Annotated in this window: 54 protein-coding genes and 2 tRNA genes (2 of these 56 cut by a window edge); 31 read left to right on the plus strand and 25 right to left on the minus strand. The window is 67.9% G+C overall.

Annotated elements, in window-relative coordinates:
* Positions 1-2115, minus strand: partial view of a TonB-dependent receptor gene (locus tag ROV95_RS20015; protein ID WP_312546054.1) — the 5' portion only. Its footprint begins 861 nt before the window's first position; only the first 2115 of its 2976 coding nucleotides appear in the window; its start codon is at positions 2113-2115; the stop codon falls past the left edge of the window.
* 133 nt (positions 2116-2248) lie between these two features.
* Complete coding sequence (locus ROV95_RS20020; RefSeq protein ID WP_312546055.1) at positions 2249-5608, minus strand: TIM-barrel domain-containing protein; 3360 nt, start codon at positions 5606-5608, stop codon at positions 2249-2251.
* Positions 5609-5930: 322 nt separating this feature from the next.
* On the opposite strand from ROV95_RS20020, the gene ROV95_RS20025 reads away from it, so the two are divergent.
* From ROV95_RS20025 to ROV95_RS20050, 6 genes are all read left to right on the plus strand, one after another.
* Positions 5931-7085 carry an SIS domain-containing protein gene (locus ROV95_RS20025; protein WP_155030281.1) on the plus strand — a complete coding sequence of 385 codons (1155 nt, stop codon included), beginning with the start codon at positions 5931-5933 and terminating at the stop codon, positions 7083-7085.
* Positions 7078-8016 (plus strand): ROK family protein, encoded by a 939-nt coding sequence (locus tag ROV95_RS20030; protein ID WP_312546056.1) that lies wholly within the window; start codon positions 7078-7080, stop codon positions 8014-8016. Before ROV95_RS20025 ends, ROV95_RS20030 begins: the two co-directional genes overlap by 8 nt.
* A gap of 16 nt (positions 8017-8032) precedes the next feature.
* Positions 8033-9367, plus strand: coding sequence for a D-tagatose-bisphosphate aldolase, class II, non-catalytic subunit (locus ROV95_RS20035; protein ID WP_312546058.1), 1335 nt, complete (start codon positions 8033-8035; stop codon positions 9365-9367).
* 33 nt (positions 9368-9400) lie between these two features.
* Positions 9401-10177, plus strand: a complete 777-nt coding sequence (locus tag ROV95_RS20040; RefSeq protein ID WP_010482152.1) for a DeoR family transcriptional regulator — start codon at positions 9401-9403, stop codon at positions 10175-10177.
* Positions 10174-11289 (plus strand): N-acetylglucosamine-6-phosphate deacetylase, encoded by a 1116-nt coding sequence (nagA, locus tag ROV95_RS20045; RefSeq protein ID WP_312546059.1) that lies wholly within the window; start codon positions 10174-10176, stop codon positions 11287-11289. The genes ROV95_RS20040 and nagA overlap by 4 nt, the downstream gene beginning before the upstream one ends.
* 192 nt (positions 11290-11481) lie before the next feature.
* A complete protein-coding gene (locus ROV95_RS20050; RefSeq protein WP_312546060.1) occupies positions 11482-13260 on the plus strand; it encodes an MFS transporter in 1779 nt (592 codons plus the stop codon).
* Between the two features lie 51 nt (positions 13261-13311).
* Here ROV95_RS20050 and ROV95_RS20055 read toward each other — a convergent pair whose 3' ends face one another.
* The 5 genes from ROV95_RS20055 to ROV95_RS20075 all read right to left on the minus strand — a co-directional run bounded on the left by ROV95_RS20055 (position 13312) and on the right by ROV95_RS20075 (position 16982).
* Entirely contained in the window at positions 13312-13782 is a 471-nt protein-coding gene (locus ROV95_RS20055; protein ID WP_312546061.1) for a hypothetical protein, read from the minus strand.
* Complete coding sequence (locus tag ROV95_RS20060; RefSeq protein WP_021203354.1) at positions 13779-14330, minus strand: HdeD family acid-resistance protein; 552 nt, start codon at positions 14328-14330, stop codon at positions 13779-13781. The genes ROV95_RS20055 and ROV95_RS20060 overlap by 4 nt, the downstream gene beginning before the upstream one ends.
* 58 nt (positions 14331-14388) lie before the next feature.
* Positions 14389-15084 (minus strand): ComF family protein, encoded by a 696-nt coding sequence (locus ROV95_RS20065; RefSeq protein ID WP_058979042.1) that lies wholly within the window; start codon positions 15082-15084, stop codon positions 14389-14391.
* Between the two features lie 97 nt (positions 15085-15181).
* Positions 15182-16522, minus strand: coding sequence for a chloride channel protein (locus ROV95_RS20070; RefSeq protein WP_058979044.1), 1341 nt, complete (start codon positions 16520-16522; stop codon positions 15182-15184).
* A gap of 142 nt (positions 16523-16664) precedes the next feature.
* Positions 16665-16982 carry a hypothetical protein gene (locus tag ROV95_RS20075; protein ID WP_111098629.1) on the minus strand — a complete coding sequence of 106 codons (318 nt, stop codon included), beginning with the start codon at positions 16980-16982 and terminating at the stop codon, positions 16665-16667.
* Positions 16983-17280: 298 nt separating this feature from the next.
* On the opposite strand from ROV95_RS20075, the gene bioB reads away from it, so the two are divergent.
* The 5 genes from bioB to bioC all read left to right on the plus strand — a co-directional run bounded on the left by bioB (position 17281) and on the right by bioC (position 22117).
* On the plus strand, positions 17281-18324 hold the full coding sequence (bioB, locus tag ROV95_RS20080) for a biotin synthase BioB (RefSeq protein ID WP_312542605.1): 1044 nt from the start codon (positions 17281-17283) through the stop codon (positions 18322-18324).
* Positions 18325-18391: 67 nt separating this feature from the next.
* The gene (bioF, locus tag ROV95_RS20085; protein ID WP_312546065.1) at positions 18392-19615 is read left to right on the plus strand and encodes an 8-amino-7-oxononanoate synthase; all 1224 of its coding nucleotides are present in this window, start codon (positions 18392-18394) and stop codon (positions 19613-19615) included.
* 17 nt (positions 19616-19632) lie between these two features.
* On the plus strand, positions 19633-20412 hold the full coding sequence (gene bioH, locus ROV95_RS20090) for a pimeloyl-ACP methyl ester esterase BioH (RefSeq protein WP_019661643.1): 780 nt from the start codon (positions 19633-19635) through the stop codon (positions 20410-20412).
* A gap of 29 nt (positions 20413-20441) precedes the next feature.
* The gene (locus tag ROV95_RS20095) at positions 20442-21221 is read left to right on the plus strand and encodes an SDR family oxidoreductase (RefSeq protein WP_312542606.1); all 780 of its coding nucleotides are present in this window, start codon (positions 20442-20444) and stop codon (positions 21219-21221) included.
* An 11-nt stretch (positions 21222-21232) separates the two neighbouring features.
* Positions 21233-22117, plus strand: coding sequence for a malonyl-ACP O-methyltransferase BioC (bioC, locus tag ROV95_RS20100; RefSeq protein ID WP_171952509.1), 885 nt, complete (start codon positions 21233-21235; stop codon positions 22115-22117).
* A 114-nt stretch (positions 22118-22231) separates the two neighbouring features.
* Here bioC and ROV95_RS20105 read toward each other — a convergent pair whose 3' ends face one another.
* Entirely contained in the window at positions 22232-22876 is a 645-nt protein-coding gene (locus tag ROV95_RS20105) for a YdcF family protein (RefSeq protein ID WP_026347214.1), read from the minus strand.
* Complete coding sequence (locus tag ROV95_RS20110) at positions 22861-23823, minus strand: pyridoxal-phosphate dependent enzyme (RefSeq protein ID WP_058979056.1); 963 nt, start codon at positions 23821-23823, stop codon at positions 22861-22863. The genes ROV95_RS20105 and ROV95_RS20110 overlap by 16 nt, the downstream gene beginning before the upstream one ends.
* 159 nt (positions 23824-23982) lie before the next feature.
* On the opposite strand from ROV95_RS20110, the gene ROV95_RS20115 reads away from it, so the two are divergent.
* The 9 genes from ROV95_RS20115 to ROV95_RS20155 all read left to right on the plus strand — a co-directional run bounded on the left by ROV95_RS20115 (position 23983) and on the right by ROV95_RS20155 (position 34471).
* Positions 23983-24462, plus strand: coding sequence for a hypothetical protein (locus ROV95_RS20115; protein ID WP_019661648.1), 480 nt, complete (start codon positions 23983-23985; stop codon positions 24460-24462).
* Between the two features lie 547 nt (positions 24463-25009).
* A complete protein-coding gene (gene mnmG / locus ROV95_RS20120) occupies positions 25010-26899 on the plus strand; it encodes a tRNA uridine-5-carboxymethylaminomethyl(34) synthesis enzyme MnmG (protein WP_021203344.1) in 1890 nt (629 codons plus the stop codon).
* A 168-nt stretch (positions 26900-27067) separates the two neighbouring features.
* Positions 27068-27598 carry a gamma carbonic anhydrase family protein gene (locus tag ROV95_RS20125; RefSeq protein ID WP_312546068.1) on the plus strand — a complete coding sequence of 177 codons (531 nt, stop codon included), beginning with the start codon at positions 27068-27070 and terminating at the stop codon, positions 27596-27598.
* 123 nt (positions 27599-27721) lie between these two features.
* Positions 27722-28411 carry an RDD family protein gene (locus ROV95_RS20130; protein WP_019661651.1) on the plus strand — a complete coding sequence of 230 codons (690 nt, stop codon included), beginning with the start codon at positions 27722-27724 and terminating at the stop codon, positions 28409-28411.
* Positions 28408-29400 carry a stage II sporulation protein M gene (locus ROV95_RS20135; RefSeq protein WP_312546071.1) on the plus strand — a complete coding sequence of 331 codons (993 nt, stop codon included), beginning with the start codon at positions 28408-28410 and terminating at the stop codon, positions 29398-29400. Before ROV95_RS20130 ends, ROV95_RS20135 begins: the two co-directional genes overlap by 4 nt.
* Positions 29390-31012 (plus strand): DUF4129 domain-containing protein, encoded by a 1623-nt coding sequence (locus tag ROV95_RS20140; RefSeq protein WP_312546073.1) that lies wholly within the window; start codon positions 29390-29392, stop codon positions 31010-31012. Before ROV95_RS20135 ends, ROV95_RS20140 begins: the two co-directional genes overlap by 11 nt.
* A complete protein-coding gene (locus ROV95_RS20145) occupies positions 31009-32193 on the plus strand; it encodes a DUF4350 domain-containing protein (protein WP_312546075.1) in 1185 nt (394 codons plus the stop codon). The genes ROV95_RS20140 and ROV95_RS20145 overlap by 4 nt, the downstream gene beginning before the upstream one ends.
* On the plus strand, positions 32190-33176 hold the full coding sequence (locus ROV95_RS20150) for a MoxR family ATPase (RefSeq protein WP_014648782.1): 987 nt from the start codon (positions 32190-32192) through the stop codon (positions 33174-33176). The genes ROV95_RS20145 and ROV95_RS20150 overlap by 4 nt, the downstream gene beginning before the upstream one ends.
* Positions 33173-34471 (plus strand): DUF58 domain-containing protein, encoded by a 1299-nt coding sequence (locus ROV95_RS20155; protein WP_312546076.1) that lies wholly within the window; start codon positions 33173-33175, stop codon positions 34469-34471. Before ROV95_RS20150 ends, ROV95_RS20155 begins: the two co-directional genes overlap by 4 nt.
* 85 nt (positions 34472-34556) lie before the next feature.
* Here the strand turns inward: ROV95_RS20155 and ROV95_RS20160 are convergent, their stop codons facing one another.
* From ROV95_RS20160 to ROV95_RS20170, 3 genes are read right to left on the minus strand one after another with little or no spacing between them, the layout of a single operon-like run.
* The gene (locus ROV95_RS20160) at positions 34557-35204 is read right to left on the minus strand and encodes a hypothetical protein (RefSeq protein WP_312546078.1); all 648 of its coding nucleotides are present in this window, start codon (positions 35202-35204) and stop codon (positions 34557-34559) included.
* Entirely contained in the window at positions 35204-36382 is a 1179-nt protein-coding gene (locus ROV95_RS20165) for a glutathionylspermidine synthase family protein (protein ID WP_134730924.1), read from the minus strand. The genes ROV95_RS20160 and ROV95_RS20165 overlap by 1 nt, the downstream gene beginning before the upstream one ends.
* A 7-nt stretch (positions 36383-36389) precedes the next feature.
* A complete protein-coding gene (locus tag ROV95_RS20170; RefSeq protein ID WP_005420172.1) occupies positions 36390-36962 on the minus strand; it encodes a DUF1190 domain-containing protein in 573 nt (190 codons plus the stop codon).
* A 447-nt stretch (positions 36963-37409) separates the two neighbouring features.
* On the opposite strand from ROV95_RS20170, the gene ilvD reads away from it, so the two are divergent.
* Both ilvD and ROV95_RS20180 read left to right on the plus strand, forming a co-directional pair.
* The gene (ilvD, locus tag ROV95_RS20175) at positions 37410-39248 is read left to right on the plus strand and encodes a dihydroxy-acid dehydratase (protein WP_312546080.1); all 1839 of its coding nucleotides are present in this window, start codon (positions 37410-37412) and stop codon (positions 39246-39248) included.
* A gap of 137 nt (positions 39249-39385) precedes the next feature.
* Positions 39386-39997 carry a hypothetical protein gene (locus ROV95_RS20180; protein WP_100479126.1) on the plus strand — a complete coding sequence of 204 codons (612 nt, stop codon included), beginning with the start codon at positions 39386-39388 and terminating at the stop codon, positions 39995-39997.
* A 57-nt stretch (positions 39998-40054) separates the two neighbouring features.
* Here ROV95_RS20180 and dinG read toward each other — a convergent pair whose 3' ends face one another.
* The 3 genes from dinG to aroE all read right to left on the minus strand — a co-directional run bounded on the left by dinG (position 40055) and on the right by aroE (position 43515).
* Positions 40055-42130, minus strand: a complete 2076-nt coding sequence (gene dinG / locus ROV95_RS20185) for an ATP-dependent DNA helicase DinG (protein WP_312546111.1) — start codon at positions 42128-42130, stop codon at positions 40055-40057.
* 182 nt (positions 42131-42312) lie between these two features.
* Positions 42313-42666, minus strand: coding sequence for a hypothetical protein (locus tag ROV95_RS20190; protein WP_134730918.1), 354 nt, complete (start codon positions 42664-42666; stop codon positions 42313-42315).
* 3 nt (positions 42667-42669) lie between these two features.
* Positions 42670-43515, minus strand: a complete 846-nt coding sequence (gene aroE / locus ROV95_RS20195; RefSeq protein WP_312546085.1) for a shikimate dehydrogenase — start codon at positions 43513-43515, stop codon at positions 42670-42672.
* Positions 43516-43563: 48 nt separating this feature from the next.
* Here aroE and ROV95_RS20200 point away from each other — a divergent pair, with 48 nt between their 5' ends.
* Entirely contained in the window at positions 43564-44436 is an 873-nt protein-coding gene (locus ROV95_RS20200) for a hypothetical protein (RefSeq protein WP_312546112.1), read from the plus strand.
* Positions 44437-44584: 148 nt separating this feature from the next.
* On the opposite strand, the gene ROV95_RS20205 is transcribed toward ROV95_RS20200, so the two are convergent.
* From ROV95_RS20205 to ROV95_RS20220, 4 genes are all read right to left on the minus strand, one after another.
* Complete coding sequence (locus ROV95_RS20205; RefSeq protein WP_019661663.1) at positions 44585-44854, minus strand: hypothetical protein; 270 nt, start codon at positions 44852-44854, stop codon at positions 44585-44587.
* A 30-nt stretch (positions 44855-44884) separates the two neighbouring features.
* Positions 44885-45874 carry a porphobilinogen synthase gene (gene hemB, locus ROV95_RS20210; protein WP_006400669.1) on the minus strand — a complete coding sequence of 330 codons (990 nt, stop codon included), beginning with the start codon at positions 45872-45874 and terminating at the stop codon, positions 44885-44887.
* 19 nt (positions 45875-45893) lie between these two features.
* Entirely contained in the window at positions 45894-46811 is a 918-nt protein-coding gene (locus ROV95_RS20215) for a bestrophin family ion channel (protein ID WP_019661664.1), read from the minus strand.
* Positions 46812-46933: 122 nt separating this feature from the next.
* A complete protein-coding gene (locus tag ROV95_RS20220) occupies positions 46934-47182 on the minus strand; it encodes a hypothetical protein (protein WP_006475755.1) in 249 nt (82 codons plus the stop codon).
* A 184-nt stretch (positions 47183-47366) separates the two neighbouring features.
* On the opposite strand from ROV95_RS20220, the gene ROV95_RS20225 reads away from it, so the two are divergent.
* The gene (locus tag ROV95_RS20225) at positions 47367-47825 is read left to right on the plus strand and encodes a hypothetical protein (protein ID WP_010482223.1); all 459 of its coding nucleotides are present in this window, start codon (positions 47367-47369) and stop codon (positions 47823-47825) included.
* Positions 47826-47872: 47 nt separating this feature from the next.
* On the opposite strand, the gene ROV95_RS20230 is transcribed toward ROV95_RS20225, so the two are convergent.
* Together ROV95_RS20230 and crp are read right to left on the minus strand one after the other, a co-directional pair.
* Positions 47873-48634 (minus strand): sulfite exporter TauE/SafE family protein, encoded by a 762-nt coding sequence (locus ROV95_RS20230; protein WP_019661505.1) that lies wholly within the window; start codon positions 48632-48634, stop codon positions 47873-47875.
* 62 nt (positions 48635-48696) lie between these two features.
* Positions 48697-49386, minus strand: coding sequence for a cAMP-activated global transcriptional regulator CRP (gene crp / locus ROV95_RS20235; RefSeq protein WP_010482649.1), 690 nt, complete (start codon positions 49384-49386; stop codon positions 48697-48699).
* 149 nt (positions 49387-49535) lie between these two features.
* On the opposite strand from crp, the gene speD reads away from it, so the two are divergent.
* Both speD and sugE read left to right on the plus strand, forming a co-directional pair.
* Positions 49536-50330 carry an adenosylmethionine decarboxylase gene (gene speD, locus ROV95_RS20240; RefSeq protein ID WP_019661504.1) on the plus strand — a complete coding sequence of 265 codons (795 nt, stop codon included), beginning with the start codon at positions 49536-49538 and terminating at the stop codon, positions 50328-50330.
* 168 nt (positions 50331-50498) lie between these two features.
* A complete protein-coding gene (sugE, locus tag ROV95_RS20245) occupies positions 50499-50819 on the plus strand; it encodes a quaternary ammonium compound efflux SMR transporter SugE (protein WP_005419816.1) in 321 nt (106 codons plus the stop codon).
* Between the two features lie 84 nt (positions 50820-50903).
* On the opposite strand, the gene coq7 is transcribed toward sugE, so the two are convergent.
* Positions 50904-51548, minus strand: coding sequence for a 2-polyprenyl-3-methyl-6-methoxy-1,4-benzoquinone monooxygenase (gene coq7 / locus ROV95_RS20250; protein WP_019661503.1), 645 nt, complete (start codon positions 51546-51548; stop codon positions 50904-50906).
* Between the two features lie 197 nt (positions 51549-51745).
* On the opposite strand from coq7, the gene rplM reads away from it, so the two are divergent.
* Together rplM and rpsI are read left to right on the plus strand one after the other, a co-directional pair.
* A complete protein-coding gene (gene rplM, locus ROV95_RS20255) occupies positions 51746-52174 on the plus strand; it encodes a 50S ribosomal protein L13 (protein ID WP_005414692.1) in 429 nt (142 codons plus the stop codon).
* A gap of 2 nt (positions 52175-52176) precedes the next feature.
* The gene (gene rpsI, locus ROV95_RS20260) at positions 52177-52569 is read left to right on the plus strand and encodes a 30S ribosomal protein S9 (protein ID WP_019661502.1); all 393 of its coding nucleotides are present in this window, start codon (positions 52177-52179) and stop codon (positions 52567-52569) included.
* Between the two features lie 282 nt (positions 52570-52851).
* On the opposite strand, the gene ROV95_RS20265 is transcribed toward rpsI, so the two are convergent.
* Positions 52852-52926: transfer RNA gene (locus tag ROV95_RS20265), tRNA-Gln, on the minus strand.
* A 55-nt stretch (positions 52927-52981) separates the two neighbouring features.
* A tRNA-Met gene (locus tag ROV95_RS20270) sits at positions 52982-53058 on the minus strand.
* A gap of 121 nt (positions 53059-53179) precedes the next feature.
* On the opposite strand from ROV95_RS20270, the gene ROV95_RS20275 reads away from it, so the two are divergent.
* From ROV95_RS20275 to bfr, 3 genes are all read left to right on the plus strand, one after another.
* On the plus strand, positions 53180-53800 hold the full coding sequence (locus ROV95_RS20275; protein ID WP_019661501.1) for an RNA pyrophosphohydrolase: 621 nt from the start codon (positions 53180-53182) through the stop codon (positions 53798-53800).
* A gap of 108 nt (positions 53801-53908) precedes the next feature.
* On the plus strand, positions 53909-54118 hold the full coding sequence (locus ROV95_RS20280) for a bacterioferritin-associated ferredoxin (RefSeq protein ID WP_019661500.1): 210 nt from the start codon (positions 53909-53911) through the stop codon (positions 54116-54118).
* 141 nt (positions 54119-54259) lie between these two features.
* Positions 54260-54730, plus strand: a complete 471-nt coding sequence (gene bfr / locus ROV95_RS20285; RefSeq protein ID WP_005414691.1) for a bacterioferritin — start codon at positions 54260-54262, stop codon at positions 54728-54730.
* 1 nt (position 54731) lies between these two features.
* On the opposite strand, the gene ROV95_RS20290 is transcribed toward bfr, so the two are convergent.
* Positions 54732-55839, minus strand: the 3' end of a protein-coding gene (locus ROV95_RS20290; RefSeq protein ID WP_312546091.1) for an ATP-binding protein. The gene runs 1124 nt beyond the window's last position; the window shows 1108 of its 2232 coding nt (coding positions 1125-2232); its start codon lies beyond the right edge, outside the window; the stop codon is at positions 54732-54734.

The raw sequence follows: 55839 nt of genomic DNA on the forward strand, positions 1-55839 counted from the left end.
GGTCATGCGCGCCACGGTGTGGCTGCAGTCGACGTTCAGCAGGTTCTTGCCGAGGTCGACGTCACCCGGCCGCTGCGACTTCAGCAGCAGGTTGGCGATGGCGTTGGTCTCGTTGCAGCGCAGCTCGTCACGGAAGCCACCGAGCTGTGCGAACACGCCGCCGTTGCCGGACTCGGCCAGGCTCGGTGCGCGGAAGCCGGTGGAATAGGTGCCGCGCAGCATCAGCTGGTCGAAGGCCTGGTACTTGAAGCCGATCTTCGGCGCCACGTTGGCACTGAAGTTCGGGTACTTGTCCACGCGCACCGCCGCATCCAGTTCCAGCTTGTCGGTGATCGGCGCCACGGTCTCGGCGAACAGCGCGTAGGTGTTGCGCTTGCCGTCGAACCACGAGCCGCCCTGCTGGGTGATCAGACCGTTGGCCGCATCGGCATTGCCCGGGGTGTAGAAGGTCTCACGGCTGGCGTTGAAGCCGAACGCGGCGCGCATCTCGCCCGCCGGCAGCTGGAACAGCGGTCCTTCGATCTTGCCGTCCAGGGTATGCAGGCGGGTCCACGACTGGATGTCGAAGGTCGGGAACGCTTCACGGATCAACGCGGCGTTGGCTTCGCTGATCTCGCCGAACTTGTACGCCGGGTGGTCGGAGATGATCACCCGACCGGTACCAGGATCGATCGTGTACGGCCCGAACGCCTTCTCGAAGCCCTTGGTGTTGACGTTGATCGTCTGGTAGGTGGTGGAGTGGGTACCGGCGCTGGCGAAGGCGGTCTCCCAGTTCCAGTCACCGCGGTTGCCACGCGCACCGGCCAGCACGCGGTAGCTCTTGTCGGTATTGCGCTGGCCGAAATAGTTCGGGCCGGCATCCTGCAGCAGGTAGTTCAGGCCGACCACCCCGCCCATCATCGCCTTCAACTGCGGACTGGCATGGTTGTATTCGTTGTTGGGGCCCAGGAATGGGTACAGGAACTGGTTGACGGTGTTGCCGGTATTGCGCGAGAACCAGCTGGTCGGGTTGCCGGTGGTGGTGCCGTAGGTGCGCGGCGTGCCACCGTTGGCGCGCAGGTCGATGTCGGTGTAGGTCGCCTCGGCGAAGATCTCGGTGTTGTCACCGACCAGGAAGGTGCCGTTGAGGTAGGCGGTGTTGCGCTCGGACTTGGCGCCGGCATCGATCTCGTTGTTCATCCAGGTTTCCCAGACGCAACGCGGACCGGCCGCTTCACTGGTCAGCACGTTCCTGCAGCCCGGCGCGGCTTCCTGCACGCGGCGGCCAGTGACCGGATCGAAGGCGAAGTAGGTGCCCGGGTTGAACTCGCCCGGCTTGCTGCCCACGCCCAGGCGCAGGTTGTTGAGGTAGTTCGGATTGTTGACGTAGTACTGGTCGGGCCGCTTGTCGTAGAAATCGCTCAGCGGAATCGCGTCGCGACGGTACATGTTGACCGCGCCATAGATGTTGAAGCGGTTCTCGGCCAGGTCACCGAAGCCGGCGGTGATGCTGGCCTGCCGCTCACCGTAGGAATCGATGCGCGAGGAGGTGTCGTTGGTGAAGCTGATCTCGGCACCCTGGAAGTTGCGCTTGGTGATCACGTTGATCACGCCGGCCACCGCGTCGGTACCGTATACGGCCGACGCGCCGTCGGTCAGCACTTCCATGCGCTCGATGGCCGCGGCCGGAATCGCATCGATGTTGACGAACTGGGTCTGGAAGCCGGCCGGGGCACCGTAGTACGACAGGCGGCGACCATTCAGCAGCACCAGGGTGCCCTGCGCGCCCAAGCCACGCAGGTTGGCCTGCGAAGCACCGTCGGAACCGGTGAACAGCGAACGCGCGTCCTGCTGCGCCGGGCGGGCGGCCGGCAGGTTGTCGAGCACCTGCAGCAGCGTGCGCGCACCCATGTTCTGGATGTCCTGCTTGCTGATCACCTGCACCGGCGAGGCGGTTTCCACGTCGGTGCGGCGGATGTTGGAACCGGTGACCTCGATGCGGGCCAGGTCGGTGGCCTTGTCCTTTATCTCCTGGGCTAAGGCAGGAACGGCGACCGACAGCAGCACGCCGGCGATGGCCAGCGACAGCGGAGCGATCGAACGACAGGGGGGGCGGTGGTGGCGGGCGGGCAACATCGGGGTTCTCTCCTGGCAGGGGTGCAGCGCAATAAGTGAGCGCGTGGGCGTTCGGCGGGCAAAACGCTCCCGGGCCACGGCCACGAGGGCCGTAGTCGGAATGGGCGGGGGGAGGAGCGGTGTTACGAGGGGGTCATGGGGCGACGATGCTGGCGGAGTCGCCCTCCTGGCCGATCAGTACGGCATTGGCCCAGTTGGCGCAGACCTGGGCGGGTTGACTGCCCTGCGCACCCAGCGTGCGCAGGCTCAGGGTGGAAAGGCCTCGGATGTCCAGCTCCGGCTTGACCACGCCGGGTGCCTTCACCAGGCCGCTGTCATACAACAGGCGGTTGTCACCCCAGACCTGGAACTGCAGGCCACCGGCGCTGCGGCAGGCGTCGTCGATGCCGAGGTCGGCGCGCAGCAGGTGCCAGCCGCCCTGCAGGCGCAGGTCGATGCGGCTGTTGGCGCCGACGCCCAGGCCCCGGCGGAACTGCAGGCCGTTCATGCGCATGCCGGCGTCGCCACGGAAGGACTGGTCGGTGCGCACCTGGCTGGCCAGCGCGGCCGGCACCGGCAGCTCGGAGAGATAGCGCTGCCGGGCCGGTCGCTCCGGTTCCTGGTGTTCGAGGATGTGGAAGGTGGACAGTGCGATCGGGCCGACGTCGCGCGGCTGCAGCGCATCGAAGGCGCGGGCACTGCCCTGTGCGGCGGTAACCATCGGATCGGTGCTGCTGGCGCCATCGCCTTCCGGGTTCTGCACGCTCAGCACGCGGAAGCGCAGCAGGCGGCCGGCATGGGCCGGGAACGCGATGCGCTGCACGCCTTCCTTCAGCTGCAGGCGGCCACGTGCGATCGGCTCACCCCATTCGCCATTGCTGTCGCCCAGGTACACCTCGTAGTCGCGTACCTGGCCGTGCTTCCAGTTCTTGTCGTTGCGCGGCGCGATGTCGATGCCATCGATCATCCTGCGCTCGCCGAACCCGATCACCCACTCATGCGCACCGGTGCGCACGGCCTGGTTGCGCACACTGCGGAACCAGGTGGCCGGGTCATCATCGAAGGCATTTTCCAGCGCATGGCCGGGCTCTTCGGCCGGGCGATTGACCACCAGCAGGCTGTCGGCCGGCAGTTCGCGGCCGAGTACCGGCGCAGCCGGATAGGCATCGTCGGCGGCCGCAGCGGCCACCTCGAAGTCCAGCTGCAGCTGAAGCGGCTGGCGGATGTCCTGGGTAGCGGTACGCACGTGCAGCGTGCCACGGCGCTCCTTGGCATCGAAGTACCAGCCTTCAGCCGCACCGTTGAACGCCGCCGCATCGGCCAGCGCCGGCAACGCGCGGCCAGCGGCCTGCACCGCGCGCGGCGCCTGGCGGCTGAGCACGCGCAGGCCATAACGACGCTGCGCCAGCTGGCCGTTGTACTGGCCCTGCACCGCATCGATCTGCACCTGCACCGGGCCACTGCCCTGTGCCGGCGCCTGCACGCGGATTACCTGCGTGCTCGACTCACCCTGCTGGTAGCGGCGCGTGTTGCCATCGTCTTCGTACAGCGTGTACTGCGACTCGCCCTGCGGATACAGATCGAAGATCACTTCATCGAGCGGCTTTTCGCCATCGAACAGCATCGACGGGTACATCGGCAGGATCGCACCGGCACGCACGAACACCGGCAGCGTGGCCAGGTCCACCTGGCGGTCGAGCTGGCGGCCGTCGGCGCCGGCCTGCACGCGGCGGCCATCCCAGTAGTCGATCCAGCCGCCGGCCGGCAGGTGGATGTCGCGGCGCCAGCCACGGCTGGCGGCCTGGCTGCGGTACACCGGCGCCACCAGCAGATCGCGGCCAAGCAGGAACTGGTACTTGTAGGTTTCATCCTGCGCGTGCGGGTCGCGCGGGTTGTCCCACATCAGGCCACGCACCGGTGGTGCGCCGGTCTGCGCGGCCTCGTGCACCAGGCCGTACATGTACGGGGTCAGGCGCATCTTCAACTTCAGGTAATCGCGGTTGATGCTGCGGTAGGGCTCGTCGTACCACCACGGATGCTTGCGTGCGTTCGACGACCAGCCGCTCATGCCCATCAGTACCGGCGTGAACGCCTTCCACTGCAGGTCGCGGGTGAAGGTCTCGGCGCTGCCGCCGAAGATCGCATCGACGTCGCCGCTGGCATAGGCCATGCCGGACAGGCCGGAACCGACCAGGGTCGGCACGTGCCAGCGGATGTAGTCCCAGCTGCTGCTCTGGTCGCCGGTCCAGGCCACGGCATAGCGCTGGATGCCGGCCCAGCCCATCACCGTCCACAGGAACGGGCGCGAATCGGAATTGTCGAGGATGCCGTTGAACGCCTGGCGGTTGGCGTCCATCGCGAACTGGTAGCCCTTGCCGGTCCAGGCCACGTCCAGCTTCTGCACGCGGCTGCCGGCCTTGCCCACTTCCCAGGCGATCTTGTCGACGCCGTTCTCGGTCCACAGTCCGGTGCGGAAACCGTAGCCGGCCAGCCCCTTCACGGTTTCCGGCAACTGCTTGTAACCGCAGCCGTAGCCGTCGTTGGGCAGGATCCAGCCACCGGGCATGTCGTGGGCGCGGTACTGCTTGGCCACGCTGTCGATCACATCGGGGGTGGTGCCGGTCGGGCCGTCGCTCCAGCCTTCGGGCACGGTGCCGGGCTTCCTGCTGTTGTCGCCATCGTTGTAGCAATCGGCGTCGCCGTAGGACAGCGCCCAGCGCGCGACCATGTTCGGGCGGCCAGTCAGCTGGGTGTAGCGCTCGATCAGTTTCGGCAGGTCGGCGCCGACGAAGTAATAGGCATCGAAGCGGTCTTCGCGATGCAGCAGCGTGGACTGGTCGGCCTCGCGCAGATCGTAGCTGCCATCGCTCCAGGTGTTGCGCAGCATGCCCCAGCCACGGCTGCTCAGCAGCATCGGTGCAGGGCTGGGGCGGTCGCCCTCTTCCCAGCCGCCGGAATAGGACACCTCCAGCTCGCGGCCCTTGAACTGGTAGCGGCCGTTCTGCTGGCCGCCACCGAAGTAGCCCTCATCGGCCTGCGAGGACAGCACCTGCACGCTCTGCGTGGCATCCAGGTCCAGCGGCTGCAGTTCCTGCCACAGCGCGGTGGGCTGGCCGTTGTCCAGCCGTTCCAGGCGCATGCGCAGCGGCTGCCGCTGTACATGCAGCACCAGGGACTCGGTCCGCACGCGGATTTCCTGCGCGTCTTCTTCCAGCTTCGCCTGCACGTTGGCCTTGGGCTGCGGCAGTACGATCGGCGCGGCCTTGTCGCCGGCGCCGGTCAGCGTGCCGTTGCGGCCGGCCTGCACGCGGATGATGTCGGTGGCCGGCAGTTCGATGCGGATGCGCGCGCCCTTGTCGGTCTGCAGGTCCCAGCCCTGCACGCCGTCGCGGCTGGCGCTGGCGGCAACCGAACGCAGGTTGCCGACCGGCTCGGCCCGGGCCGGCATGGACGCCAGCATCAATGCCGGCAACAGGGCCAGCATCAGCGGCGAGCGACGAACGCAGTTTTCCACGCGGACTCCCAACCCGTTCACCGGGCGTTTCGAAAGCGGTTGGGCCGACTCTAGGGCAGCGATTCGAAAGATGTCAACAAATTGAAAGGAAAAAGGAAGATACATTCCATTGAAACGAAAGTTGTTGTGTCGCAACACTTTGTGTAATCGATTGCAGCTGCCTGTTAAGCATTGTGCGATACGGCATTCAGCCCGTTCTTTCGTTTTCCCGAGTGCTCGGCAGCGGGAAAAGTCATCGCGTCATTTTCTTTCTTTTTACTTTCGATGTTTGACATTTCGAAAGAAAACGCAGATGGTGCGCTGGCCCAACTGGAACCTCCGAATGGACGTCACCCTGCTTTCCGATGTGTCCGCCTGGCAGCGCCTTGGCGGAGCCGATACCGCTACCGAAATCGCCCAGCAGCCCGCGCTGTGGGAAGCCCTCGCCCAGGATCTGTCGCGTGCCCGCGACCGCCTGCAGGCCTTCCTCGGCGGCAGCCTCAACGATCCCAACCAGCGCGTGCTGTTCACCGGCGCCGGCAGTTCGGGCTTCATCGCCGAAATGGTGGCCGACGCGATCAATGCGCAGTGGCCGGCCGAGGTGCGCGTGGTGCACACCACCAGCCTGCTGACCCATCCGGCGCTGTACCTGCAGCGCGACCGCCCGACCCTGCTGGTGTCGTTCGGCCGCAGCGGTTCCAGCCCGGAAAGCGTGGCCGCGGTGGAGCGCGTGCGCAGCGACGTGGATGACGCGCGCTTCCTCGACATCACCTGCAACGCCGATGGCGAACTCGCCCGTCGTGGTGCCGGCCGTGCCGATACCTGCACGCTGCTGATGCCGTCGGCCAGCTGCGATCGCGCCTTCGCCATGACCAGCAGCCTGACCTGCATGCTGCTGGCTGCGCTGACCGTGTTCGATCGTTCGCCGTGGGATGCGCGCGTGGCGCGCCTGAAGCAGATCGCCGCGCTGGCCCGCGAAGGCCAGGCGCAGTGGGATGCACCGGTGGCGGCGCTGGCGCAGCGCCCGTTCAACCGCATCATCTACCTCGGCAGCGGCCCGCTGGAAGCGCTGGCGCGCGAGTGCGCGCTGAAGGTGCTGGAGCTGACCGCCGGCCGCGTGCTGGCGTTGGCCAACACGCCATTGGGGTTCCGCCATGGCCCGAAGTCGACGCTGGACGGCAACACCCTGGTGGTGGTGCTGCGCAGCGTGCAGCCGCTGGCGCGCCGCTACGAACAGGACCTGCTGGAAGAGCTGCGCCGCGACGGCGTGGCCGGCCAGGTGCTGGCGATCGGCCCGCATTCGGACATCGGCGCCGATGACGAATACACCCTCACCGTGCCGGCACTGGATGATCCGTGGCTGGCGCCAGTGTGGCTGGGCTTCGCGCAGTTGTTCGCGCTGCAGCGCTCGGCGGCGCTGGGCCTGACCCCGGACAACCCGTTCCCGGACGGCACCGTCAACCGCGTCGTCAAGGGCGTCACCATCCACCATGGCTGAGCTGATCGCCCACGCCTGCTATGGCATCGACATCGGCGGCACCAAGATCGAGCTGGTGGCGTGCGATGCGGCGATGCGGGTCACCTGGCGCCGCCGCGTGGCCACCCCACAGGGTGACTACGACGGCTTCCTGCAGGCGGTGGTGGCGCTGGTCGCCGAGGCGGACGCTGCCCTCGGCCGCAGCGATGCGGCCATCGGCATCGCCCTGCCCGGCGTGCGCGACCGCCGCAGCGGCCGCCAGCTCAGCGCGAACGTGCCTGCACTGACCGGCCAATGCGTGGCGCAGGATCTGCAGGCACGCCTGCAGCGCCCGCTGCACTTCGGCAACGATCTGCAGTGCTTTGCCCTGTCTGAAGCGCACGGCGGCGCGGCTGACGGCTACCCCAGCATGTTCGGCGCCATTCTCGGCACTGGTGCCGGTGGTGGCTTCTGCCTGCAGGGCCGCCTGCTGACCGGTTTCAACGGGCTGGCCGGCGAATGGGGCCACTGGAGCGTGCCCGGTCATCTGCTGCAGCGCCACGGCCTGCCGCTGATCGACTGCGCCTGCGGCCTGCAGGGCTGCGTGGAGCGTTATGTGTCCGGCAGTGGCGTGGCGATGATCGAGCGCCACCTTGGTGGCAGCGCCGCCGACGCCAGCGCCGTGATCGCCCTGGCCGAAGCCGGTGATGCCCGCGCGCGCAAGGCGCTGGACATCCATCGTGACCTGCTCGGCCACAGCCTGGCCGCGCTGGTGCTGGCACTGGACCCGCACGTGATCGTGCTCGGCGGCGGACTCTCGCAGTACGCGCCGCTGTACCAGCAGCTGCCGGCCGCCATCGCCACCCATCTGTTCAATGGCGTGCAGGTCCCGCCGATCGTGCCGCCACGGTTCGGCGATGCCGGTGGCGCACGTGGTGCCGCCCTGCTCGCCTGCCAACCCTCGTTTTCCTGATGTCCGGAGCCTGACCATGTCCCCGTTGCAGACCCTGCTTGCTTCCCACCGCGCCGGTGCCAATGTCGGCCTGTACAGCGTCTGCTGCAGCAACGAGCAGGTGCTGCGCGCGGCCATGCACGTGGCGCTGGCGCACGGTACCGTGCTGCTGATCGAGGCCACCTCCAACCAGGTCGACCAGTTCGGCGGCTACACCGGCATGACCCCGCCGCAGTACCGCGACTACGTGGGCACGCTGGCCGATGAAGAAGGCTTCCCGCGCGAGCGGCTGATGCTGGGCGGCGACCACCTCGGCCCGAATGCCTGGCAGAAGCGCCCGGCGGCCGAAGCGATGACCCACGCACGCGTGCTGATCGAAGCCTACGTCGCCGCCGGTTTCCACAAGATCCACCTCGATTGCAGCATGTCCTGCGCCGATGACCCGGTGCCGCTGCCCGATGCCGTCGTTGCCGCACGCTCGGCCGAGCTGGCCGAGATCGCCGAGCGCACCGCCGCCGAACACGGCCTGCCGCCGCCGGTCTACGTGATCGGTACCGAGGTGCCGATTCCCGGGGGTGAAGCCTCGCTGGCCGAGGGCCTGCAGGTGACCACGCCCGCTGCTGCCGCGCAGACCCTGGCGATTCATCAGCAGGCGTTCGATACGCCGCAGCTGCGCGATGCGTGGCAGCGCGTGATCGCCATGGTGGTGCAACCGGGCGTGGACTTCGACCACAGCAGTGTGCACGAGTACGACCCAGCCGCCGCCAGCACGCTGGCCGACTTCCTCGAACAGCAGCCGCGCATCGTGTTCGAAGCGCATTCCACCGACTACCAGCGCGAAAGTGGCCTGCACGCCTTGGTGCGCGACCACTTCGCCATCCTCAAGGTCGGCCCGGCGGCGACCTTCGCCTACCGCGAAGCGCTGTTCGCGCTGGCCGCGATCGAGGCCGAACTGCTGCCGGCCGCACAGTGCTCGCGCCTGCCGCAGGTGCTGGATGAAGTGATGGTGGCGCAGCCGAAGTACTGGCAGTCCTACTACCAGGGCGATGAGGCAGCGCTGCGCCTGCTGCGCAGCTATTCCTTCAGCGACCGCTGCCGCTACTACTGGGGCGAGCCCGCGCTGGTGCAGGCGGTGCAGACCCTGTTCGCCAACCTGGAACAGCACGCGCCGCCACTGGTACTGCTCAGCCAGTACCTGCCGGAGCAGTACCGCGCCGTGCGTGAGGGCACGCTGGCCAACACGCCCACCGCGCTGGTGCAGCACCGCATCGGCCTGTGCCTGGGCGAGTACGCCCGTGCCTGCAGCGCCAACCAGGCCGGAACCCGCACGCATCACGCAGACGCGGCTGCCGCCGTTGCTGCGAACGGCTAATCTCTACCTTTCCCCGCGACACCGAGAATGGCCATGCGCAACACCCGCTCCCGCCGGCAACAGATCCTGCAGCTGCTGATCGAGCACGGCTCGGTGCAGGTGGCCGATCTGGTCGAGCGCTTCGGCGTGTCGGCGGTGACCATCCGTGCCGACCTGACCCACTTCGAATCGCAAGGCCTGGCCAATCGTACTCACGGCGGCGCCACGCTGGTGCGCACGCCGCCACAGGAACAGGACATCCACGAAAAGGACGCACTGAACCTGCCGCTGAAGGAATCGATCGGCGCGTGTGCCGCGCGCCTGGTGCGGCCCGGTGACAACATCATCATCGACTCCGGCTCGACCACGATGACCCTGGCCCGTCACTTGCGCACCCAGCGCGACGTGACGGTGATGACCAATGGGTTGAACATCGCCTGGGAACTGGCCAACGCGCCCGGCATCAACGTGCTGCTGACCGGTGGACTGCTGCGCCAGCAGTCGTTGTCGCTGCAGGGCAGCCAGGCCGAAGCCAGCCTCAACTCCTACAGCTTCGACACCCTGTTCCTGGGCGTGGACGGCCTGGACCTGCAGTTCGGCCTGACCACCCACGATGAAGCCGAAGCCCGCCTCAACCACCGCATGGTCGAGCGCGCGCGCCGCATCGTGGTGCTGACCGACGCCTCCAAGTTCGGCCGCGTCAGCCTGCACCGCATCGCACTTCTCGATCAGATCCACGCCATCATCACCGACGCCGGCATCGACGACGCAACCCGTGAAGGGCTGCAGCGGTTGGGCATCGAGGTGATCATCGCCGAGCCCACTGCATGACCGACACCCGCACCCTGCATGGCCGCATCCTCACGCCGCTGGGTTGGCGGCGTGGCCACGTCCACTTCGATTCGCACATCCGCCAGCTGCAGGTGGACGACCACAGCGGCGCTGACGACCTGCAGCTGCCGGTGATCCTGCCCGGCTTCATCGACCTGCACGTGCATGGTGCGGCCGGCGTCGACCTGATGCAGGGCGGCGACGTGGCCCGCACCATCGCCCGCACCCACCTGCGCTTCGGTACCACCACGCTGCTGGCAACCACAATGACCGCCGGCCTGGATGAGATCGAGCACGCGCTGCACGGCGTCGCTGCGGCGATGGCGGCGCCCGATGCCGACGCCGCCAGCATCGCCGGCGTGCATCTGGAAGGACCGTTCATCAGCCCGCAGCGGCTGGGCGCACAGCCCAATCGTACGATCGAGGCGACGGTGGCACTGGTGCAGCAGCTGCACGCGCTGGCGCCGATCCGGGTGATGACACTGGCGCCGGAAATCGGCGAGCACACCGCGCTGATTCCCGCGCTTTCGGCAATGGGCATCCGTGTGCAGCTTGGCCACAGCGCTGGCACTTACGAAGAGGGTGTTGCTGCGCTGCAGGCCGGGGCTTCCGGCTTCACCCATCTGTTCAACGGCATGACCGGCGTCGACCACTACCGGCCTGGCATCGCCGCGGCGGCGCTGGCACATGCGCAGTACGCCGAGATCATTCCCGACCTGCAGCACATCCATCCCGGCGTGATCCGCCTGGCCGCGCGCGCGATTCCGCGCCTGTACGCGGTGACCGACGCGACTGCCGCCACCGGCATGCCCGATGGCGAGTACGCGCTGGGCGAGCAGCGCGTGCACAAGTGCGGCGGCTGCGTGCGCCTGGCGACGGGTTCGCTGGCCGGCAGCGCACTGACCATGGACCAGGCGCTGCGCAACCTGGTGCGCGTCGGCCTGGAGCTGGCCGATGCCTCGCAACGTGTTTCCACCTTCCCGGCCGACTATCTGGGCCTGGGCGATCGCGGCCGCATTGCGCCCGACGCCCGCGCCGACCTGGTGGTACTGGACGCCGAACTGCGCCTGCAGCAGGTGGTCATTGGTGGGCGCGTGGTCGATCTGACCTGACGCAAGCGATGCGGCCCGGATGCCGCGCGGGCTCCCTGCAGAGCCGAGCCATGCTCGGCTCACCGCGCGAAGCGCGGCATGGGGAACCTCGATATCGGAACGGAAAGCAGCCGAGCATGGCTCGGCTCTACAGAATGCACTCTGCGACGAACCGCCGCCGGGCCTGGCCCGGCGCTACCACAGGAACTGCCGATGACTGCAAGCACCGCCCCGCGCTGGCCCGTACGCTACCTGCTCTTCATCGGCGGCTTGGGGGGCCTGCTGTACGGCATCGACATCGGCATCATCGCCGGTGCCCTGCCCTATCTTGAAGCGACCGCCAGTCACGCCTGGCAGCTCAGCAGCCAGCAGCTCGGCTTCGTGGTGGCGGCGGTACTGCTGGGCAGCGTGCTGTCCTCGCTGTTCGCCGGCATGGTCGCCGACCTGATCGGTCGCCGCGGTGCGATGCTGCTGGCCGGCCTGCTGTTCACCGCCTCGATTCCGATCATGGCGCTGGCCTCGGGCTACACGCCGCTGCTGCTCGGGCGGCTGCTGCAGGGCATCAGTGGCGGCCTGATCGGCGTGGTGATTCCGCTGTACCTGGCCGAAGTGCTCAGCCCCGAGCGGCGTGGACGCGGTGCGGCGATGTTCCAGCTGCTGCTGACCATCGGCCTGGTGCTGGCCGCGCTGATCGGCCTGTACCACGCCCATGCGGTGGATGCCGCCGCCGAGGCCGTGCGCTCGCTGCCGCTGGCGCAGCAGGCGCAGGAACTGTTCACGGTGAAGGACCACGCCTGGCGCACCATCTTCTGGAGTTGTCTGGCGCCAGGCCTGCTGTTCTGTGCCGGCATCTTCTTGCTGTCCGAATCGCCGCGCTGGCTGGTGCGCCGCGGCCGCGTCGCTGAAGCCCGGCGCAGCCTTGAGCGCGTCCTCCCCGCCGCAGAGGTTGAGCCCACGCTGGCCCAGATCCAGGCGCCGGAATCGAGCAGCAGCGACGGCAAGCGCGACCCACTGCTCAGCCGCCGCTACGTGGTGCCGTTCGTGCTGGCCTGCGTGGTGCTGGCCTGCACCCAGGCCACCGGCATCAACTCGGTGCTGGCCTACGCGGTCAACATCCTCAACCAGGCCGGCCTGTCCGGTTCGGTGGCCAACGGTGCCGACGTGGCAATCAAGCTGCTCAACGCGGTGATGACCGTGGTCGCGCTGCTGCTGGTCGACCGCAAGGGCCGCAAGTTCCTGCTGATGCTGGGCAGTGGCGGCATCTGCGTGGCCCTGCTGGCCGCGGCCACGCTGTTCTTCCAGGCTGAACGCGGCCGTACCGACGTGCAGCCGCAACTGCAGGCGGCGGTCAGCGGCGACGGCCTGCAGCTGGTGCTGGATGATGCGCAGTGGCAGCGCTTCGGCGCTGGCATCGACAGCGAAGGCCGGCCGCTGCAACTGACCGTGTCGTATGCCTACGGCGACTTCACCAATGTGCGCGCCCTGCGCAGCGACAACCTGATTGATCGCGAACTGCGCATCGAGCGCACCGGCACCGTGCAGCCGGACAGCGTGATCGGTGCGTTCTTCCGCAAACTCCACCTGAATCCATTTGCCGACCCGGCCAGCGCCAGCCAGGCGCCATTGCGCATCGAGCAGGCCCGCATTGGCCCGGTGCCGCCACCGGCACACGGCTGGGCCGTGGCCACCTGCATCCTGGTGTTCGTCGCGTTCTTCGCCGTCGGCCCCGGCGTGTGCGTGTGGCTGGCACTGTCGGAGCTGATGCCGAACCGCATCCGTTCCAATGGCATGAGCATCGCGCTGCTGATCAACCAGTTCGTGTCCACCACCATCGCCGCCATCTTCCTGCCCACGGTGGGCCACTACGGCTACGCCAGCATGTTCGTGTTCTGGGCGGCGTGCACCTTTCTGTTCTTCCTGGTGGCCGCGTTCTGGCTGCCGGAGACCAAGGGCAAGTCGCTGGAAGAGATCGAGGCACGGTTCGCCCGGTAGCGGTCGACCTTGGTCGACCTCCCCGCGCGCCGCGGGTTCATGGCGCGTCCGTCAGTCGCCAGTGATGTGCTTCGCCAGCTCCTGCGCCTCGGCAACGCTGGGCAGCCCGCTCAGCATCATCGATTCGCCGAACGGCCCCTGCACCGTCGCCACCATCAGCACACGGCCATCCACGCTGATCGCTGCCCGCTGGCCCACCAGTGCTGCCGTGTCATCGTGGATGCGCTGGTGCGCTTCGGGCCGGTAGCGGATCTGCAGGCCGGGCTGCTTGGCATCGTCCAGTACGTAGCGCACATCAGCAATGTCCGCACTGCCGGCAATCGGCGGCTCGCGCAGGGCCAGGGTTTCGCCTTGCCATTGCGCCGGCCTGCCTTTGCCGGAGGCGTCCACCGCGCTCAGACGCACATCCACGCCGGGGCGTGGCGCATGATCCTTGCCTGCCAAGGCACCGGGTGTGGCGCCAGGCCTGCATCCGGTCAGGGCCAACGCCACGCCCAGCAACAGGGAAAGCGCAGCCCTCACTTCAGCTTCCGCAGCTTGAATGCCACCAGTACCTGCAGCAGCCCATACAGCAGGCTGCCGATGCCGATCCACAGCGTGGTCACCGCCACGCCTGCGTACGGGTTGGCCGCAAACAGCAGGCCCAACACCACCGCAAGCACACCACTGAGTATCAGCAACCACTCGCCCTGGATCTGTTTGCGCACGCGGATCGCGAACACGATGCGATAGATGCCCGCCACCAGCAGCCACGCTGCGAGGAACAACACCAGCACGCTGGCGGTGGCCAGCGGGTTGATCACCGCCAGGATGCCGAAGCCCAGCGAGGCGATGGCATACAGCGCCAGCCACCCACGCGAGGCACCACTGCCGCCGCTGATCAGTGCGAACAGGCTGATGACACCTTCAACGATGGCCATCACGCCCAGTGTCCACGCCAGTGCCATCGCTGCGGACAAGGGCCAGCCGATGGCAACGATGCCAAAACCCAGTGCGACAAGCCCGTACAGCAGCAGGATCCACCAGCTGCGGCCAACCGCCGACAGCAAGGGAGACAAGGGGGAATTCATGACCACTCCTTCGATCCGGAACCGGCCTCATCCTAGCCCCTGTGGATGAAGAGGGCGATCACGGCGCCCGCGCGCAGACCCACACGCGCACCTCCGCAGCGCCCACCAGGCGCAGCGTCTCGGCAACCTCCATCACCGTGCTGCCGGTGGTCATCACATCATCGACCACGGTCAGCCGCGTTGGCACCAAGCCACGCACATCGAACGCATCGAACAGATTTTCCCTGCGCTGTTCGGCCGTGCGCTCGGACTGCGGCGCGGTGTGGCGCCGCCGGTACAGCCCCTGCCAGACCGGCATCGGCAGCAGCCGGCACAGCTCGCCCGCCTGGTTGTAGCCGCGCTGGCGCAGCCGGCGATTGTGCAGCGGCACCGGCACCAGCGGTGGACACCACCACGGCGGCGGTGCGCGCTGCATCAGCTGCGCGAGCAGGCGTCCGGCTGCGAGATCCTGATGGAACTTGTAGCGGACCAGCAACTGGTCGACCGGTGGCAGGTACAGCAGGCTGGCGTGGGTAGCCGTCTGTGGCGGTACCTCCTCGCGGCAGCTGCCACAGACGATCAACGCGGTGTCGGGCAACGGCAACGCGCAGCGCAGGCAGGCACGGCCTGCCCAGGGCAGATCGGCCAGGCAAGCGCAGCACAGATCAAGATCATCGTGGCCCGGGTCGCCGCAGACCAGGCAGCGGAGCGGTAGCAGCACACCAAGCAGTGCGCGCGAGACACGGGTTGCCGAACGCAGGAGATAAGTACGCATCACCCAATACTTGATGGCGCACGCCGCGTGCGGCCATCGGCGAAGCACCGATTGCAGTGTCGGAACTGCCCTCAACTGCGACGGGGGCCGCCGCCCGTCAGGAAAGGCGTTCACCCTGTCCGGTCGCCGGTGGCGTAGCGGCGGGCCCGATCAACAACTCCGCCAGCCCGCGATAGATCGGCACCCTGCACACCAGCCCGGACACGCCACGCGCGATCAGCACCGTGGCCAGTATCGGCAGCAGCAGGTCGCCGCTGTCGGTCAGTTCCAGCGAGATCACCGCCGACGTCAGCGGGGCCTGGGTAACGCCGGTCAGGTAAGCACACATGCCCAGCAGCACGAACGCGCGCGGATCCACGCCCGGCATCAGCACTGCCAGGTTGTGGCCGAGTCCAGCGCCGACCGCCAACGCCGGCGAGAACAGGCCGCCGGGAATGCCCGCCACGTACGAGGCCAGATTGGCCAGCAGCTTCATCAACCCGAACTCGTGGCCGACCAGCGCCTGCCCCTGCACCAGACTGCGCGCCTGCTCGTAGCCGGTGCCGAACGCGCCTTCACCGAAGACCAGGGCGAGCAGTACCACCGCCATGCCGCAGCCTGCGGCCAACAGCACCGGATGCCGCTGCCGCAGTTGCCCGAGCCAACGCGGGCGGCCCGCCGCACTGGCCAGCACCGCACGCGCGAACAGGCCACCCAGCAGGCCCGCGACTACGCCGCACAGCAGGATTGCCAGCCAGCCCTGGCCGAGCGGCAGGCGTGCGCTCACATGGCCGAAATAGGTGTAGTTGCCCAGCAGGCCCAGCGACACCACGCCACCGACGATCACCGCGGTCAGCAGGGTGCCTGAGAAACGATGCTCGAAGCGGCCGCTGAGCTCCTCGATGGCGAAGACGATACCGGCCAGCGGCGTGTTGAAGGCCGCCGCGATACCCGCCGCACCACCGGCCAGCAGGAAGTGCGAGAGCTCGCGGGGATCCTTGAAACCGAACCAGCGGCCGAACAGATACATCAGGCTTGCGCCTACGTGCACGGTGGGCCCCTCGCGCCCGACCGATGCGCCCCCCAGCAGCGACAGCGAGGTCAGCAGCAGCTTGCCGGCCGAAACCGCTGGGGAAAGGTTGGTTTTCCGGAACGGCTCATCGGCCTTGTCCAGCGCAGCGATGACCTGCGGAATGCCGCTGCCCCGCGTGGGCTTCAGCACGCCGGAAGTGAGCCACGCCAGCAGCGCGAAGATGCCGGGCGTGAGCAGCAGGGCCCACCATGGCGAGTGTGACGTGATGCGCTGGAACAGATGGAAGGCCGCATCGCTGGCCTTGGCGAACAGGATGGCCACCAGCGCCACGGCCACGGCGCCGCCCCAGAGCGCGGCGCGGCGGCGCCAGGCTTCGCTGAGAACCAGCGCGGTGATGCGGCCGCGGAGGCGATGGAGATCGGTCATGAGTCAAAGTCTGCGCGCCAGCGCTTTGGTTAGACAGCGGCCACTGTGGCCGAAGGCCTTGCAGGATGCGGTGAAATGCACGTATGCCGCCAGAAGAGCGTCCTGAACTCGGGCAGATGCAGCGATCTGCGAGATCTGATGCTCAGATCACCAAACGATGGAGAATGTGGGTCAGCGTCAGCTGAGAACAGCCTTGGTTCGGCAACACACCATCCTCTCCCGGCGTGCCCATCTCGAATCCTTCCTCAACGTCCTCGTAGTACAGCAACCCGTCGGGCAGCTGTGCGACCGCCCAGACCCACTCAATCATGCCCAGCCTGTGCAACCGAACCGCATGGAATGGCACGCGCAGGGATTCGAAGGTGGCTCGTTGGACAGGTGAGCAATCCTGCAACTGCCGTGCGACCAGGGTTTCCAGTTCTTCCCGGGTGATCGGCTGCCAGTTGTCCGGATTGTCCATTGCAGCGCTGCCCGATTGAACGTGTGTGCTTGAGGTTACGTCCAACGCGCTGCGCGGGTCGATCCTGACGATGTTCGGGCCAAGCTCACCGCGCAGGCTGCCCCCGCTCCCGGCCCGAGGACGGGGTTCGCCGCGGCAGCAGCGATGCCCGCAATCGATGCAGCGCCATGGGCATCGCTTGTATGGGATTCCATTCCAGTCACGGCCAAGTAAACCAAAACATCAAACTAAAAGTTGACAGCCCGTGCCCCCCCAACCACACTGCCGCCCTCGCTCCATTCGTACCCAAGGCCCCGCCATGGCTGCTGCCATCCGCCACGACTGGCATCACGACGAACTGCAGGCGCTGTTCGATCTGCCGTTTCCCGAGCTGCTGTTCCGCGCCGCCGCGGTGCACCGCGAGCACTTCGATCCGGCGCAGGTGCAGGTGTCCACGCTGTTGTCGGTGAAGACCGGAGGCTGCCCGGAAGACTGCGCGTACTGCCCGCAGGCGCAGCGCTACAGCACCGGGGTGAATGCGCAGAAGCTGATGGAGACCGATGCGGTGCTGGCCAAGGCGCGCCAGGCCAAGGCCGCCGGTGCGTCGCGCTTCTGCATGGGTGCCGCATGGCGTTCACCGAAGGATCGCGACATTCCGAAGGTGGCGGCGATGATCGCCGGGGTGAAGGCACTGGGCCTGGAGACCTGCGCCACGCTGGGCATGCTCAGCGGCGAGCAGGCACGTGCGCTGAAGGATGCGGGCCTGGACTACTACAACCACAACCTCGATACCGCACCGGACTACTACGATTCGATCATCCACACCCGCCAGTACCAGGACCGCCTGGACACGCTTGAGCACGTGCGCGATGCCGGCCTGAAGACCTGCTGCGGCGGCATCGTCGGCATGGGCGAGACGCGCGCACAGCGCGTCGGCCTGCTGCTGGCACTGGCCACACTGCCGGCGCACCCTGATTCGGTGCCGATCAACAGGCTGGTGCAGGTGGCGGGCACGCCGCTGCATGGCAGTGCAGAGCTGGACCCGTTCGAGTTCGTGCGCATGATCGCGGTGGCGCGCATCGCCATGCCGCGCTCGATGGTGCGGCTGTCGGCGGGTCGCGAGGCGATGAGTGACGAACTGCAGGCGCTGTGTTTCCTGGCCGGCGCCAACTCCATCTTCTACGGCGACAAGCTGCTTACTACCGGCAACCCGGAAAGCGAGCGCGATCTGGCGCTGTTCGCACGGCTGGGGCTACAGCCGATGGCGGTGCAGGTGGATGCCGAAGGCCACGACCACGGCGGTACCGTGCACGCCGATATCAGTGGCGATGCACCCGGCTGCGGCTGCGCTCACGCGGCCTGAGACGGGCCGCAAGCAGGCGCCGCGGCAACGCGCTACCCTAGCCGCTCCGTCGACGCATTCAGCCACCATGGCCCGCCCCGACCTGACCGCCCGCCTCCACGCCCAGCGCGCTCTGCGCGATGCCCAAGGCCGTCGCCGCCCGCGACGCATGGTCACCCGACGTGATGGCGTGCGCCTGGAAGTGGACGGCCAGTGGCTGACCGGCTTCTGCAGCAACGACTACCTGGGCCTGGCCCAGCAGTTCAGCGTGGTCAACGCGCTGCAGGACGCCGCCGCACGCGAAGGCGCTGGCGCCGGTGCCTCGCACCTGGTCTGCGGCCATCATGCCCTGCATGAGGCGCTGGAACGCGAGGTGGCCGAGTGGCTGGGCTATCCGCGTGCGCTGCTGTTCGGCAGTGGCTTCGCCGCCAATCTGGCGGTGCAGCAGGCACTGCTGAGCGAAGAGAACGATGTCTGCGTACAGGACAAGCTCAACCACGCCAGCCTCCTTGATGCCACCCGGCTGGCCGGTGCGCGCCTGCGCCGCTACCCGCACCTGGATGCGGAAGGCGCGATGCGCCAGCTCAAGCACGCGCCCGATGGCGCGGCCATGCTGGCCACCGATGGTGTCTTCAGCATGGATGGCGACATCGCACCGCTGCGTGCATTGTCGCTTGTGGCACGCCTGCAGCAGGCGCTGTTCTATGTGGATGATGCGCACGGTGTCGGCGTGGTCGGTGATGGCCGTGGTGCCGTGGCCGCCGCCGGGCTGGGCGTGGACGACGTACCGCTGCAGCTGGTCACACTGGGCAAGGCACTGGGCGGTTCCGGTGCGCTGGTGCTGGGCCGCGACGACCTGATCGAGCATCTGGCCGAAACCGCGCGCCCGTACATCTACACCACCGCGGTGCCACCGGCGATGGCCGCTGCTGCGCTTGAAGCAGTGCGCCTGGCGCGCCGCGACCACTGGCGTCGCACAAAGCTGACCGACCTGATCGCGCTGTTCCGCACTGAAGCGCGTCGCCATGGCCTGGACCTGATGGCTTCGGAAACACCGATCCAGCCGCTGCTGTTCGGCGATGACCGCACCGCCGTGGCGATGTCCACGGCGCTGGAACAGGCCGGCTGGCTGGTCGGTGCAATCCGCCCGCCGACGGTGCCGGAAGGCAAGGCACGCCTGCGCGTGACACTGTCCGCGCTGCATACGCCGGAACAGGTGCGTGGCCTGGTGGAGGCCATCGCCAGCGCGCGCGATCGCGTGACCCTGGCCGTGCGTGAAGCCGCGCCACCGCCGCTGCCCGCTTTTGCCTGAGTTCCGTGTCATTGCCCATGCATATTGACGTCACCGGCCGTGGGCCGGACCTGGTACTGATCCACGGCTGGGCCCTGCAGGGCGGTGTATTCGCGCCGCTGGTGCAGCGCCTGGCAGACCAGTTCACCCTGCACCTGGTCGACCTGCCCGGCCATGGCCACAGCCGCGACGACACCACGCCGCTGCGCCTGCCGTTCGTGGTCAGTGCCATTGCCGCGGCCACACCCCCGGCGGTGTGGTGCGGCTGGTCGCTGGGCGGTCTGTTCGCGCTGCACGCTGCCGCGACGCTGCCGAAGGTGCGCGGGCTGGCGATGATCGCGGCCACGCCACGCTTCGTGCGTGGCGAAGACTGGCCGCATGCAGTGGAACCGGCGGTGTTCGAGCAGTTCGGGCGCGAGCTGGCCACCGACTTCGGCGGCACCCTGGAACGCTTCCTCGCGCTGGACGTGATGGGCTCGGCACACGCCCGCGAGGAGCTGCGCATCCTGCGGCAGCGCCTGGTCGAGCGCGGTGCGCCCACCGAACGCGCCCTGCTGGAAGGCCTGCGCCTGCTCGAAAGCACCGATCTGCGCGGCGCGCTGCCGACGCTGGGCAAGCCCAGCCTGTGGATCGCCGGCCAGCGAGACCGGTTGGTGTCTCCGGTGGCGATGCAGGCCGCCGCGGCGCTGGCCCCGGGCGCGCAGGCGCTGACGATCGCCCATGGTGGACATGCGCCTTTCCTCGGCCATGCCGATGAGGTGGCCGCCGCCCTGCAACACTTCGTTGCCGGCCTGTCACCGGCCGATGGCGGACAATGAGCCCCCTCCGAATTCCGCAGGATTGACGCATGGATCTGGGTATCAACGGCCGCTGGGCACTGGTCTGCGGCGCAAGCAAGGGGCTGGGCCTGGGCTGCGCGCGTGCGCTGGTGCGCGAGGGCGTCAACGTGGTGATCGTGGCTCGTGGCGAGGAGGCACTGCAGGTTGCCGCCGCAGGGCTGAGCGCCCTGCCCGGTGCCGGTGAGGTGCGCGCCGTCGCCGCCGACGTCACCACCGAGGCCGGCCGCACTGCGGCGCTGGCCGCCTGCCCGCAGGTGGACATCCTGGTCAACAATGCCGGTGGTCCGCCGCCCGGTGATTTCCGCAATTTCGAACGCGACGACTGGATTGCCGCGCTGGACGCCAACATGCTGGCGCCGATCGCGCTGATCCGCGCCACCGTCGACGCGATGATCGAGCGCGGCTTCGGCCGCATCGTCAACATCACCTCGTCGGCGGTGAAAGCCCCGATCGACATCCTGGCGTTGTCCAACGGCGCGCGCAGTGGCCTGACCGGTTTCGTCGCCGGCCTGTCGCGCCGCACCGTGGCCCACAACGTCACCATCAACAACCTGCTGCCCGGCCAGTTCGACACCGACCGCCTGCGCGCCAACTTCGCCCACAGCGCGGGCAAGGACGGCGACGCCGGCAAAGTCGCTGAACGCCGGCGCCAGCAGATTCCCGCCGGCCGCTTCGGCACGCCGGACGAATTCGGCGCCGCCTGCGCCTTCCTGTGCAGTGCACAGGCCGGTTACCTCACCGGGCAGAATCTGCTGATCGACGGCGGCGCCTACCCCGGTACGTTCTAAGAGAGTTCGCAATGCCGTCCCACTTCGATGCCCGCCATGTCCGTCGCGCGTTCGCGCGTGCCGCCACCAGTTACGACGCTGCCGCCGCCCTGCAGCGCGAGGTGCAGTCGCGGCTGATCGAATCGCTGGACTACCTTGAGGCACGCAAGCCCGAGGTGGTGCTGGACATCGGCGCCGGCACCGGCCATGCAAGTGCGTTGATGAAGAAGCGCTGGCCGAAGGCGCAGGTGATCGCGCTGGACGTGGCGCTGCCGATGCTGGACCAGGCCAAGCGCCAGGCCGGCTGGTGGAAGCCGTTCCAGCGCCTGTGCGGCGACGCCGCTGCGCTGCCGCTGGCCGACAACAGCGTGGACGTGATCTTCAGCAACCTGTGCCTGCAGTGGGTGGACGACCTGCCGGCGGTGTTCGCCGGGTTCCGCCGTGTGCTCAAGCCCGGTGGCCTTCTGGTGTGCTCCACCTTCGGCCCGGAAACGCTGATCGAACTCAACGAAGCCTTCGCCGCCGCCGATGACCGCCCGCACGTCAGCCGCTTTGCACAGATCGCCCAGTTCGGTGATGCGCTGATGATGGCCGGCTTCCGTGACCCGGTGCTGGACCGCGATCTGTTCACCCTGACCTACGACGACCTGCCCTCGTTGATGCGCGAACTGCGCGCGATGGGCGCGACCAATGCGCGGGTGGACCGCCGCCATACGCTGACCGGGCGTGGCCGTTTCGCTGCGGCGGCAGCGGCGTATGAACCGATGCGGCGCGCCGACGGCAAGCTGCCCAGCAGCTGGGAAGTGATCTATGCCCACGCCTGGGCACCGGACCCGGGCGCGCCGATCCGCGAAGGCGGGCATGACGTCGCCTCGGTGCCGGTGTCGGCGATTCCGATCCGACGCAAGCAGACCTGATCGTCTGGTAGTGCTGGCCGCTGGCCGGCAACCTCACGATTCCATGGTGGGCATCTGCCGGCCAGCGGCCGGCACTACCCAATGCGACACCGCGCCCAACGCAGGCTTTCGCCCTCAGGTATTGGCCGGCGAGCTCAGCGGCGGGCGCACCAGGTCGCGGTGGAAGAAGTAGATTTCCTGCACCAGGAAGCGCCAGCTGGTGTGGAAGCTGCGGAAGCGCGTGCTGGGCGTGGACGAGGCCAGCGCATCGATGCCCAGCGCCTTGCTCAGGCGCAGCGCGCGCGCCATGTGCAGCGGGTCGCTGACGATGATCACCCGGTGCAGGTCGCGCTGGTCCATCAGTCGCTTGGCTTCCACCAGGTTCTGCACGGTGTTGCGTGACGCGGTCTCGATCAGGATCGCATCGTCCGGCACGCCATGCTTCAGCGCATAGCGCCGCGCCACCTGCGATTCGGAGAAGCGCGCACCGGTGCCGCCATAGCCACCGGTGAAGATCAGCAGCGGCGCGTACTGGGCCTCGTACAGGTCTAGTCCATGCCGGATACGTTCTTCGAACACCGGCGATGGCTTGGCGTCATAGGCGGCCGCACCCAGCACGATGATGGCATCGGCCTTGGCGGCCTGGTCGCGCTCGCCGACCCAGACGATCCAGGCGGTCACGCCCAGCAGCCAGATCACCAGCAGGACAAACAGCCGCCACAGCCAGCCCAGCAGGCCGGTGCGGGGCCGGTGCCGGTCGCGGCTCATGGCGCGCCCCAGCGCAGCGCAGGCAGGTCGACATTGCCACCAGACAGCACCAGGCCCACGCGCAGGCCGGCGAAGCGCTGTGGCTGTGCCAGCACGGCAGCGAGCACGGTGGCCGACGACGGCTCGACCACCTGCTTGAGCACCTCCCACAGCAGGCGCATCGCCGCCATCGTCGCCGTGTCATCAACCACGATCACCTCGGCACCTGCCGCGCGCAGCAGTTCGAAATTCGGCGCGCCGATCAGGGTACGCAGTCCATCGCAGATCGTGTCCGGGGCGAACGCGCCCTGGCGCTCGCCAGCGGCCAGCGAGCGCGCGGTATCGTCGGCTCCGGCTGGCTCGGCCAGCACCAGGCGGGTCTGCGGGCTGGCGTGCTGCAGGGCCAGCGCGGTGCCGCTGGCCAGGCCACCGCCGCCGACCGGCACGACCAGCACGTCGAACGGGCCGTCGCTGTGCAGCAGCTCCAGCGCGGCGGTGCCCTGCCCCGCCATCACCGCCGGGTCGGTGTATGGATGGACGAGAGTCGCGCCGGTATCGGCCTGCACTTTGGCGCAGGCGGCCTCACGATCGGCGGTGGTCGGCGGGCAGCGCCAGAGGGTGGCGCCATGGCGCGCGATGTTGGCCAGCTTGGCCGCCACCGCGCCTTCCGGCACCACCACGTGGCAGGGAATGCCACGCGTGCGCGCGGCCAGCGCCAAGGCGGCGCCATGATTGCCGGAGGAGTGCGTGACCACGCCGGCACTGGCGCGATCGGCCTCCAGCGACCACACCGCGTTGCAGGCACCACGGAACTTGAATGCGCCGCCGCGCTGCAGGTGCTCGGCCTTGAACGCGAGTTGCGCGCCGGCCAGCGCATCAAGCATGCGCGAGCGCAGTACCGGGGTCACGCTGGCATGCGGGGCAATCCTCGCCGCAGCAAGCAGGACGTCATCGGCGCGGGGCAACAGTGAATCGCTCATGACGCAAGATTAACGTATGGCTTCGCGCTGGCGACCGGGGCGCAGGTCATGCCAGCATGCAGGCCTACGCCTCCATTCATCCTGGCCGGCGGAATTAAGGGCCGATTCAACGCTGGCGCCCGAAGCTGACTGCACACCCGTCCTCTGGGGGGACCCACCATGAAAATGCGCCTGATGCTTGCCGGTGGCCTGCTGCTGGCCCTGACCGGCTGCACCACCTACGACTATGTCGGCGGCGGCCGCAGCGGCAGCTACTACCACGGTGCGCCGTCGGTGGAGTACCGCTACCCGGCCGGCTATCCCTACAACTACGGCCCCTACTACGGTGGCTATGGCGGCTACTACGGCGGCTACGGCAATCCGTATTACTCGCGCCCGATCTACCGCCCGCCGCACAACCATCGCCCGCCGCCGCGCCCGGGCAATGGTGGCGAGCACCGTCCGCCGCCGCCGTCGCGACCGTCGTACAACGGTGGTTCGCCGTGGCGGAACATGGACTCGATGCGCCGCCCGCCGCAGTCGAACGCACAGCCGCCGGCGCCCCAGGCCCGTCCGGCACCGGCACCGAGTGCGCCGAGGATGAACGGTTCCCCCTGGCGCAACATGGATCGTGCGACGCAGCGCACAGTTGAGCGCTGAACCGTCTTGCATTTCACACGGTCCAAGCCGCACTCTACGCGGACAGTGACGGCCCACGTCACAAAGTGACAAAAACGACACGGGCCGCCGCAAAAAGCTCTACGTCGATATCCGACAGGAACATCTGGATCCCCCCTGTTCCGGCCCTGTCGGATGTCGGCACCTCTGAAGGCAGACGGCCCCGCAATGCGGGGCCGTTTGTTTTGTCAGGTCGCCAACCGGCGAAAGCCCAGCTTCAGTAGATCCACGCCATGCGTGGATGGCGCCTTCCCGACAGCCGCAAAAAAACAGGGCCGGACAGTCCCCCGACTGCCGGCCCTCTGCTCCCCCATCGTGCGCCTGTACCGGCCCCTGTTCCAATTCCGGTCACGGGCGCCTGCGGCGCCAGCCACGATGGGTGCTATTGGGTTATCTGCAAAAATCCTGCCAACTTTAGGGCCGATTTCGCCGCCGACTGGCCGGCGCCGGCGTCCGGACCCCGAATGGCGCTAAAATCGCCACCCCGGCGCCGCCCCCGGCCGCGCCTGCCCCAAGCTGAACAGCCCCCATGAACCCGTCCTTCCATCGTTACGACGTCATCGTCATCGGCGGTGGCCACGCTGGCACTGAAGCCGCGCTGGCCGCAGCCCGCACCGGCGTGCGCACCCTGCTGCTGACCCACAACATCGAAACCGTGGGTGCGATGAGCTGCAACCCGGCCATCGGCGGCATCGGCAAGGGCCACCTGGTCAAGGAAATCGACGCGCTCGGCGGTGCGATGGCGCATGCCGCCGACCGCGCCGGCATCCAGTGGCGCACCCTCAACGCCTCCAAGGGCCCGGCCGTGCGCGCCACCCGCTGCCAGGCCGACCGCAACCTGTACCGCATGGCGATCCGCGCCATCGTCGAAGGCCAGGCCAACCTGACCGTGTTCCAGGCGGCCGTCGATGACCTGGTCATCGAAGGCGACGCCGTGCGCGGGGTCATCACCCAGACCGGCCTGCGCTTCGATGCCGAGGCCGTGGTGCTGACCGCCGGCACCTTCCTGGCCGGCAAGATCCATGTCGGCCCGACCCAGTACGCCGCCGGCCGCATGGGCGACCCGCCGGCCACCACGCTGGCCGCGCGGCTGCGCGAGCGCCCGTTCCAGGTGGACCGCCTGAAGACCGGCACGCCGCCGCGCATCGACGGCCGCTCGCTGGACTACAGCGTGATGGATGAGCAGCCCGGCGACTCGCCGCGCCCGGTGATGTCCTTCCTGGGTTCGGTGGACGAGCATCCGCAGCAGGTCAGCTGCTGGATCACCCACACCACCGAACAGACCCACCAGATCATCCGCGACGCGCTGCACCGCTCGCCGCTGTACAGCGGCCAGATCGAAGGCATCGGCCCGCGCTACTGCCCGTCCATCGAGGACAAGGTGGTGCGCTTTGCCGAGAAGGCCAGCCACCAGATCTTCGTCGAACCCGAAGGCCTGGGCATCGTCGAGATCTACCCCAACGGCATCTCCACCTCGCTGCCGTTCGACGTGCAGCTGGAGATGGTGCGCAGCATCCGCGGTTTCGGCAACGCGCATATCACCCGCCCGGGCTACGCGATCGAGTACGACTTCTTTGATCCACGCGGGTTGAAGGCTTCGCTGGAAACCAAGCTGGTCAACGGCCTGTTCTTCGCCGGCCAGATCAACGGCACCACCGGCTATGAAGAAGCCGCCGCGCAAGGCCTGTTGGCCGGCCTCAACGCTGCACGCCAGGTGCGCGGACTGGACGGCTGGTGCCCGCGCCGCGACGAGGCGTACCTGGGCGTGCTGGTGGATGACCTGATCACTCACGGTACCAACGAGCCCTACCGCATGTTCACCAGCCGCGCCGAGTACCGCCTGCAGCTGCGCGAGGACAATGCCGACCAGCGCCTGACGCCGGCCGGCCGCGAGATGGGCCTGGTGGATGACCGCCGCTGGAACGCGTTCGAGACCAAGCAGGCCGCTGTTGCTGCCGAACGCGCACGCTTGGGCGCGCTGTGGGCAACCCCGGCCAATGCGCTGGGCCGCGAAGTGCAGGACACGCTGGGTGTGGCGGTCAGCCGCGAGACCAGCGTGCTGGACCTGATCAAGCGCCCCGAGCTGGACTACGCGCAGCTTATGCAGGTGCCGTCGCTGGGCCCGGCGGTGGCCGACGCCAAGGTGGCCGAGCAGGTGGAGATCGGCGTGAAGTACGCCGGCTACCTGGACCGCCAGCGCGAGGAGATCGAGCGCCAGCAGCGGCATGAAGCCACGCCAATCGCCGAAGCCTTCGATTACGCGGCGGTGCGCGGGCTGTCGGCCGAAGCGCTGCAGAAGCTGGAGCGCGTGCGCCCGCAGACCATCGGCCAGGCGCAGCGCATTCCGGGCATGACCCCCGCGGCAATCTCGCTGCTGCTGGTGCACCTGGAGCGTGCACGCCGCGGCCGCGTGGCGTAACGCGGGATCGGTGGATGCCATCCACCAATGCGGCGCGCGATCCGTTCTGGCAGGTGTCGACCTTGGTCGACACGGATGCATGAGGCATTCCGGCAGTTGCGGGTGGCGGGGTCGCCATTGGCCGAGCGGGTATCATCGTCGCGGACGCCCTGATTTCCGTAGACATCGATGAACCCGCTGCGCCCCTTCCGCGACAAGATGCCCGTCCTCGGCGAGCGCGTGTACATCGACCCGTCGTGCACGATCATCGGTGACGTGGAGCTGGGCGAGGACGTCTCGGTGTGGCCGGGCACGATCATCCGCGGTGACGTCAACCACGTGCGCATCGGCGCACGCACCAACGTGCAGGACGGCACCATCATCCACGTCAGCCATCACAGCCCCTACAACAAGGCCGGCTACCCGACCCTGATCGGCGAAGGCGTGACCGTCGGCCACGGCTGCATCATCCACGCCTGCACCATCGGTGATTACAGCCTGATCGGCATGGGTGCCTGCATCCTCGACGGCGCGCGGGTCGAGCGCCATGGCTTCGTCGGCGCCGGTGCCGTGGTCGGCCCGGGCAAGGTGGTCGGCGAAGGCGAGCTGTGGGTGGGCAACCCGGCCCGCCCGGCACGCACGCTGAGCGACAAGGAAATCGAGGCGCTGCATTACTCGGCCGACCACTACGTGCGGCTGAAGGACGAATACCTGGGCTGAGCGGCCAACGCCGCCATGCGGCTCTGCTAAAGTCTGGGCCCGACCAGGACCTGTCGAGACCCCCATGCCTGTGGCTGCCTGCCGGAGAGGACTCCGGCGCCCACAACGAAGGCCATCACGCTGATGGCCGCACCGATGCTCGATACCTACCGCGAGGTGGTAACGCCGGAGGGTGTGCCGCTGCAGTTGCCTGCAGCCGGCCCGGTACCGAGGGCGATGGCCTGGCTGGTCGATCTCGGCGTGCGCATCGCGGCACTGGTGCTGATGTCGATCCCGCTGGCACTGCTGGACCAGTTCGGTTCCGGCCTCTACCTGGTGCTGATGTTCCTGGTCTACTGGGCCTACCCGATCGTCTGCGAAGCAGTGTGGGGACGCACCCTGGGCAAGCGTGCGCTGGGGCTGCGTGTGCTGTCCCGCGATGGCGCGCCGGCAGGCTGGATGGCGGCGATCACCCGCAACCTGCTGCGCACGGTGGACATGCTGCCCTTCGGCTATGCGCTGGGCCTGATCAGCAGCCTGTTCGATCCGCATGGCCGCCGTCTGGGCGACCTGGTGGCAGGCACTGTGGTGGTGCATGCACCCGCGCTGTACCTGCCACCGCCGCCGACCATCGGCAGCGTGCTGGCCCCGCCGCAGCCCCTGCGACCAGAGGAACAGGCCGCGCTGATGGCCTTCGCCGAGCGCGCGCCACGCTTGTCGGCGGCGCGCCAGCAGGAGCTGGCCGGTATTGCCGAGCCACTGACCGGCACCCACGGCCAGGTCGGCGTGTTGCGCCTGTATGCGATGGCCAACTGGCTGCTGGGGCGGCGATGAAACAGGAGCAGTTCGTCGCCCGCTACCAGCAGGAATGGCAGGATCTGGAGCAGTGGCTGCTGCTGCGTGCCGGCGCCTCACGCCGCACGCGCCGCAAGGCCAGCGGCCTGGCACTGGACGACACTACCTTCCCGCAGCGCTACCGGCGGCTGTGCCAGCAGCTGGCGCTGGCCCGCGAGCGCGGCTACAGCCCGCAGCTGGTGCAACGCCTGCAACAGCTGATGCAGCAGGGCCACAGCGTGCTGTACCGCACGCCGCCAACGCGCTGGCGGCGTGCCCTGGAGTTCCTGGTGGCCGATTTTCCGCTGCTGGTGCGCAGCCAGGCGCGCAGCATGTGGGCGGCGCTGGCGATGTTCGCGCTGCCGGCGGTGGCCTGCTTCGTGCTGGTGCAGGTCTATCCGGACCTGATCCACATGCTGATGGACAACCGCCAGATCGCCGAGATGGAGCGCATGTACGATCCCGCCGCCGAGCGCCTGGGGCGTGACAGCGGCACCGACTGGATGATGTTCGGCCACTACATCCTGAACAACATCAGCATCGCCCTGCGCGCCTTCGCCAGCGGGCTGCTGGCCGGGCTGGGCACGCTGCTGGTGCTGCTGTTCAACGGCGTGATCATCGGTTCAGTGGCAGGCCACCTGCAGCACATCGGCCATGGCAACCCGTTCTGGCGCTTCGTGGTCGGCCACGGTGCCTTCGAGCTGACTGCGATCGTGATCGCCGGCGGCGCCGGCCTGCAGCTGGGCATGAAGCTGCTGGCGCCGGGCCGGCGCAGCCGCCTGGATGCACTGGTCGACGGCGGCCGCATCGGCGCGCGGCTGTGCCTCGGCGTCGCCTTCATGCTGTTGGTGGCCGCCTTCATCGAAGCCTTCTGGTCATCGATCGCCGAAGTACCTGCATGGGGCAAGTTCAGCGTGGCCGGTGTGTTGTGGGCCGGCGTGCTGCTGTGGCTGTGGCGCGGCGGACGTGGAGCTGGCCATGCGCATTGACCACCTGGACGTGGCGCTGCGTGCCCGCAGTGGCTGGGAAGCGATGGAGCTGGGCACCGCGCTGTCCCGCCGTCACGCGCGCGCGCTGTGGGGCAGCTGGCTGCTGGCCAGTGCACCGCTGTTCGTGGTCTTCAACGCGCTGGGCTGGTGGCTGGATGCCTTCGGCTGGGCCTGGCTGGCGATGTGGTGGTGCAAACCGCTGTTCGAACGTGCGCCGCTGTATGTGCTGTCGCGCGGCATCTTCGGTGAACCAGTCGGCACGCTGGCCGCGCTGCGTGCGCAACGTCACTGGGGCAACAGCGGCTTCTGGGGCTACCTGGGCTGGCGCCGCTTCAGCGTGCTGCGCAGCCTGTGCCTGCCGGTGAACCTGCTGGAAGGCAACACACCAGACCAGCGCGGCCCACGCCGCCGTGCGGTGGCCGCCGGGGCTGCAGGCGCGGCACTGGTGCTGACCGTGAGCTGCATGGCCTTCGAAGTGGTACTGGTATCCGGCGCGATCGGCGCGGTGTTCATGTTCATGCCACTGGAGCTGATGTCCGAATCATGGCGCGCCGCATGGGACATGATCGGCCAGGACACACCCGCATGGGCACGGCTGGGCTTCAACCTGGCGTGCTGGCTGGCCTCGGTGCTGATCGGCCCGTTCTTCGTCGGTGCGGGCTTTGGCCTGTACTTGAACCGGCGCACGCAGATGGAAGCCTGGGATGTGGAGATCGCCCTGCGCCGCCTGCGCGAGCGGCTGCTGCCGGCGGCATCGACGCTGGCCCTGCTGCTGTGCCTGGCACTGCCGCTGGTCCCCGCACCGGTGCATGCGCAGGACACAGACGCCGAGCCCGAACGAACCATGGGCAAGCCCAACGACCGTGGCATCGACGCCGAGGAAAGCGACGGAGCACCGACCATCGACCCGGCCAACACCCCGGCAACGATCTTCGGCGGTACGCCGGTGGACACCGCCGGTTTCCGTCAGGCAGTGAACCGCGCCTATGAAGACCCGCTGCAGCGCCCGACCCGCCAGGTCACCCGCTGGAAGCCGATCGAACAGGCCGAGGAAGAGAAGAAGGAAGACAAGCAGCTGCAGCGTGACACCAACAGCAACGGTGAACGCAAAGCACGCAAGGACGGCATCGCCTGGCTGGCACGGCTGGCCGAATGGGGCCTGTGGGGGCTGCTCGGCGTCCTGCTGCTGGTGCTGCTGCTGACCGCACGGCTGTGGCTGCCGTGGCTGCGGGGCAGCGGCCGACGCAAGGCCGAGGCCGCACCGCCGGTGGTGGAGGAACAGGTGGAGTTGCCGGTGGTGCTGCCGCCGGACGTGGCCACCCAGGCCGGCCTGCTCTGGGACCAGGGCCGGCCGCGGCAGGCGCTGGCCCTTCTGTACCGCGCCAGCGTGCGCACGGTGGGCGAGCGCAGCGGTATCGCGCTTCCACCCGGTGCCACCGAAGCGCAATGCCTGCGCGCGTCGCGGCGCATGCCCGAGGCCAGCGACCGTGACCTGTTCGCGCGCATCGTGCGCATGTGGCAGTACGCCGCCTACGGTGGCCGCCTGCCCAGCCGCGCCGATTTCGATGCGATGGCCGATGCCCTGCGCCAGCAGTACGGGTGGCAGGCATGAGTCCGCGCCTGTTCTGGTCGCTGCTGCTCGGTGCATTGGTGCTGCTCGGCGTACCGCTGGCGATCCTCTACCTGCGCACGCACGAGCGGGTAACCGAGACCATCCGGCTGCCGCCACGGGGCGAGGCGGCCTACAACCCGCTGTACGTGCTCGGCCAGGCCCTGCGCGCTGATGGCATCGCCGTGCACTCGCGGCCGCGGCTGGACCTGCAGCAGATGGCGCTGGGTCCGCACGACACGGTGGTGGTGCTGCAGGACAGCAGCGAACTGCCGGCGCCCGTTGCCAGCGCGCTGCTGGACTGGGTCGACCGTGGCGGCCACCTGCTTGTACGTACACCGCCGCCGGTCGAGGACGATGCCGGCAGCACGCAGGGCCCCCTGCTGGACCGGCTGGGCGTGGACAGCCTGTTCCAGCGCAGCGATTGCCAGCCGTTCCATGTCGACGACGATCCTGGCCACGTTGAATTCTGTGCTGGCCGCCGCTTCACCCTGGGTTTTGCCGCCAATGCGCAGGCCGAACGCCGCTGGGGCGGTGACCGTGACCTGGTGTTCGCGCGCCTGCGCCATGGCCAGGGCAAAGTGAGCGTGCTGGCGGACATGGAGTTCCTGCGCGGTGATATCGACTCGCCTGCCGCGCGCCTGGCCGCGGCTGCCGGCGGTGCCAGCGATGGCCTGCACGACAAGGCTCACCGCGACCTGACCCGCTATCTGCTCGATCCGAACTACGGCAAGGGTGCGGTCTGGCTGATCTATGCCAGCCGTCCACCGTCGCTGTGGTCGCGCATGTTCTACCAGGGCTGGCCGCTGTGGGCGCCGCTGCTGCTGGCCCTGCTGGGCTGGTTGTGGGCCCGCTCGCAACGCTTCGGCAGCCTGCTGCCGTCACCGGTACTGGAACGCCGTTCGCTGCTGGAACACGTGCACGCCAGTGGTGAATTGCTGCTGCGTTTCGGCCACGGTACGCGCCTGTACGAGGCCGTTCTCGCCCTGTTCCTGCACCGCCTGCGCCTGCGCGCACCGGTGGCTGCCGCACTGGATGGTGCGCCACGCGAACAGGCCATCGCCGAACTGCTGAAGTGGCCGCAAGGCCGTGTTGCCGCCGCACTGACGCCACCTCTGCCGCACGATTCCTCCGCCCTGCGCGAGCGTATCCGCTTGCTGCTCCAGATGAGATCCCTGCTATGACCGAAGTCCCCGAGCTGCCGGCGGCCGCCAACGCCCGCCTGATCGAACGCGTCGATGCCATCCGCACCGCCGTTGGACACGCCTTCATCGGCCAGGCCGATGTACTGGACCAGATCCTGGTGGCGCTGCTGGCCGGTGGCCACGTGCTGATCGAGGGCGTGCCCGGGCTGGGCAAGACCCTGCTGGTGCGTGCACTGGCACAGGCCCTGGAGCTGGACTACGGGCGCGTGCAGTTCACCCCCGACCTGATGCCCAGCGACGTCAGTGGCCACGCGGTGTACGACCCGAAGAGCGAGAGCTTCAAGATCCGCCGCGGCCCGGTGTTCACCAACCTGCTGCTGGCCGACGAGATCAACCGTGCCCCGGCCAAGACCCAGTCGGCCCTGCTGGAAGTAATGCAGGAAGGCCAGGTGACCATTGAGGGCAAGGCCTTCACCCTGGCGCCGCCCTTCATGGCGCTGGCCACGCAGAACCCGCTGGAGCAGGAAGGCACCTACCCGCTGCCGGAAGCACAGCTGGACCGCTTCCTGCTGAAGGTGCTGATCGACTACCCCCAGCTGGAGGACGAGAAGCGCATGGTGACCGCGATCACCAGCGGCCGCGCTGCCAGCGATTTCGACCTGAGCCAGGTGCCGCGTGTGCTCGGTGCCGGCGAGCTGCTGGAACTGCAGCGTGCCACTGCGGCGATCACCGTCGATGACGAGGTGATCGACTACGCGGTGCGCATCGTCGCCGCCACCCGGCAGTGGCCTGGCATCGCCGTCGGCGCCGGTCCGCGCGGCAGCATCGCGCTGGTGCGTGCCTCGCGCGCACAGGCGGTGCTGGCCGGCCGCGACTTCGTCACGCCGGACGACGTGCGCGACATCGCCCGCCCGGCGCTGCGGCACCGCATCGCGCTGGCCCCGGAACTGCAGATTGAAGGCCAGGACGCCGACGATGTGCTGGGTGCACTGCTGGCCAAGGTGGAAGCGCCGCGCCGATGAGGCCGGCTCCGCTGCTGCTGGCGCTGCTGCTGGCCTGGGCCGCTCTGGGCGGGCTGGTGCTGGGCGGATGGCTGCCGCGCTGGAGCTGGGCACTGGCGGCCGTGGCCATCGCGTTGCCCGCCCTGTGGGACCTGTGGCGGCAGTGGCGGCGTCCGTCGCCGCAGGTGCAGCGCGAGCTGCCCGAAGCGCTGGCACTGGGCGTGCGCCGCGAGGCGGCGTTGCGTGTGCAGGCCGAGCAATCGATGACGGTGCAGGTGTTCGACCTGGTGCCCGGCGGCTGGCCGCTGGAAGCGCTGCCGCAGCGCGTGAGCCTGCAGGCCGGTACGGCGTCCACCCTGCACTACCACCTGCAGCCGCTGCAGCGTGGGCACTTCCGCTTCGAGGGGGTGCACCTGCGCATGCGCTCGCCGTGGCGCCTGTGGTGGCAGCAACGCACGCTGCCGCCGGCGCTGGAGGTGCGGGTCTATCCGAACTTCGTGCCGCTCACCCGCTTCGCATTGTTCAGTGCCGACCAGGCCTCGCGGCTGGTCGGTGCGCACGTGAAGCGCCGCCGTGGCGAAGGCACCGACTTCCACCAGATGCGCGAGTACCGCATCGGCGACAGCCTGCGCCAGCTGGACTGGAAGGCCACCGCACGTGCGCGCAAGCTGATCTCGCGCGAGTACCAGGACGAGAAGAACCAGCAGTTGCTGCTGATGCTCGACAGTGGCCGACGCATGCTGGCCAGCGAAGGCGGGCTCTCGCACTTCGACCATGCCTTGAATGCCTCGCTGGTGGTGGCCTACCTGGCGCTGCGCCAGGGCGATGCCGCCGGCCTGTACGCTGCCGGGGGCGAACGCCGCTGGGTAGCACCACAGCGCGGCATGGGCACGGTCGAGCACCTGCTGCGCGCCAGCTACGACCTGCAGCCGCGCGCGGTGGCCACCGACTACCTGGCTGCGGCCACCGAAGTATCGCTGCGCCAGCGCCGGCGTGCGCTGGTGATGCTGGTCAGCAATGTGCGCGACGAGGACATCGAAGACCTGCTGGCGGCGGTGCGCCTGCTGCAGCGGCGCCACCTGGTATGCGTGGCCAGCCTGCGCGAGCGCGAGCTGGACGGCGCGCTGGAGGGTGACGTGCAGACCCTGGAAGACGCCACCCAGGCCGGTGCCGCCGCGCTGTACCTGCAGCAGCGCTCGAAGGCGCACGAGGCACTGCGCAGCGAGAAGGTGATGGTGCTGGACGTGACCGCCGACGCCCTGCCCGGCGCGCTGGTGGAGCGCTACCTGGCGGTGAAGCGCGAAGGGTTGCTCTGAGCCGAGCGTAGGCTCGGCTCTACACGAATCGGGTTGCCTGTAGCACCGAGCCCTTGCTCGGCTGTCGGCCAGCGGCCGGCACTACCTACCCCTGCAGCAAGCGCCGCTGCAACCGCTCCACCGCACGCTGCAGCAGCACCCGGTTGCGGGCCAGCTTCATCCACTGCGGCAGGCGCGAGAACATGGATCGGTGATGGCCGCGGCTTTCGCGCAACGTCGCGCCCGCGTATTCGTGCAGTGCCTGCAGATGTTCGGCGTTATAGGCCCAGAGCAGGCCCGCGCGGGTCGGTTCGACCAGGCGCAGCGGCAATCCGAAGTGCGGATCGGCAGGCTCGGCGTCACGCAACGGACGCACCGCGACCGAAACATCGGTACTGCGATCACATTGCGCACATCGAGCAGCGAAGCACGCCGGTGCAGGCACTCCCGCGGGAGCCCGGCGACGCACATGCAGCCACTGATACCCACAGAATCCACAAGGTTGGCGGCCCAGCATGTAGACCGCACCGACCCAGTCACCACTATCCAACGCAGAACTGCAGCCGGTGCAGCGGAAACGCGCGGTCCATCGATAGGGTTCCCAGCGGGCGATCACCCAACCGGGGGTGTCGCAGCGGTGGCAACGCACCGCGACGCGGGCCGCGAAGGCCTGCAGGCTGCGCCCGTCATCGAAATGCCGGCCCGGCGCGGGCGTGGCACGTCCATGCCGGCCAGGCCAACGCCGCACCGTCATCAGACGTAGATCCGCGTCGGCGCCTCGTCGACGATCGCGTGCGGCACGAACCGCGCACTGTCGCGGGTGATCGCGCTGTCGTCCTCGCGGATGCCGATGCCGCAGGCGTGGTCACCCACCACCCAGCTGCCGATCAGCGGGTAGCCACCTTCGAAGCGGGTCAGCGGATGGGCGCGCTGGATGATCGCCGGGCCGTCATAGGGACCGTCGCTGCGCTGGGTGCTGCCATCGGCCAGGTGCATCTCGATGTTGGCACCTTCGCGCGAGAACAGCGGCTTGCGCACCCAGCCCGGGGCCAGCGTGCTGCCGTCATCGAAGTGCGCCTCCAGCAGGTTCGGATGGCCTACGTTGCGCTGCCACAGCAACGGCAGGATGCCCTTGTTGCTCAGCACCGCCTTCCAGGCCGGCTCCAGCAGCTGCACGCCCGAAGCGGGCAGCGCGCGGCCGAATTCCTCGGCCATCAGGTCTTCCAGCGGATACAGCTTGAACAGCGTGCCGATCACCGAATCATCCAGCGCGGTGAAGCGGCCATCCTCGGACAGGCCGATGTCCTCGATCGCGATGGCCTGGCCATGCAGGCCGGCCTGCGACGCGCAGTCGCGCAGGTACTCGACCGTGCCGCGGTCTTCTTCCGAGCTTCCCACCGCGCTGAAGTACAGCGGTGGCGGCAGCTGCGTGGCCAGTTCGCCGAAGCGCTCGACCAGCGCCTCATGGATCGCATTGAACTGGTCGGCATGCTGCGGCAGGCGGCCGGCGTTGCGCTGGTCTTCCAGCCACTGCCACTGGAAGAAGCTGGCCTCGAACAGCGAGGTCGGCGTATCGTAGTTCAGCTCGTACAGTTTGGCCGGGCCGGTGCCGTCGTAGGCCAGGTCCAGGCGGCCGTAAAGGTGCGGCTGGCGCTGGCGCCAGCTGTCGGCGATCCAATCGCGGTAATGCGACGGAATCGCCAGCTGGTCCATCAACCGCTCGCTGCCGATGACATCACCGACCAGGTCCAGCGCCATCTGGTGCAGCTCGGCACTGGGGTCTTCGATGTCCTGTTCGATCTGGCGCAGGGTGAACGCGTAGTACGCGCTTTCATCCCAGTAGGGCTGGCCATCGATGGTATGGAAACGGAAACCCGCTTCCTCCGCGCGTGCCCGCCACTGGGCACGCTCGGCAATCCGGATGCGCTGCATGGGTCGATCAGCCGCCGTAGCTGCCGCTGGTGCTGCGGCGTGCGCTGGTGTTGCCGAAGCCACCACGGCTGGCAGTGACCGCACGGTTCGGTTCGCTGGTGACCGGTGCCAGACCGGCCTTGCCGGCGCCGATGCCGCTGGCGGTGTTCAGGCCACCGGTGCCGCCCGGTGCCGGGCGCGCCCAGCCAGCGTTCTTGTCCTGGTATGCCGGTGCCGACGCCGGCGCCTGCGGGGCGAGGCCGCCGCGGTTGCTCAGCATCTGCGACATGAAGAAGCCCATCATCATCGGGCCGATGAACGAGGTGCCGGCCGAGGTGTGCTGCTGCACGCACTGCTCCGGCTTGTAATCCTTCTCGCAGGCTTCCTTGCTGGCGTACTTCGGCGCCGCATCGGCGGCCTGCTTCTGCGCTTCGGCAAAGGCATTGCGGCACGACGACGGATCACCGGTGGCCTCGGTGCAGGCCTCGACCGAGGTGTACAGGCCTTCCTGCACCTTCACCTCCGGCTCCTTCTGGCAGGCGGTGAACAGCAGCGGCGCAGCGCTCATCAGCAGCAGCGCGGTGGTGCGGGAACGTTTCATGGCCTCATGCCCTGTCGACGGATCAATGCCCCAATGATGCCAAATCCGGGCCAGCAACCGGAATCGGCAAAGTGCGAAAGATGAACGGAATTTCATTTTCGTCGTTCCCCATCATCCGCGCATGACGTGGATCCACCGGTGTCGACCAAGGTCGACACCTACCAACAGCCGCAGGAAACGTCGAAGGCGGGGTGGGTCCGGTGGCAGGGGTGTGAGCCGCATGGATGCGGCGACCAAGCCCCCATGGACGGGTTAACGGCGTCCCCTGCCACCGGACCCACCCCGCCATCCCACGGAGCGCCCGCCTTTGACGTTGACGTGGACGTTGCCTCTGCGGGTGCCGGGCGCAGCCCGGCCGGACCACCTCCGGTGGTTGCAGCAGCAACCGAAAAAATTGGCCATGATCGGCTGACCCCCACGTCGTACGGCACGCCCGTTCCGCCCGCCATGCCCGAATACCGTTCCCGCACTTCCACCGCCGGCCGCAACATGGCCGGCGCCCGCGCCCTGTGGCGTGCCACCGGCATGAAAGACGGCGACTTCCACAAGCCGATCATCGCCATCGCCAACTCCTTCACCCAGTTCGTGCCCGGCCACGTGCACCTGAAGGATCTTGGCCAGCTGGTCGCGCATGAGATCGAACAGGTCGGCGGTGTCGCCAAGGAATTCAACACCATCGCCGTGGACGACGGCATCGCGATGGGCCACGACGGCATGCTGTACTCGCTGCCCAGCCGCGAGATCATCGCCGACGCCGTGGAGTACATGGTCAACGCGCACTGCGCCGACGCGCTGGTGTGCATCAGCAACTGTGACAAGATCACCCCTGGCATGCTGATGGCCGCGCTGCGCCTGAACATCCCGGTGGTGTTCGTCTCCGGCGGGCCGATGGAAGCGGGCAAGACCAGGCTGTCCGAGCACAAGCTGGACCTGGTCGACGCGATGGTGGTGGCCGCCGATGACAGCGCCTCCGACGAGAAGGTCGCGGCCTTTGAACGCAGCGCCTGCCCCACCTGCGGCTCCTGCTCGGGCATGTTCACCGCCAACTCGATGAACTGCCTGACCGAAGCGCTGGGCCTGTCGCTGCCCGGCAACGGCACTACGCTGGCCACCCATGCCGACCGCGAGGCGCTGTTCCGCCGCGCCGGCCGCCTGATCGTCGAGCTCTGCCATCGCTGGTACGGCGGCGAAGACCCGAGCGCGCTGCCGCGCGGGATCGCCACCCAGGCCGCGTTCGCCAACGCGATGACCCTGGACATCGCCATGGGCGGCTCCACCAACACCATCCTGCACCTGCTTGCCGCAGCGCAGGAAGCGGAGGTCGACTTCGACCTGACCCACATCGACGCGCTGTCGCGACGCGTCCCGCAGCTGTGCAAGGTGGCGCCGAACACACCGAAGTACCACATCGAGGACGTGCACCGCGCCGGCGGCGTGTTCGGCATCCTCGGTGAGCTGGATCGCGCCGGCCTGCTCGATGCCACGGTGCCAACCGTGCACAGCGCCAGCCTGGCCGACGCACTGGAACGCTGGGACGTGGTGCGCAGTGACAACGACACCCTGCACACCTTCTTCAAGGCCGGCCCAGCCGGCATTCCCACCCAGGAGGCCTTCAGCCAGGCCACGCGCTGGCCGACGCTGGACCTGGACCGCGCCGGGGGCTGCATCCGTTCGCTGCAACATGCGTATTCGCTGGAGGGCGGCCTCGCGGTGCTGCGCGGCAACCTGGCTGTCGATGGCTGCGTGGTGAAGACCGCCGGCGTGGACGAATCGATCCACGTGTTCGAAGGCCCCGCGCGCGTCTATGAAAGCCAGGACGCCGCCGTCGCCGGCATCCTCGCCGACGAGGTGCAGCCGGGCGAGGTGGTGGTGATCCGCTACGAAGGGCCGAAGGGCGGCCCGGGCATGCAGGAGATGCTGTACCCGACCAGCTACCTGAAATCGAAGGGACTGGGCAAGCAGTGTGCGCTGCTCACCGACGGCCGCTTCTCCGGCGGCACCTCGGGCCTGTCGATCGGCCACGTCTCGCCGGAAGCGGCCAGTGGCGGTGTCATCGGTCTGGTGGAGAACGGCGACCGCATCCGCATCGACATCCCGGCCCGCCGCATCGATCTGCTGCTGGACGAGGCCACCCTGGCCCAACGCCGCGCCGACGCCGATGCCCGCGGCTGGAAGCCGCGTGCGCCGCGCCCGCGCAAGGTCACCAGCGCCCTGAAGGCGTACGCCCTGCTCGCCACCAGTGCAGACAAGGGCGCCGTGCGCAACGCCGCCCTGCTGGGTGATTGACCGCCATACGGTAGTGCCGGCCGCTGGCCGGCACCTGCCCGTGACGGCCCACATCGATGAGGCTGCCGGCCAGCGGCCGGCACTACCCATCCTGATCCGTTATGGTGGTCCAGGAAGTCACCAACACGGAGGTTGCGATGATGTTGCTTTCCTTTGCGCTGGCCGCTGCCATGGGCACGTCGACAGAACCGCCAAAAGCACCCGACTGCCGCTACGACCGTGCAGCGATGCTGGCGATGGAACCGGATGCGTTCGATCAGGACCTGGAAGGTGGCTGGCGCACGCTGGCCGACCGCGGCTGCCACCGTGAAGCCGCTGATCTGCTCGCCGCCTATGCTGCGTTGCCCAAGGCTGCGGGCAACACCATGATTCTGTGGCATGAAGGCCAGATGCGTGCGGAGGCGGGCCAGTACCCGCAGGCGGTGGCGCTGATGCAGCGCACCTACAAGCCCACCGACACCGACCCCGGTTACTGGAACGCCTACGTGGACGGCACGATCGCCTTCCTGCGGCGCGATCGTGCGGCGCTGGAGAACGCGCGAGCAAGGTTGATTGCGATTCCTGCGCCGGAGCAGATTGCCAGGGCGCTGAAGAATGGGCGTTATCATTTCACGACCGCCGGCGGGCAGAAGGTGGATGTGCCGTGGCCGCCCAACCTGGACGTGCTCGATGGTTTCCTGCGCTGCTTTGATCGCGACTACCACAATGCGATGGGCAACCAGGCCTGCCGGAATCCGCTGGGCGGTTGAACAGCAGAGTGCGTGGTGGGGTCAGAGCCTTTCCTGCGGAAGGGATCCGACCCCGTCTCAGCCGATCACGCGCTTGAACGGTGGCAGCGCGTCGATGATGCGCTTGCCGTAGCGGCGGGTCAGCAGCCGCGAATCGAGGATGATCACGCGGCCGGTGTCGGTGGAGGTGCGGATCAGGCGGCCGGCGAACTGGGTCAGCGTGCGCAGCGCGTGCGGAATGGCGATCAGGTTGAAGGCATTGAGCCCGCGCCCCTCGAACCATTCGCTGAGCGTGGCGGTCTGCGGGTCGGTCGGCACCGCGAACGGCACCTGGGTGATCACCACCGTGGTGCAGGCTTCACCGGGCAGGTCGAGGCCTTCGCCGAACGAGTTCAGGCCGAACAGCACCGAGCCTTCGCCTGCCTCAACACGCCGCAGGTGTTCCTCGATCAGGCGGGTCTTGGACATCTCGCCCTGTACCAGCACCTGCTTGCGGCGCGCGGCCGGCATCAGGCCGGCCACCTTCTCCATCTTCCAGCGCGAGGTGAACAGCACCATCGAACCCTTGGCCCAGTCCAGCTCGGTGTCCAGGTAGCGCGCCACTTCGCGGGGATGGCCTTCGCGATCGTCGGGGGTGACCGGAAACTTCGGCACGATCAGCTCGGCCTGGTTGGGCAGGTCGAACGGCGACGACAGCGAGACCATCTCGGCCTCTTCCGGAATGCCGTTGTCGATCGCCAGCGACTGGAAATCGCCACCGCCGGTCAGCGTCGCCGAGGTCATCACCACCGAGTCCACTTCATCCCACAGCAGCTTGCGCAGCACGTGCGCGGCCGACACCGGCGAGCCGTGCAGCACCAGGTCGCCGTCGCGGGTGGCGGTGACCCAGCGCGCCATCGGCGGCGCGCCGTCCTTGTCCTCGCGGCGCCAGGCCTGCCACAGGTTGTACTGCTGCTCGATCATTTCCAGCGCCATGCCCAGGTTGCGCTGCAGGCGCTCGCGCGCGGCATCGTCCGGCTTGCCCTTGGCCACCTGCGCGGTGGCGGCATGCGCCCAGTTGTAGAGGCTGCGGGTATCGTCAGCCAGCGCCTCGATCGGCTCGCGCCAGGCGTCGGGCAGTCGCCCATTGGCCGCGCGCCACATCGGCTCTTCGTCCGCCGGCGCCGGCATCCACACGCGCTCGATATGATCGCGGAACGCGCGCAGCTGCTTGGCCACGTTGCTGGCCACTTCGATCGCTTCGTTCGGCAGCAGGTTGCCGAGGCGGTCCTTGTCGACCGCGCGGTAGGCACCGGCGATCAGGATCTGCAGGCGGCCGGTGCGCTTGGCCATTTCATCCAGCGCCAGGCTGGCCGCGCCCTGGTCGATCGCCACGTTGCCGATGTGATGGCCTTCGTCCAGCACCAGCAGCATGTCCGACGGCGGCGCAATCAACGGCTGGCCGTTGTCGCTGTCACCGATCGACAACGCCGACAGCAGCAGCGCGTGGTTGGTGACCACGATCTGCGCATCGCGCACGGTATTGCGCGAGCGCAGCACCGCGCACTGCGCCGAATACGCACAACGGCGCCCGGCGCAGCCCGAAGCCGGCGTGGTGATGCGGCTGCGCAGGCCGGGGCTGATGGTCTCCGGCGCATTGTCAATGTCGCCATCCCAGCTGCCGCTGGTGAAGGCGTCGGTCAGGCGCTTGGCGATGTCCATCTCGATCGGCGCCAGCGGCCGGTCGAACAGCGGCGCGTCATCCTCGAACATGCCGCCCTGCGAGCCCTCGCCCTGCGCCTCGGCGGCATTGCGCGTGCACAGGTAGCGGGTACGGCCCTTGGCCAGCGCCACGGTCGCCTCCAGGCCGGTGGCCTTGAGGAAGTTGGGAATGTCGCGCTCGACCAGCTGCGACTGCAGCGCCACGGTGCCGGTGCTGATCACCAGCTTCTTCCTGGTGGCCAGCGCGATCGGCACGCCTGCGGTGAGGTAGCCCAGGCTCTTGCCGACGCCGGTGGGCGCCTCGACCACGCCGACGCCGCCACTTTTCGACAGCGCACGCGACACCACGCCGATCATCTGGCTCTGCGAGCGGCGGGTGGAGAAGCCGGGGGTATTGGCCTGCAGCGTGGTGTACGCCTTGCGGATCGCGTCCTTCAAGGCGTCATCGAGCATGCGCGGAGCGGCGACGGTTTCGGTCACGCCGGGAACTACCGTAGCTGGATCAGGCCGGTCATTGTCGCATGGCCGGCCACGACCGCCGCCGCTGCCTGCCTGAACAAGCCAGCGACGACACCCGGCGGCCGGATGAACACGCCGGACGCTGCTGGGGACAGACCAGGGCCGTCACCGGGAGGTCACTGCACCACGTTGCCACGCAGCCGCAGCAGGCGCACCAGCGCCCACACCAGCAGCACCACGCCGATGGCCTCAACCATTGCCAGCGCGAAGTGCAGCACGCCGAGGATGGTGCCGATGCCCGACACGGCGCCGAAGTTGCCGCTGCTGACCAGCCACATCGGCAGGATGCCCGCTGCCAGGCCGCCGAGACTGGACAGCAGCAACAGCAGCAGGCCGGCCAGGGCACCGGTGCGGGTGGCATCGCGCGGCGCGCCGACCACCCAGACCAGGCCGATGCACAGCGCGATCAGCACCGGCAGGCGCACGCCCACCATGCTCAGCACGGTCACCAGCAGGGTTGTGCCGTCCATCGATCAGTCCTCGCCGGCCAGCACGGCCGAGCCCTGGCGCAGCGACTGGTAGACCTCATCGGTCTGCGGGCGCACGCCATGCCACTGCAGGAAGCTCTCGGCGGCCTGTTCGACCAGCATGCCCAGCCCATCCACGGTATTGCGGCAGTTCGACGCGCGTGCCCAGGCCAGGAAGGCGATGGCAGCCTCGCCGTAGTTGAGGTCGACGGCGGTGGTCATCGAGTTGACCAGCGACAGCGGCAGCTTGAACTCGACGTCGCGGTCGCGGCCGGCCGAGGTGGCATTGACGATCAGCTCGAAGTCACCCAGGTCACGCAGGTCTTCCCAGTAGCGGCTGATCGCGCGGCCCGGTTCGCCCATCGCGTCGATCAGTTCATCGGCGCGTTCCGGTGTGCGGTTGACCACCACCAGCTCGGTGATGCCGGCATCGAGCAGCGCCGGCGCGACGCTGCGCGCGGAACCGCCGGCGCCGATCAGCAGCACGCGGCGGCCACGCAGGTCCAGGCCATGGCGGTCGGTCAGGTCACGCACCAGGCCGATGCCATCGGTGGTATCGCCGTGCCAGCGGTCGCCCTTGCGCAGCAGCGTGTTGACCGAGCCGGCGCGGCGCGCGCGCGCGGTCAGGGTGGTGCACACCGAGAACGCGGCTTCCTTGTGCGGCGAGGTGACGTTGGCACCGACACCGCCTTCGGCGGCGAAGGCTTCCAGGCCGGCCAGGAACGCATCAGGGGCCAGGTCGATTGCACGGTAGTCGATGCTGATGCCTTCCTGGCGACCGAACGTCGCGTGGATCTTCGGCGACTTCGAGTGGGCAACGGGGTGTCCGAAGACGGCGTAACGGTCGGTCATGGAATCCTCAAGCTGGCTAGACTGATGCTCTTTCGTGCATGGACCCGGATGATGCGCATCACCCCGCCCCTGCTGGTGCTTGCCGCCAGTCTACTCTCTGCCCCCGTGGCGATGGCGTTGAACGAGTACGGCATCGAAGGCATGGGCGTGGTCTCCACCCGTGCCGACGAGGGCCGCGCCACGATCAGTCCCGATGGTCAGCGCATCGTCTTTGCCCGCCGCGGTGAGGCTGGCTGGGGCCTGTGGGAGGCGCGCGTGGTCGACGGCCGCTGGCAGCAGGCGCAGGCCCTGCCGGTAGGCGTGGCCGGTGAGGTCCGTGATCCCTACTTCAGCCGTGACGGCCACTGGCTGCTGTTCGCGGCCGGCCGCGAGGGCAGGCTGGCGCTGTACCGCGCCGCACTCTCCGCCGATGGCCAGCTGGGCAAGGCGCAGCCTTTGGCGGGCGACGGTGACCGCCGCGAAGAGCGCGGACCAGCCCTGAGCGTGGATGGCAAGCGGCTGTTGTTCGCCCGCCAGCAGGGGCGTGGTGCCGGCTGGGACCTGCTCGTGGCGACGCTGGACGCGCAGGGCGTGCGTGGCCCGGCAACCGCACTGACCGCCTTGAACAGCGGCGACGACGAGACCGACGGCGACTGGCTGGGCAACGACGGCGCGGTGGTGTTCAGCCGCGGCAGCGGCACGACCGCACAGGTGTGGAGCAGCGGCTGCGCGTGGAGTGGCGCGGCCCTGCAGCCGTTGGGACTGTCGTTCAACCAGACCGGCGGCTGGACCGGCGCGCCGGTGATCGACAACGCCAAGCCGGGCGAGATGCTGGTGGCCAGCAGCGCGGCGAAGGCGCCGCGCGCCGGTGGCGTGGACGTGTACCGCTTGGCGGTGCCGAAGGTGGCGGCGGTGGCCGGGTGCGTGCCAGGCGCGCGGTAACGGCAGACGCCAACCAAGGTTGGCGACTACCAGGGCGATGGAGGTGCCAGGTGCGTGCGATAGATCCACGCGATGCGTAGATGATCGCGGGGTAGGTGCCGACCTTGGTCGGCACGCCAAGGTGCCAACCAAGGTTGGCACCCACCCGTCAGCGAGACAACACCTTGGCGCGCTGCTGCTCGTACTCCAGCTCACTCAGCTGGCCGTTGTCCTTGCGCTGGTTCAACGCGGCCAGCTCGGCCTGCACGCTGTCCGGCAGCGCCTGCTCACGGGCCACGTGGCGGGCAGCGGAGAGCTGTTCCGGCGGGCGCTTGCCGGCCCGCCAGGCGGCGATGAAGACACCGACGATGATGGCGCCGAACACCAGTGTTCCGGTGCCCCAGATCAGCCATTGCATCCATCCCAGTTCGGGTGCCATCGCAGTCCTCCGTCTATCGTGTCGCTATTGTCAGCGCTCGCGCAGCCATCGCGCCACCTGCGGCGCGAAATAGGTCAGTACGCCGTCGGCGCCGGCCCGCTTGAAGCCCAGCAGCGACTCCAGCACGCAGGCGCGTTCGTCCAGCCAGCCGTTGGCGAAGGCGGCCTTCATCATCGCGTACTCGCCACTCACCTGATAGGCGAAGGTCGGCACACCGAATGTCTCCTTCACCCGGCGCACCAGGTCCAGGTACGGCATGCCCGGCTTGACCATCACCATGTCGGCGCCCTCTTCCAGGTCCAGCGCGATCTCGCGCAGGGCCTCGTCGCCGTTGGCCGGGTCCATCTGGTAGGTCTTCTTGTCGGCCTTGCCGAGGCTGGCCGCGCTACCCACCGCATCACGGAACGGGCCGTAGAACGCCGAGGCGTACTTGGCCGAGTAGGCCATGATGCGCACGTTGATGTGGTTGTCGGCATCCAGCGCACGGCGGATCGCGCCGATGCGGCCGTCCATCATGTCCGACGGCGAGACGATGTCGACCCCGGCTTCGGCGTGCGACACCGACTGCTTGACCAGCGCTTCCACGGTGATGTCGTTCAGCACGTAGCCCTTGTCATCGATGATGCCGTCCTGGCCGTGGGTGGTGTACGGGTCCAGCGCCACGTCGGTCATCACGCCCAGCTCCGGGAAGCGCGACTTCAGCGCGCGGATCGCACGCTGCGCCAGGCCGTCCTCGGCCCAGGCGGCCGATGCATCCAGCGACTTCAGCGACGGGTCGATCACCGGGAACAGGTCGATCACCGGAATGCCCAGCTCCAGCGCCTCTTCGGCAACCTTCAGCAGTTCTTCGATCGACAGCCGCTCCACGCCCGGCATCGACGGCACTGCGGTGCGGCCGGCCAGTTCGTGCACGAACACCGGGTAGATCAGGTCGTCGGTGGTCAGCGTGTTCTCGCGCATCAGGCGGCGCGAGAACTCGTCGTGGCGCATGCGGCGCGGGCGGTACAGCGGGTGGGACATGGCAGGCTCCGAGGAGTGGCTATTGCAACAGGTAGCCCTGCGGCAGCAGGGGTTCGGGCAACGGGCGTTCGCCGAGCGCATCGAGCTGGTCGATCTCGATCGTGCGCACCAGCGCGTCCAGCGGCAGATCGTTCGGCTCAAGGCCGAAGGGGTCTTCCATTTCTTCGCCCAGCTGGTCCAGGCCGAAGAAGGCATAAGCCAGCACCGCCGACAGCACCGGCGTGCCCCAGCCCAGCGAACTAGCCAGGCCGAACGGCAGCAGCACGCAGAACATCCACGCGCAGCGGTGCAGCAGCAGGGTGTAGGCGAACGGCAGCGGCGTGGTGAGGATGCGCTCGCAGCCGGCCTGGATCGACGACATCGCGTGCAGGCGCTCTTCCAGCTGGGTGTAGAGGATCGGATCGAGCTCACCGCTGCGCAGCGCCTGGGCCAGTTCGGCGGCGATCATCGCCAGCAGCGCGTCGGGCACGTTCTCGCGCTGGCCCAGCTGTTCGCGCTGGCGCTTGTCCAGCCACGGCAGGGCCATCAGCGCCACGATGCGCCCACGCAGGCGCCCGGCCAGGGCGTGGGCGAACGCGGTGGTGACGTAGGCGATGCGGCGACGGCGGCCGGTGTCATCGGCCAGCAGCAGGTTCACCTGGCGGGCCAGCGAACGCGATTCGTAGACCAGCTGGCCCCACAGCTTGCGGCCTTCCCACCAGCGCTCGTAGCAGGCGCTGTTGCGGAAGCTGAGGAAGATCGACAGCACCAAGCCGAGCAGCGTGAACGGCGTGACCGACACGCGTTCGATGCCGGTCGGCGGCGCCAGTTCCACCACCGCAGCCACGGCGATGGACAGGATCAGGATGGCCAGCACCTTGGGCGCGATCGCTTTGACGATCGAACCGCGCAGGATGTACAGCAGTTGCCAGCCGTGGGGACGGGGTCGGATGATCATGGGGCAGCCGCGCCGGGCGCGGATTCACAGGCACGCGGGGGGCTCGCGCAGCCATTCATTGTACGCCCCCGCCCGGCCATCGGCCGTGCGCCTGCGACGCCCTGTCGCACCCGGGCGCGGGCTCAGATGACGCCACCACCCAGGCCGAGGCGGAGGATGCCCACCACCACCACGATGCCGTTCAGGACCAGGCCGGCCCAGGCCCGGCCACGCTTGCTCGGGTGGGTGAACAGGATGCCCAGCGCGGCGATGACCGCGCCCACCGCAGCGAACGGGATAAGGAACCAGTTGCCCCAGCCGAGCAGTGGAATCAGCGCCAGGATCATCCACAACAGCGCCAGTACGCCCCACAACAGACTGATCACGCCCATGCCACTCTCCCGCAGTTGGTTCCTGCCCCAACCATAGACGTTCCCGCTGCCGTCGCCTACTGCCGTTGGCGGGGCTGTCACCCCCGGCGTGCTAGCGTGCTGCCGTGCGTGCCCTGGCCCGGGTGTTGGCGCCGATTCAGAGTGGCCCGCCGATGATCGCAACCAGTCCTACAGGGGTCGTGCCATGAACATCCGTTGGGCCGCGTTGGCGGCCATCCTGCTGGTCGCCGCCGGCTGTGCCAGCACCTCCAAGGTGATGCTGGGCCGCGCCCGCGCACCCATCGATCCGGCACTGGTGCAGATCTATTCGACGCCTCCGGCCGGTTCCCAGGAAATCGCCCAGCTGGAATCGGCGTCCGCCGTCGGCTTCGGCACACAGGGCCAGACCGATGCAGCTGTGGCACGCCTGAAGCGTGAGGCCGCCGCGCTCGGCGCCAATGGCGTGGTGCTGATGGGCGTGGGCAGCAGTGGCTCGCCGGTGGGCATGTCGGTGGGCGCCGGCACGTTCGGCTCGCACGTCGGTGGCGGCGTCGGCATCGGTATTCCGACCACGCAGAAGCGCGCCGCCGGCGTCGCGATCTGGGTGCCGAATCCGGCACCGCCGGCGCGATTGCCGACACAGGTGATTACCCCGCAGCGGTGAGGCGGCAGCGTCACCGCGGGTAGCGCCGGGCCATGCCCGGCAAGCGCTCAGCGGCCCAGATGCCCGTACACCGCGTGGCCGATCTGGAACAGGCTGATGCCCAGCACCAGCACGCCCACGGCCACCAGCACCCAGCGCTCCTTCACCCGCTTGACCAGGATCGCCGCCACCGGCGCGGCCATCATGCCGCCGATCAGCAGGCCGGCGACGATCTGCAGGTGCTGCACGCCCATCGACAACAGGAAGGTCGCTGACACCGTCAACGTGACCACGAACTCGGCTGCGTTGACTGTTCCGATGGTGGTGCGCGCCTGGCCGCCGCGGGCGAGCAGAGTGGACGTGGCGATGGGCCCCCAGCCACCGCCGCCGCTGGCGTCGAGCAGGCCGGCGAAGAAGCCCAGCACCGGCACCCGGCGGATCTCGCCCTTGGGCATCCAGCGCCCAGCGGCGCGGGCCAGGATGATGATCGCCAGCACCAGCAGGTACAGGTAGATCAGTGGCCGGATGATCTCGCCCGGGAGCTGCGTGAGCACGTACGCGCCCAGGGCGCCGCCCACTGCGCCGGGCAGGGCCAGGCGCAGGAACAGGCGCTTATCGACATTTCCGGCTGCGAGGTGCGACACCCCCGAGGCGCCCGTGGTGAACACTTCAGCGGTGTGGATGCTGGCGCTGACCTGCGCCGGCGGCAGGCCCATGCTCAGCATCACCGACGAGGACACCAGGCCGAACGCCATGCCCAGCGCGCCGTCGACCAGCTGTGCGCCCAGGCCGATGAGGATGAACCACCAGAATTCGCTGCTCAGCTCCATGCACCGAGCCTAGCGCGCCAGGGAGTGCGGACCAAGGTCCGCACCCACCGGGTGCTCAACGGTCAACGGGTGCCGTACAGCACCACGGTCTTGCCGCGGGCATGCAGCAGGCCGTCGGTCTGCAGTTTCTTCAGCACGCGGCCGGCCATCTCGCGCGAGCAGCCGACCAGGCGCGCCAGCTCCTGGCGCGATACACGCAGCTGGCTGCCTTGCGGATGGCTCATCGCCTCCGGCTCCTGCGCCAGGTCGTGCAGGGTGCGCACGATCCGGTCGGTCACGTCCAGGAATGCCAGGCGGCTGGCCTTGCGGCTGGTGTCGAGCAGGCGCTTGGAAATCTGCTGGCCCAGAGCATACAGCAGGCGCGGGGCATCGGCCGACAGCGGGCCGAGGAACAGCTGATGCAGGCGCTCGTAGCTGATTTCGGCCAGCTCGCAGGCGGTACGGGTCCGCAGGATCACCTCGCGGCGGTCCGATTCGACGAACAGGCCCATCTCGCCGACGAATTCGCCGGCACCAAAGTAGCCCAGCACCAGCTCGCGATCGTCATCTTCCTCGGCCATGATCGAAACCGAGCCGCTGATGACGTAATACAGGGTTCCCGCCGGGTCCCCGGGCCGGAAGACGTCGGTACGGGTGGGGTATCGCCGCCTGTGGCTGTGCGCCAGGAAACGATCGATTGTGGCGATATCCAGGGCCAGTGGACTGCTAGCTAGGCGCACGGTTGACACGATAGGAGCGCTCCCTCTGCGCATGAACGGATTCACGGGGTCGATAGCGGAGCTTAACCAGCGCAATTGTTAAGGGCAAACAGTGTGCCAGATGTGAGCGCTCTTCACGTTCCCCCCGGGGGCAGTTTGCCCCATAATTCCCCCTTTCCCTTCTTACACAGGAATCGACCGCCGTGGTCAAGCCGTTGCCTCGCCTGAGGCTGCAGGGTTTCAACAACCTCACCAAGGCGCTGAGCTTCAACATCTATGACGTGTGTTACGCGCGCACCGAAGAGGAGCGTCAGCGTTACATTGAATACATCGATGAAGAGTACAACGCCGACAGGCTGACTCAGATCTTGACCGATGTCGCCGAGATCATCGGCGCCAACATCCTGAACGTGGCCCGCCAGGACTACGACCCGCAGGGTGCCTCGGTGACCATCCTGATCTCCGAAGAACCGGTGATCGACAAGAAGCTGGCCGGCAAGGAGCTGATCTCCGACGCCGTGGTCGCGCACATGGACAAGAGCCACATCACGGTCCATACCTACCCGGAGACCCATCCGCAGGAAGGTATCGCGACGTTCCGCGCGGACATCGACGTGGCCACCTGTGGCGTCATTTCCCCGCTGAAGGCCCTGAACTACCTGATCGAGAGCCTGGAATCGGACATCGTGATCATGGACTACCGCGTCCGTGGCTTCACCCGTGATGTGAAGGGCAAGAAGCACTTCATCGACCACAAGATCAACTCGATCCAGAACTTCCTGGCCAAGAACATCAAGTCGCGTTACGAGATGTTCGACGTCAACGTCTACCAGGAAAACATCTTCCACACGAAGATGCACCTGAAGGACTTCGACCTGGACCAGTACCTGTTCGAGGAAAAGGCCAGGAACCTGTCGTTCAAGGAGCGCATGAAGATCGAGGCGCTGCTCAAGCGCGAGATCGAAGAGTTGTTCCACGGCCGGAACCTGTCCGAGTAAGCCCCATGTGCGATGCCCGCAGGCATCGCCACCCAGGCGGGACGACCCGCCCCGTGGAACTGGCGTCGCACGCGCGATTGGCTCCATGGTGATGTACCGACCCACGGCCCGGTGTGAAAACACCGGGCCGTTTCGTTTTTTCCCCAAAAGGTAAGGAGCCCCCCACCCATGCCCTGGATCTACCTGCTGCTGGCCGGCCTGTTCGAGATCGGTTTCGCCCTCGGAATGAAGTACTCCGAAGGCTTCAGCAAACCCCTGCCCACCGTTGCCACGGTGGTGTCCGCCCTGATCAGCCTGTACCTGATGAGCCAGGCGATGAAGAGCATCCCGGTCGGCACGGCCTATGCGATCTGGACCGGCATCGGTGCCATGGGCGTGGCGGTGCTGGGCATCTATCTGTTCAACGACAGTGCGTCGCCGGCCCGCCTGGCCTGCGTGGGCCTGATCGTAGCCGGCGTGATCGGCCTGAAGCTGGTCTCGCCCAACTGATTGATGGCCCGACCAACGGTCGGGCCCCACCGTCGGCCCCCCCGCACCTCCTGGTAGGCCCGCACCGTTGGTGCGGGCGACCCTTCAAATGCGGTAGGCGATGGTCTTCATCACCCTGGAGGCCAGTGCCATCGCGCCCGGAATCGGGAACGGAAGACGGCGTGCGCCGGCCTGCTCGGCGTGCTCGGCATGGCGGGCCTCGTCCTCCTTCATCACCTGGATGACCGCGCGGCTGCGCAGGTCGCCGGGCGGCAGGTCGACCAGATGCTCGTCCAGGTGGGCCTCCACCTGGCGCTCGGTCTCGACCACGAAGCCGAGGTTCCAGCCGTCACCGCGCAGCCCGGCCAGCGTACCGATGGTATAGCTGCCGGCGTACCACAGCGGGTTGAACAGGCTGGGACGGCTGTCCAGTTCGGCCAGCCGGGTGGCACACCAGGCCAGATGGTCGGTCTCTTCCTGGGCCGCTTCCAGCAGGTGTTCACGCGTGGCCGGGTCGCGGGCCACGGCGGCCTGGCCGAAATACAGGCCCTGCGCACAGACTTCGCCGACGTGGTTGATCCGCATCAGGCCGGCGGCATGGCGGCGCTCGGCGCTGCCCATGCCGGGCTCGTCGGTCTCCGCAGCCGGGTAGGGGCGGGCCGCCGGTGGGTTGCCGAACACCGTATCCAGGGCGCGCTGCGCCTCGGTCAGCAGGTGGTCCAGCGGGGTGGTCTGGCGGAGCACGGTCATGGCAGTACGCGGTGGGGCGGAAGTCCCCCGATTCTCGCCCGGCCCTGCGTCCGTGCCAACCCGGCCTGACGGTCCACTTGCAAGTGGCTGGCAAGGCCAGTACAATCCCGCCTCTTGCGCTTCACCTTTTCACAACGCGTGGCAGAGTTCCGGCGAGCCTTTCGCCGCAATGAGCCCGACCTAACCTAGAGTTCTTCATGAGCACTTTCACTGCCAAGAACGAGACCGTCCAGCGCGACTGGTACCTCGTCGACGCCGAGGGCAAGACCCTGGGCCGTCTCGCCACCGAGCTGGCCCGCCGTCTGCGTGGCAAGCACAAGCCGGTCTACACCCCGCACGTTGATACCGGCGACTACCTGGTCGTCATCAATGCAGAAAAGATTGCCGTCACCGGCAAGAAGCTGCAGGACAAGATGTATCACCGTTTCACCGGTTACATCGGCAACCTGAAGACCGAGTCCCTGGCCCAGGCGCTGGAGCGCCACCCGGAGCGCGTGATCGAGATCGCCGTCAAGGGCATGCTGCCGAAGGGCCCGCTGGGTCGCCAGATGTACCGCAAGCTCAAGGTCTACGCCGGCACTGAGCATCCGCACGCCGCACAGCAGCCGCAGGTTCTGGATATCTAATCATGGCTATCACTCAAAACTACGGCACTGGCCGCCGCAAGTCCTCCACCGCTCGCGTGTTCCTGCGCAAGGGTTCGGGCAACATCACCGTCAATGGTCGTCCGCTGGACGAGTTCTTCGGTCGTGAGACCGCGCGCATGATCGTGCGCCAGCCGCTCGAGCTGACCAAGAACACCGAAAGCTTCGACATCCTGGTCACCGCCGCTGGCGGCGGCACCACCGGCCAGGCCGGTGCGATCCGTCTGGGTATCGCCCGTGCGCTGGTCGAGTACGACGAAAGCCTGAAGTCCGAGCTGCGCAAGGCTGGCTTCATGACCCGCGACGCCCGCGAAGTCGAGCGTAAGAAGGTCGGTCTGCACAAGGCCCGCCGCGCCACCCAGTTCTCCAAGCGCTGATCTGCTGCGCCTAGTTGGGCTCCTTCGGGGGCCCGCTGGATGGAAAAGCAAAAGCCCGGCTTCGGCCGGGCTTTTGTCGTTTTGGAGTCAGGCATTTCGTGGTTGCCGGCCAGCGGCCGGCACTACCCGTCTTTTTGCATGTCCGACCCCGGGCCTCTCTCTGGAGAAGAGCCCCCTTGTTGTTCAAGGGGGTGCGCCGACAGGCGCGGGGATAAGGTGGAATGCGTGACCAAATTAAAAGCAAAAGGCCAGATCTTTCGATCTGGCCTTTTGCTTTTAATTTGGCTGCCCCGGATGGATTCGAACCACCGAATGCCTGAGTCAGAGTCAGGTGCCTTACCGCTTGGCGACGGGGCAAAACGTACAACGATTTTCTCACTTATCACGCTGAAAAACAACTTCATTTTCAGTGTGGTGGCTATGGGTGGACTCGAACCACCGACCCCAGCATTATGAGTGCTGTGCTCTAACCGGCTGAGCTACATAGCCTTGGTGAGCCCGCTATTCTGCGGATGTGTACCGTCCCTGTCAACACTTTTGTGCCGTGCTTGTGGGCCGACAGAGGGCGTGGGATAGTCCCGGGCAGTAGATTTTCTTAGGAGTCCGCATCGTGATCGATCCGGACGGCTATCGACCGAACGTCGGCATTGTGCTGATGCGGCAGGACGGCCAGGTGTTCTGGGCACGACGCGTGCGCCGGGATGGTTGGCAGTTCCCGCAAGGGGGCATGAACACCGATGAGACGCCCGTCGAGGCCATGTATCGTGAACTGCAGGAAGAAACCGGCCTGCTGCCTGAGCATGTGGAAGTGCTCGGGGCCACGCCCGGTTGGCTGCGCTACAAGCTGCCGGCGCGGGCCATCCGCCGCAACGAGCGGCAGGTCTGCATCGGCCAGAAGCAGGTCTGGTTCCTGCTGCGCCTGACCGGCGACGAATCCCATGTGAAGCTGGACCACACTGACTCGCCCGAGTTCGATCATTGGCGCTGGGTCGATTTCTGGTACCCGGTGGAGCATGTGGTGGTGTTCAAGCGCGGCGTCTATGCGCGCGCACTGCGTCATCTGGCGCCTTTGGCGCGCGGGGTCGCCGGACAGGGCGTAACCGCCATGCCCAAGAGCGCCGCCGAGGCTTGGATGCCCGGCCACACGGCCGGCCACGACCGCCCGCGCAAGCGCCCGCGGACGCGCGGCTACTGGCCGAAGAAGGCCACGGGTGATGGCCCAGCCAGCTGACGGGCTGAACGGTATCGAGAATGGTTCAGGTCTCTGATTGACAACCATTCTCGTTTCCATTGGAATAGCCATCAGGCCGCTCCTGGCCTGTCAGCCCGGTTCCCGCCTGTGTACGTCTGCATCTGCAACGGAGTCACCGACCACCAGATCCGCGAAGCCGCCAGCCATGGTGTCAGCACGGTGGCCGAACTGACCATGCGGACCGGCTGTGGTGCGACCTGCGGTTCCTGCCTGGACATGGCCGCGGACCTCTTGGCCAAGGCGCGTGCGACCCACGATCTGCCGCTGCCGGTATTGGGCCTGGCCCAGGTTGCCTGATCGTTTCTTCGCGGCGCATTGACGCCGCGCTTTCGCATCCTTCACGCGCGGCCGCACAGGCCAATGCGCACGATTCGCGTTCCTTCACGGCCGCAGGCAAGGCGTTAAAGTGCCTGCGTTTTCAGCGTGCAGGAGCATCCCATGAAGGGCGACACCAAGGTCATCGAATTCCTCAACAAGGTCCTCTACAACGAGTTGACCGCGATCAACCAGTACTTCCTGCACGCCAAGATGCTGAAGAACTGGGGCATCAAGGAACTGGCCGAGCACGAGTACAAGGAATCGATCGACGAGATGAAGCATGCCGACATGCTCGCCGACCGCATCCTGTTCCTCGAAGGCCTGCCGAACTTCCAGGCGCTGGGCAAGCTGCGCATCGGCGAGAACCCGACCGAGATCCTGCAGTGCGACCTGTCGCTGGAGCGCGACGGCGTGGTCACCCTGCGCGAGGCCGTCGCCTATGCCGATTCGGTCGGCGACTATGTCAGCCGCCAGCTGTTCGTGAAGATTCTCGATTCGGAAGAAGAACACATCGACTGGCTGGAAACCCAGCTCGACCTGATCGAGCGCATCGGCGAGCCCAAGTACCTGCTGAGCAAGCTGGAAGAGTGAGTCAGCTGTCCTGGCCGGCACGATGCTGCGCCAGGTAGCCCGTCAGCGCCACACGTGCCCGGGCGAATTCGGCAACCAGCAGCGCGACCGCCACCGCGGGGCGCTGCAGGCTGCCACCACGGGCCTCGCGTTCGATGCGCTGCGCGACCGCCGACAGCGACAGGGCTCCCACGTTCGCACTCGACGATTTCAGGCTGTGCGCGACCGCCTGCAGGCGGGGCTCGTCGCCGCTCTGCGCGGCCTGCTGCAGCTGCTGCACCATCGCTGGCGCATCGTCAAGAAAGACCGACACGATCTGGATGGCGGCGTCGCCGATCACCGCGTGCAGTTCGTCCAGCACATCGCGGTCGAGTACCGGTTGTGGCTTGGAGCCCACTCGGCTGTCATCGTCCTGCAGAGCCGAGCCATGCTCGGCTGATGGAGCCCCGCTGCTGTTGGCCGTCAGCCGAGCCATGCTCGGCTCTGCAGAAGGCCGTGCAGGTGATGCGGCTTTACCGCCACCCCAGCGCTTCAACAGCGCATGCAGCGTGGCGCGGGCGATCGGCTTGGACAGGTAATCGTCCATGCCAGCCTGCAGGCAGCGCTCGCGGTCGCCGGCCATGGCATTGGCGGTCATCGCGATGATCGGCAGGCGCGCTCGCCCGATTTCCGCTTCTTCCGCACGCCAGTGGCGCGTGGCGGCGTAGCCGTCCAGCACCGGCATCTGGCAATCCATCAGCACGATGTCCACGCCGCCTTCGCGAAGAGCGGCCAATGCCTGCTCGCCATCGACGGCGTTGCGCACCTCGCACTGGAATACGCGCAGCAGCTGCTCGGCCACCATCCGGTTGACCGTATTGTCTTCCACCAGCAGCACGCGCAGGTGCAGTGGCGGCAGCACCGGCGCGGGTACCCCATCTCCGGCACTGGAAAGCAGGGCGGCAGGACGGGTAGGCGTGACAGGTGCGGCCAGGAGTGCATGCAGTGCGGCATCGTCGAAGTGCGTGGGCAGCTGGCGCTGGCGCGGTCGTTGCGCTGGTGCGTCATCCTGCAGCCAGAGCACCTGCAGTGCGTCGTCGTCACCGCGCTCGGCCAGTGCCTGCTGCAGCATCGCCTCGCCGCTGCGCCGC

This window comes from Stenotrophomonas maltophilia group sp. msm1 (assembly GCF_032025805.1).
Classification (GTDB): domain Bacteria; phylum Pseudomonadota; class Gammaproteobacteria; order Xanthomonadales; family Xanthomonadaceae; genus Stenotrophomonas; species Stenotrophomonas hibiscicola.

Bases quoted from the DNA above. Each gene is read 5' to 3' on its own strand.
- ROV95_RS20025 (WP_155030281.1), top strand. From the start codon at position 5,931: ATGGACGTCACCCTGCTTTCCGATGTGTCCGCCTGGCAGCGCCTTGGC.
- ROV95_RS20030 (WP_312546056.1), top strand. From the start codon at position 7,078: ATGGCTGAGCTGATCGCCCACGCCTGCTATGGCATCGACATCGGCGGC.
- ROV95_RS20035 (WP_312546058.1), top strand. From the start codon at position 8,033: ATGTCCCCGTTGCAGACCCTGCTTGCTTCCCACCGCGCCGGTGCCAAT.
- ROV95_RS20040 (WP_010482152.1), top strand. From the start codon at position 9,401: ATGCGCAACACCCGCTCCCGCCGGCAACAGATCCTGCAGCTGCTGATC.
- nagA (WP_312546059.1), top strand. From the start codon at position 10,174: ATGACCGACACCCGCACCCTGCATGGCCGCATCCTCACGCCGCTGGGT.
- ROV95_RS20050 (WP_312546060.1), top strand. From the start codon at position 11,482: ATGACTGCAAGCACCGCCCCGCGCTGGCCCGTACGCTACCTGCTCTTC.
- ROV95_RS20060 (WP_021203354.1), bottom strand. From the start codon at position 14,330: ATGAATTCCCCCTTGTCTCCCTTGCTGTCGGCGGTTGGCCGCAGCTGG.
- ROV95_RS20065 (WP_058979042.1), bottom strand. From the start codon at position 15,084: ATGCGTACTTATCTCCTGCGTTCGGCAACCCGTGTCTCGCGCGCACTG.
- ROV95_RS20070 (WP_058979044.1), bottom strand. From the start codon at position 16,522: ATGACCGATCTCCATCGCCTCCGCGGCCGCATCACCGCGCTGGTTCTC.
- ROV95_RS20075 (WP_111098629.1), bottom strand. From the start codon at position 16,982: ATGGACAATCCGGACAACTGGCAGCCGATCACCCGGGAAGAACTGGAA.
- bioB (WP_312542605.1), top strand. From the start codon at position 17,281: ATGGCTGCTGCCATCCGCCACGACTGGCATCACGACGAACTGCAGGCG.
- bioF (WP_312546065.1), top strand. From the start codon at position 18,392: ATGGCCCGCCCCGACCTGACCGCCCGCCTCCACGCCCAGCGCGCTCTG.
- bioH (WP_019661643.1), top strand. From the start codon at position 19,633: ATGCATATTGACGTCACCGGCCGTGGGCCGGACCTGGTACTGATCCAC.
- ROV95_RS20095 (WP_312542606.1), top strand. From the start codon at position 20,442: ATGGATCTGGGTATCAACGGCCGCTGGGCACTGGTCTGCGGCGCAAGC.
- bioC (WP_171952509.1), top strand. From the start codon at position 21,233: ATGCCGTCCCACTTCGATGCCCGCCATGTCCGTCGCGCGTTCGCGCGT.
- ROV95_RS20110 (WP_058979056.1), bottom strand. From the start codon at position 23,823: ATGAGCGATTCACTGTTGCCCCGCGCCGATGACGTCCTGCTTGCTGCG.
- ROV95_RS20115 (WP_019661648.1), top strand. From the start codon at position 23,983: ATGAAAATGCGCCTGATGCTTGCCGGTGGCCTGCTGCTGGCCCTGACC.
- mnmG (WP_021203344.1), top strand. From the start codon at position 25,010: ATGAACCCGTCCTTCCATCGTTACGACGTCATCGTCATCGGCGGTGGC.
- ROV95_RS20125 (WP_312546068.1), top strand. From the start codon at position 27,068: ATGAACCCGCTGCGCCCCTTCCGCGACAAGATGCCCGTCCTCGGCGAG.
- ROV95_RS20130 (WP_019661651.1), top strand. From the start codon at position 27,722: ATGGCCGCACCGATGCTCGATACCTACCGCGAGGTGGTAACGCCGGAG.
- ROV95_RS20135 (WP_312546071.1), top strand. From the start codon at position 28,408: ATGAAACAGGAGCAGTTCGTCGCCCGCTACCAGCAGGAATGGCAGGAT.
- ROV95_RS20140 (WP_312546073.1), top strand. From the start codon at position 29,390: ATGCGCATTGACCACCTGGACGTGGCGCTGCGTGCCCGCAGTGGCTGG.
- ROV95_RS20145 (WP_312546075.1), top strand. From the start codon at position 31,009: ATGAGTCCGCGCCTGTTCTGGTCGCTGCTGCTCGGTGCATTGGTGCTG.
- ROV95_RS20150 (WP_014648782.1), top strand. From the start codon at position 32,190: ATGACCGAAGTCCCCGAGCTGCCGGCGGCCGCCAACGCCCGCCTGATC.
- ROV95_RS20155 (WP_312546076.1), top strand. From the start codon at position 33,173: ATGAGGCCGGCTCCGCTGCTGCTGGCGCTGCTGCTGGCCTGGGCCGCT.
- ROV95_RS20160 (WP_312546078.1), bottom strand. From the start codon at position 35,204: ATGACGGTGCGGCGTTGGCCTGGCCGGCATGGACGTGCCACGCCCGCG.
- ROV95_RS20165 (WP_134730924.1), bottom strand. From the start codon at position 36,382: ATGCAGCGCATCCGGATTGCCGAGCGTGCCCAGTGGCGGGCACGCGCG.
- ROV95_RS20170 (WP_005420172.1), bottom strand. From the start codon at position 36,962: ATGAAACGTTCCCGCACCACCGCGCTGCTGCTGATGAGCGCTGCGCCG.
- ilvD (WP_312546080.1), top strand. From the start codon at position 37,410: ATGCCCGAATACCGTTCCCGCACTTCCACCGCCGGCCGCAACATGGCC.
- ROV95_RS20180 (WP_100479126.1), top strand. From the start codon at position 39,386: ATGATGTTGCTTTCCTTTGCGCTGGCCGCTGCCATGGGCACGTCGACA.
- dinG (WP_312546111.1), bottom strand. From the start codon at position 42,130: ATGCTCGATGACGCCTTGAAGGACGCGATCCGCAAGGCGTACACCACG.
- ROV95_RS20190 (WP_134730918.1), bottom strand. From the start codon at position 42,666: ATGGACGGCACAACCCTGCTGGTGACCGTGCTGAGCATGGTGGGCGTG.
- aroE (WP_312546085.1), bottom strand. From the start codon at position 43,515: ATGACCGACCGTTACGCCGTCTTCGGACACCCCGTTGCCCACTCGAAG.
- ROV95_RS20200 (WP_312546112.1), top strand. From the start codon at position 43,564: ATGATGCGCATCACCCCGCCCCTGCTGGTGCTTGCCGCCAGTCTACTC.
- ROV95_RS20205 (WP_019661663.1), bottom strand. From the start codon at position 44,854: ATGGCACCCGAACTGGGATGGATGCAATGGCTGATCTGGGGCACCGGA.
- hemB (WP_006400669.1), bottom strand. From the start codon at position 45,874: ATGTCCCACCCGCTGTACCGCCCGCGCCGCATGCGCCACGACGAGTTC.
- ROV95_RS20215 (WP_019661664.1), bottom strand. From the start codon at position 46,811: ATGATCATCCGACCCCGTCCCCACGGCTGGCAACTGCTGTACATCCTG.
- ROV95_RS20220 (WP_006475755.1), bottom strand. From the start codon at position 47,182: ATGGGCGTGATCAGTCTGTTGTGGGGCGTACTGGCGCTGTTGTGGATG.
- ROV95_RS20225 (WP_010482223.1), top strand. From the start codon at position 47,367: ATGAACATCCGTTGGGCCGCGTTGGCGGCCATCCTGCTGGTCGCCGCC.
- ROV95_RS20230 (WP_019661505.1), bottom strand. From the start codon at position 48,634: ATGGAGCTGAGCAGCGAATTCTGGTGGTTCATCCTCATCGGCCTGGGC.
- crp (WP_010482649.1), bottom strand. From the start codon at position 49,386: ATGCGCAGAGGGAGCGCTCCTATCGTGTCAACCGTGCGCCTAGCTAGC.
- sugE (WP_005419816.1), top strand. From the start codon at position 50,499: ATGCCCTGGATCTACCTGCTGCTGGCCGGCCTGTTCGAGATCGGTTTC.
- coq7 (WP_019661503.1), bottom strand. From the start codon at position 51,548: ATGACCGTGCTCCGCCAGACCACCCCGCTGGACCACCTGCTGACCGAG.
- rplM (WP_005414692.1), top strand. From the start codon at position 51,746: ATGAGCACTTTCACTGCCAAGAACGAGACCGTCCAGCGCGACTGGTAC.
- rpsI (WP_019661502.1), top strand. From the start codon at position 52,177: ATGGCTATCACTCAAAACTACGGCACTGGCCGCCGCAAGTCCTCCACC.
- bfr (WP_005414691.1), top strand. From the start codon at position 54,260: ATGAAGGGCGACACCAAGGTCATCGAATTCCTCAACAAGGTCCTCTAC.